The organism is Halarchaeum nitratireducens (assembly GCF_014647155.1).
GTDB lineage: Archaea > Halobacteriota > Halobacteria > Halobacteriales > Halobacteriaceae > Halarchaeum > Halarchaeum nitratireducens.
The window spans coordinates 1-54,001 of record NZ_BMOQ01000008.1 but is presented as its reverse complement, the minus strand read 5'-3'; the positions used below and the strand labels follow the sequence as shown (position 1 = coordinate 54,001).

The window sequence follows — 54,001 nt, the reverse complement described above, 5'->3', positions numbered from 1 at the left end:
GTCACGCGTCAAAGCCACGTCGGACCGCGTCCCGATCGCCACGAGCGTTCGGCGTGCCTCACGACTCACCATGGAACGAGCGGAGCTGGTGGGCGTCGGTGAACGCGTAGCGCTCGACGAGGGCACCACAGGTAAGACTGGCGAGGCCGGCAGCGGCGAAGATCATCGCCATCACGACGAACTGGTACTCGGCCGCGTAGATCGGGTCTTCGCCGGAGAGGATCATCCCGGTCATCAGTCCGGGGATCCACACCCAGCCGAGGCTGCGCATCGAATCAACCGTCGGGATAAGCGCTGCCCGAACGCCACGCTCGACGTGCCGAGCGATCGCCCGCGAGGGCGTGACGCCGAGCGCGAGCGTCGCCTCAATCTCCTCACGGTGGGTCTCAACCTCGTCGCCGAAGCGATCGAGCGCGAGCGAACTCGCCTTCATCCCGTTCGCGACGATCATGCTCCCGACGGGCACGAGGTCGCGGACTCTCGCTTCGATGGCGCCGACAGCCGTCATCACGACGATCACCACGCCGGCGCCGAGAACAATGCCGGCCGTCGCGATTCGGAACGCACCCGGGATTTCACCCGCGCGAGAGTGAGCGATCCATGCGCCACCGAGCATCATCCCGAGGATGACGAACGCACTCGCGGCGACCGGAACCGAGAGGAGAAGCGCGATCACCGAGCCCATGAGCATGATCTGGACGAAGCCGCGCCCAATCGCGAGTCCCCACTCGCGTTCGAGCGCGAGACCGCGCAGCGAGACGATCCCGACGACGACGGCCGCGAGCACGAGCGCCGCGGCGACCTGCTCCAGTCCACGCATAAGTGCCGGATCAAAGAGTGGGGAGTCGATCACTCGTCGACCTCCGCGAGACGAGCGGTCGATTCGCGCTCAACGCCGCCATCACCGTCGAAGACGAGCGCGTCCGAAGCGAGCCGCGCCGCCTGCGCGATATCGTGCGTCACGACGACAGCCGTAAGCGAATGCTCGTCCACGAGGTCGGACAGAACGGTCTCGACGGTCGCCTCGGTGTCTGCATCAAGGCTCGCGGTCGGTTCGTCGAGGAGGAGCACGTCCGGGTCGTTCACGAGCGTTCGCGCGAGCGCCACCCGCTGTGCTTCGCCACCGGAGAGCGCATTGACGTCGCGCTCCATCGTGCCCGAGAGGCCGAGCCGCACGAGCAGTCGCTCCGCCGCCGCGTCGTCGACCGGCTCATCGCGGAGCCGCGGGCCGAGCGTGATGTTCTCGCGGACGGTGCCGTCAACGAGTGCTGACTGCTGCGGGACGAGTCCCACCCGCTCGCGGAGTGTCCGCGGGTCGAGCGTCCGATAGTCGCGGCCCTCGAAGCGAACGGTGCCGGCGTCCGGTTCGTCCAGTCGGACGAGCAAGCGGAGCAACGTCGACTTCCCGGCGCCGGACGGTCCGACGACCGCGAGCGTTTCGCCGTCCGCCACCGCGACGGAGACGGCGTCGAGCACGGTCCGGTCCCCGAGCCGATACGTGAGAGCGTCCGTCTCGAGGACGGGCGGGCGATCGGACGCGTCATCGGAGCGGGCCATCGTGGTCACGCACCCACACCCGAGTCGTCGGCCGAGCGGTCGCGGTCCACCAGTGTTTCGGAACCGGTGGTCTCGTCGTCCTCGATCAAGTGGAGCGAGCCGATCGCTCCCTCGGACGTGAGCTGGTGGGCGATCCCCCGCAGGAGCGTGCGCTTCCTGAGCTTGTTCGGTCCGATGAACGTGGTGAGAACAGTCGGTGGAACCCGGACGGGTTCGCCGTCGATGACCGGATCGGTCAGCCCAAGACAGCCGATGTCGAGGTCGGTAACGCTGAAAGCTGGGTCTGGTGTCGTTTCGGACGGTCGAGTGCGTTCGTCAACCTTGGTGTGCATGTATCGTATGAATGATGTCTGGAACGTGTCCCCCGTCAGACCGACCCCAAGTCCTCCTTTTTGCGCATGAGGTAGAGGAAGTAGGGGCCGCCGACGAGGCCCGTGATGATGCCGACCGGGAGTTGGATGGGGCTGAGCGCGAGGCGCGCGCCGACGTCGGCGCCGACGAGGAGCGCCGGCCCGAGGAAGAGACACCCCAGTAAGAGGCGCTTGGAGTCGCTGCCGACGATGTTGCGCACCATGTGCGGGACGATGAGGCCGACGAACCCCACCAGTCCCGCGACGGCGATGGCGGCGGCCGTCGAGAGGATGGCGATGCCCGCGACGGCGAAGCGGATCTTCTCGACCGGCATCCCGAGCGAGGAGGCTGTCTCCTCGCCGAGGAGGAGGACGTCGAGTTCGCGGGTGACGGCGAGCGCAAGCGCCATCGAGAGGACGGTGAACGGGAGCGCGATGCGCACCTGCCCCCAGTCCGTCCCGAGGAGCGACCCGGAGAGCCACGCTTGGGCGGACATGACGACGCTGAGGTCGTCGATGAAGAAGAACAGCGCACGCTGGACGGAGCTGAACACGGTCCCGACGACGACGCCCGCGAGGACGAGTCGAACGGGCGACGTGCCGTTCTTCCACGCGATCAGGTAGACGATGAGGAACGCGATCGTCCCGCCGATGGCGGCGAGCATCGGTAGCAGCGGCAGGTAGCTCGACATGAAGGTGAGCGTGACGAGGACGACGAGGCCGGCGCCGTCGCTGATGCCGAGCACGTACGGGCTCGCGAGCTCGTTCCGCGTGACGACTTGGAAGATCGCGCCGGAGACCGCGAGGTTCGCGCCGACGAGGACGCCGACGAGGATGCGCGGCAGGCGGATGTTCCAGACGATGAGCTGTTGGCGCGTGAACCACTCGGGGATGCCGCCGCCGAGGAGGAACGCGCGCCACGCGCTGAGGCTGAGGACGATCTCGGGGTCGAAGACGGTGTGCCACGCCTCGGCGAGCGTGAGCGGATAGGCGCCGAAGCTCACCTGTAACAGGGTCGCGCCGAGGAGGATCCCGAGGCTCCCGAGCGCGACGCCGGCGAGTTTCGAGTTCGCGTACCACTCGCCCCACTCCGAGCGGCGCTGTGCGAGGATGTCAGAGACCTTGCTCATCGAGGGTTAGAAGTCTCGGTTGACGATGTCGAGGAGGCGCTGGCGGTCGAAGAGCCGTTCGTCCTCGGCGAGCTCGCCGACGGGGCCAGGCCACTCGCCGAAGGTCTCGGGGTAGACCTGCTTCGCGACGGCTTCCGTCGAGAACATATCGACGATCGGGCCCATGTACTGGCCGGCGCTCCGGATGACGTTGCCGTTCTGGACGGCGCTGAGCTGCTGTCCGTTCCCGTTGTTCTCGAAGGGCTCGACGACGGTGTTCACGAACTCCTCGTGCGTGGAGGAGGTGAGCGCGCCGACGGCACCGATGTAGTCGGGATCGACGTCGAGGAGTTCCTCGTAGCCGATGGGGCCGTCGGGGTAGTGGCCCTCGAAGGCGTCCTGCATGCCGAGGCGGTAGTAGGACTTCGTGTTGTTCGCGAGCCGGTGGAGGGGAGCGATGCGGAACTGTCCGGAGTCGGGGCTGACGCCGCGCCAGATGGCGGCGACTGTAGGGCGTTCGTCCTCAGGGGGGAGGCCCTCCTCGATGGTGCTCATGAGGTCGTCGTGCATCGACTGCCACGCCGCAAACCGCTCTTGGCGCTGGAAGATCTTCGCGACCTTCTCGAAGGCCTCGTACATCGTGTACGGGTTCGGTTCGTCCTTGAACGCGATCTGGGGGGCGAATCGGAGTGTCGTGCCGAGGAAGGGACCGGTCTGGGACTCGATCTCCTCGAAGTCGGAGTCGTCCCAGTCGACGAAGCTACTGATGCTCTCTCGGGAGATGAGCCAGACGTCGGCGTCGGCGGCGTAGAAGTTCTCCTTGTCGTAGCCGGACTCGGCGCCGCTGGCGAGCTTGACGACCTCGCTCTCGTCGAACCCGAGATCGAGGAGGTCGTAGAACTTCAGCGGGGCACGTTCGAGGCCGGTCGTCGCGCTCGGGTGGATGCCGAGCGCCATCCCCATGTCGATGAAGGGGCTGGTGCCGACCCCGTACGTCTCGGGCACCGCCTCGAACGTGTAGGGATCGTTCGGCTCGATTTCGACCGTGTACGGTGTCGGCCCGCTCTCGGTCGTCGACGTGGTCGAGTCGGCGCTCGACGTGGTGGCCGCGTTCGTCTCGTCGCCGCCGCTGCTGCTACAGCCGGCGAGGGCGGTTGCGATGAGTCCGGCGCTACCTGCGAGTACCTGGCGTCTTCGTGCCATAAATGTTAGGCTCGCCTAAAAACACATAACCTCTTCGAACTTTAGGCGAGCCTAATAACGTGAGAGAGCGTGCCCGCTAGTCGTACCCCGGTGAGTAGCCGTACTCGATTCGAATAGACACAATAGCTGCATCAAACGCCTCGATAGGTACTTGCGGTACGCTTGGCGTTGGAACCGACACCACTATTACTATTTAGGCTAGCCTAAAAGTATGGACGGGACAGCGGATCAGGACGGTTCGACGCAGGAACGATATGATGTTGTCGTGGTCGGCGGCGGCGTCGCGGGACTCTCCGCCGCGACGTTCACCGGCCGGAACGATCTCACGACACTCGTCCTCGACGCGGGCGACTCCATCCTCCGCCGGAACGCCCACCTCGAGAACTTCCCCGGCTTCCCCGCCGGCGTGAATCCCCGACGGCTTCTCGGCCTCCTCGGCGAACAGGCGGACACCGCCGGCTGTACCCGCCGCACGGCGCACGTCACCGACGCAGAGCGCGACGACGACGGCTTCACGGTCCGAACGAACGGCGACGCCTACGCGGCCGACTACGTCGTCGCCGCGACGAAGGGCGAGACGGGCTACCTCGATGCGGTCGACGGCGTCTCGCTCGTCGAGCGCGGGAAGACGTACGTCGACGTCGACGAGCGCGGCCGCACGGGCGTCCCGGGCCTCTACGCGGCCGGCCGCCTCGCCGGGAAGCCCCATCAGGCGGTCGTCTGCGCCGGCCACGGTGCGGAGGTGGGCGCGACGATCCTCGAGGACGACGATCGGCCGTTCTACCACGACTGGGTCACGCCCGACGGCTACTTCACCGATCGCGGCCGCGACCTCCCGCCCGGCTGTGAGGAGCTCGACGCGGCCGAGCGAGAGCGCCGCGAAGCGCACTCGCGCGAGACGATGCGCGAGCGCTTCGCCGACCCGCACCCGGACGCACAGGAGACACATCCGAGCCTCCGAGACGACTGAACGCACAGCGCTCGTCACAGCATAGATCGCCCCGACAACACCGAGACCACCGCAACGACCGAATACGCCTCCTACACGGCTCAGTGGTACCCTCCCCGCCGCTCACGGAGAGGCCGCCCGTTCCGGGTTGGGAAGTTATGGTTTGCAGATGGTCGGCTGAGCGAACAGCCCCTGCCCACAGCTCGAGTCGTACTCTCCACGGCAGAACAGGTCGACTACCGTACGTGACACATACCTGATACTATGATCCACAAAGGGACTTAAAGTTCCTTTTCTGCGTGGTCTAATTCCCGACGGATGTTTTCCGTACCCTCGCATGTTACTCATCCAGTTCATTCGGTCTATCTGGCGGATATGTTTTCGGCACGAGTGCCTACTATATTCACAACCAGTATGGATACGGTTGGTAGGATTTCAGATAATGACCGAACTTGTAAGTGGTAAAACTCTGAATCTCCTGTAATGTCGCTCCTCCCATCACCTCGCCCCGATATTACGGGATCACAAGAAGGAGCAATCGAGATTCGAGAGTTCACCGACGAGAAAGCGGGAGACGTATTTAAGGCACTAACTGCGGAGAAAGCTCGGTTGCTATTAGAAGAGGTATACAGAGAACCGGGGACGGCATCTGATCTTGCAGAACGCGCCGAAACCTCGATACAAAACACATCATACCATCTGGATAAACTGCAGGAGGCAGAATTAATCCGAGTCGCTGGAACACAGTACTCAAATCGAGGGAGGGAGATGAAGATCTACGCCCCAGAAGAGAACCCGTTCGTCTTCTTCATTGGGCAAGAATCCAGGAAGCCAGGGTTGCTCCGTGTGTTCAAGCAGGCTGTTGGCGCAATCAGTGTTGCAAGTGGAGTGAGCGTCCTCGTCCATGCTGCTCTCACAGACTCCCTTCCTTTCTTAGACTACGCTGGGGGTGGCGGAGAAGCAGCACCAGAGTACGTATCTGCTGCTTTTATCGGCAGTCTCCTCTCACTCTTCGTGTACTCGGCTGTGAGGTATCTAATACGTCAGGGGCGACCGCGTTCTGACAGTTGGACAACTCAGGGATGGTTCTCGGAGAGACAAGGAATGTCTGACGAGAAAGCACTCATAATAGGAAGTACGTTCTTCACCGTCTCGCTCATTTTCTGGTTTGCACGGCAGGCACTCGGACTCACTCAATCTCTCTTCTTGTTCGATTTGTTGCCGTATCTATTCACGATCTCAATAGTGATCACGGCAGCTGTTTCATACCGCCGTGCTCGTCTTCAGATGTGTTGGTTTATCTCCACAGCCGGATTCGCTGGAACTCTCGGTCACGAGTTGAGTCTCTTGCCACTGGGATACGCAAATCCGTCCGGGTTTGCCGTCTGGGTCGGCTACCTAGTCCTCGGTTCTATCGTAGGAGGAATCATGTTCGGCTTCATCGGCTTCACTACCGGTCGGATTGTCAGAGGTGGTTGGTCTTCTCTCCAATCTCAGCTCCAGTCGTGACCCACCGTTCACTTGCGAGCGCGGCGACCCTTCTAAGAGCGGAAGTTCGTCTTACTAATGAGTTCAATCGAAGGTCATCCCATAGCCCCACTCCTCGAGTTCGGTTTCGACTTCGTTGAGATGGTCGAGGCCGACAATCATGAGCGCTTCCCGGAGGTCTGTGAGTGAGACATTACCATTGAAACGGCCTTCGAGTTCTCGGAGGGCATCCCGTTCAGCGTTCTTGGTTTCTGGCTGGAGGAAGAGCGGCACACGGTCACGGCCGTCTTGCACCCCGTCTCGCCGGAACTTGTATGGAATCTGCATCGGCTGTCCTGACTCACTCGCTGAAGACGCCGCACTTTCGGCGCTCGCGTTATCGGCCTCTACGGGTTCGGCTGCGTCGGAGTTAGAATCGGTGTCGGGTGTAGGATCATCGGCGAACGGATCATCCCCAGCACCTTCTTTCATCCCGGTCATGCTTGTAGCACCTCGTGCTCGACGTCACCGGGCTGCGGTGGGTTCGGTGCTTCCAAGCCAACCTGTTCCTCGAGATGCCGGGCAACCCGGTCGAACTGGGCGAGCGTCTCAAGTTCGTAGTCACGTCGCCGGTCACGGTGCTTCCGAACGTAGGTGAACGCCGAGCATTGTTCCATCCAGCACCCCTCCATGAGGGAGGCACGCTCGCCGATGACTTCGGGAATCGGGTAGTCGATTTCGTTCATGATGGCGCGCTGATCGCGCGTATCTTTGAAACCAATTGGAAGCGCAGCAAGGACACCAACTTCGATATCGAGTTGGTCTTCAAAGCCGGCGACGAGGGATTCAAGCCCCTCGACGGCGGCACGGCCTTTCGCACTGGGTTCGACAGGGATAACAAGAGAGCGAGTAGCGTGAATGGCATTGTAGAGATGGGGTCCTTCAGTTGCAGGGGGGTCGCAGATGAGGACATCGTAGTCCTCAGGGACGTTGGCTTCTTGGAGGACGCGGAGGAGTTGGGCGTGCATCCCGAATGCTTCGCCCATCGCTTCGGCTTGGTCCTTCTCGCGTTGGAGGTATTCGGAGAGGTCCGAGAGCATGTTGTGCTCGGGGATAATGTCGACTCCTTCAACGGTACGAACGAGGTCGTCGAACTCGCCCTTTGGGCGGCGAATCATGTGCCGGACGAGGTTATCGACGGACTCGGTGCGCTGGTCGTCGACGCCGAAGAGCCGCGAGAGATCGCCGTCTTGAGGGTCGAGGGGGACGACGAGTGGTTTCAGGCCAGCGCGGGCGTGCGCGACAGCGAGGTTTGCGGCAGTCGTGGTCTTACCAACACCGCCAGCCTCACTGTACGTCGAGTACGCTAACATACTCTCGACATGGAGTTCATTCATTATCAATCTACGTCACACACATTCATTTTTGAACTCCATGAACACACATAATGAATGTAGTGAACACAACCAATGAACACAATGTTCTAGTGTTGGTTTCGCTGACGATCCTTAATTGATGGTCTAATTCTCCAGAATCAAGCGATGCTGTGGGGATTCGGGGTGGGTTCCCTCCCGCTAGCTCACTTTGCAAATGGGGGGGTGGGAAGCGAGTATCACTTACCTACGTCTACATCGGAAGGCGGCCATCTGGACGGGGGACATGCCCCTGTTTGATCTCGTGGTCGACGCGACGGAGGTGCTTGCAGCCGCCATCAGGTTTGCGCTGCTGCCAGTCGGAACAGGTGCACGTCTCGGTGATGATGTCGACGTCGTAGACGCGTCCGAATGAGCGGACCTCGTACTGACCACCTTTTGCGAGGAGAGAGACAACCATCTCTTCGTTGAGTGCGCGCTGCGTCCGCGCTTCGAGACCTGCCGAATGTGTTTGGTCACTCACGATCTCGCGCACTCGGAGGTCGCCCGTACAACCCCCGTCGGGCGTGGCCCGCTAGTCGTCGCGGTCGAGACGGGCGTCGAGTTGACTCTCGATGGGGTGGCCGATCGGCCAGCAGTAATGGACTTCGTGTCGACCCTGGCTGTTGTAGGCGCCGACGTCGCGGGCATCACCCGACCAGACGCGCCACGCACCGCGCACATTCATCACGTCACTGACCGCTCGCGGGACACGTGCGATGTCGTCGGGGTAGAAGACACGGAAGCGCGTGCAGTCGTCCTGAACGGGCAACTCGTGCCACCAAGAGACCGTTGAGCGCCAGCTGTCCGCCATCGCTGCGTCCATCCCGTATCCGACAGTCACATCGACCGCCGGTTCAAGGCGACTGGTGGTGTCTCCTTCAAGGAGTCGGAGAACGGCGTACCGCAGGTATTCGTGGAGCGCGTCGTCGACGTCGTTCGTGATCGCTGGAAATTCGTTCGCGACGTGCACCGCTTCGCCGAGGACTCTTTCGAGGTCGTGTTCGGTCATCGTTCGAAAACGGGGTCTGTGCGCCCCGCCCTTCGTGGGCGCCGACAAACCCTAACCAACATACTCGCTCTCTTTCCAGACCGTTAGTTAATCATCGACACATCGGGGCTCCCACTCGCGTCGAGGCTCGAGTTCACGCCGCCCCCTCGTGTGAACGTGTCGCAGTTCGAGGGCTCGTCGATTGCGTCCGTTTCCAACATGCTCTGCCGGATGTATGGCGATGCCCCGACGACCGCTGCAGTCCGGGCTGGCTCCCAGAGCTAGCGTCGCCGGCGTGCCCGACCGCTTCGGCCTGAGAGTGGCCGAACAGATTCGGGAGAAATGTGACGATCGGGACGTGCGAGTTTCCACGTGATGGTCGCGACAAGCTTTGACGCAGAGCGGGCGTACGACGACGAGGCGTTCAACGCGGAGACAGTCTTCGAGAGCGAGCGACAGAAGGTCGTCCTCGGGTTCTTCGACCCCGGACAGTTCATCCCGGTGCACGCCCCTGCGAGCGACGTCGCGATTACGGTGCAGTCCGGACGCGGCATCGTCCGCGACGCCGGGGAGACGCGTCGGGTTGAACCCGGTGACGTGGTCGTCGTCGAGGCCGGCGCAGCGCGCGGGGTACGCGCGGACGAGGAGACACGTCTGGAAGCGACGCTCGTGACCGCGCCACCGCCTTCAGACGCCGAGCACGAACCGGTTCGTGAGGGCCTCCGCCGTGACGTCTTCGACCCCCGCGAGGCGTGACCCGCAGCCCGACGAACCAATGTGGCGGTCGCGGTCTCATCGCAGACGACAAACATGTCGGTCTTTCTCCTCTTCTTCGAGCGCCGTTACCCCACTCTTCGTCGGCACTGGAAAACTATTTAATCAACACCCGCATCGAACTATCACATCCCGTTGGTTAAACCTGCCACGACGTCGCGGAGCGCGGGCACAATCCCCGCCTTGTAGAACGCGGCCCACTCCTCAAGATCATCGAAGCGGACGTAGGTGGCTTCCATAGCTATGCGAGCTGGGAGAGGTCAGTCGCGGTCTCGAGGGCGGCGTCGTGGCGGCTGCCGCGTCGATACGCGACGGCGAAGAGCACGCTCGGTGTGAGAAGCGCGACTCGCGTAAGGATAGTACGCCACCACACGTCCCTCCCGACCGGTACCGAGTTCGGTGCCGCTGTGCCGGAGGTAGTCCGTTACCGGATCACGCCGAGAGCGAACGGCCAGTAGAGGAGCCAAGAGAGAGCGACGACGACGAGCGCCGAAATCGCGGTGACGAGCCCGAATCGGAGGACATCCATCGAATCGATGGGGCCGTGCGTCATCGCGACGAGTACTGCAGTCGTGTTAAACGGGAAAACGGTCGTCGCTCCGACCACGAGGACGGTGGCGAGTGCGAGCGGAACAGGGGCGATACCGACGCTCGTGCCGACGCGGAGGACGACCGGGAGCACGACTAGCAGCGCGGCCGAGCCGGTCGAGAAGACGACGCGCATGCCGACCGCGAATGCGAGCAAAACGACGACTCCCTCCCACTGCGAGAGCGCGTGAAAGGGGACGATCGCGGTGAGTGTATCGACCACGTAGCCGAACGCACCGGTCGCTTCCAGTCGATCGAGGAGAGAGAACATCGTTCCGACGAGGAAGAGGATCCCCCAGTTCACTTCTGCGAGATCGGCGCTCGAGAGGACAGGACGATCGTGAGGACGCTCGTGACGACGTACGGGAGCGCGTCGGTGAGCCAGAGTGCGAGCGCGAACGCGAAGACGGCGACGGCGTCCTGTATGGGTGGCGGGACGGCGACGGCGGGAACGAACGCCCCCCACGCGGCGGCCGCGGCCGCGACGCAGATTCCGACGGTCCGTGGAATGGCGGCACGTGACGGACGTGCCGATGTATCCCCGTCACTCATCGTCCGGTGCTCCGGGGGATAGGGCGGTATCGACGGCGACTATCGCGCCGCTGCTGGGCGTGGAAGCGGACGGCAGTGGGTCGGGGTGAGCGGGCGGGCACATCGGGAGTGGGTGGTGGCGAGCGTGTGTCTCAGTCGTCGGCCGTCGTACTCGACATCGAGTTGCTCTCCGTTCGGTCACTGTCGTGCGACTCACCGTCGACTGGGAAGTAGCAGGCGGCGCTGTGCGCGCCGTCGCCGGCTTCGTCGAGACCCGGCTCTACCTCTCGGCACTCCGCGGTCGCCTTCGGACAGCGCGGGGCGAACGCGCAGCCGCTCGGGATATCGACCGGATCCGGTGGCTCGCCGTCGAGGAGGACGCGCTCGCGGTCGCTCGTCGGGTCTTTCTCCTCTTCTTCGAGCGCCGTTACCCCACTACGCCTCACTCCCGCGTGCGTCCTCGACGTGGGCGATGAGGTCGTCAATCCATGTCTCGATCGTCTCGGTCATCGCCTCGTTTCGCGACTCCGATTCCTCGAACGAGACCGCTGACTCTATTTCTGTGTCGTTCATGGACTCTCTCGCGACGACGCGCCACTCGGGCGCGCACCGCACCCCTCCCGGGGCCGACAAACGGCCTCGTGACAGCGCAATCTTTTAGTCTATAGTTCGCGTACTATGAACTATCATGGCTGGGGCACCAATCGGAAAACGTGGGTGTGAGGAGTCGGGTGTCTCTATGTTCTTCGCCGTTCAGCGACTCCTGACGGACGCCGATCTCGCTTACTTCTATACCGACCTCCTCCTCAACTCGCCAACGACGGTTAAACGAGCGATGGATCGTCAAGGCATCGTGAAGAGTACTGCGTACAAGTATGCGAACGAACTGGCTGAACTTGGCGTCGCCGAAGAGCTCGATGAGTACGAAGACGGCGCCGCGCTCTGGACGGCCGAGCCAGTTGTTGGGACCTGGGAGACGGAGGCCGCCGAAATCGTCGTCTCACCGGTCGTTATCGCAGTTTATGGCGCGAGCACCGTCGACGATGATCTCGAGTATTTCCTCGAGCGCTATGGGGAAGCGACGCTACTCCACGCAATCGTCGAAACGGACGCATACCTACAGGGCGAGCAGACTCGCCGTGGTCTCGCGACTGCGCTCGATGTTCCGTCCGCTGCGGGCATCGCAGTCTCACAGGCCATCGAAGCGATCATCGGTCGTGTCAGTCCGGTCGACCCCGCATTTCCTGATTACTCTGGAGACGTCCACGTGCGAGCCATTGACGACGCTCCCTACACCGTCGACGCGTGAGTCCGGTGATGTCTCCGTTGCCAAGCGCGCTCGTTCTGGACACGAGTTTCCTGCGGACTCTCGGCGGTCCAGGACACGACCGCTATCAAGCGTTCGTCGACTACGTGAAACACGAAGGCATTCAGCTGTACCTGAGTCAGCGTGGTCGCGAAGAAATCGAGGAACAGCAGGGATGGATCAGTACTGACTGGCTGCACAAAGCACGGACTGAGTCGTGGATTAGTGTTTCTCAGCCTGTCCAAGAGGGTGTGAGTGTCTACAACGGTCCCACGGCGGCAATCGTGATGGACCGGATCCAGCAGCGCCTCGCGGACATCGAGCATGTTCCGCCAGACGAACTCCGAAAGACCGACGCTGGTCTCGCTGGCACTGCGATCATGCTCCTCGCCTCGACTGACCACGACTCCATCGGGATCGCCATGGACGACCGGAACGCGGAAGCAACGATCCGGGCCGTACTCTCCAACACCTACTACGAGAACTATCTCTCGGTCCTCACTATCTGGGACGTTCTGGAGAGTGTCGAGGAAGATGGCTAGAATCGCGAATTAACCAACACTCTCTCATCCGCGCCGCCAACGTTGGTTAACATCCTGATAGCTGCTGTTTCTCTATTGTACGGTTAGTCCTCGAAGAGATAGCGTGTCGCCGCGCGCTCGCCAGGGAGTATGTTCTGGTCCTCGTCGGTATCGGGGAAGAGTGCGGCCTGCTCGTCGTCTTCGACCGCGTCCTGCACTTCGGGGCGGTCGTCGACGCCGAACTCACTGGCTGCGGGTTGCTCACGTCGCGTTTCACGGTCGCGGTGGTCGACGTCGGCGCCGAAGTCCTCGAGGGATGTCTCGACGCTCGACTCTGTTACTTCGAGCTCGCCGTCGTCACTGAACGCTGCTTGATGGTGGACATCTAGGTCTGGTGTATCGCTCATCACTGAGAGCCTCCGCCCGCTCCGGGGGCTCGACAAACTGATCCGAGCGGACAGCACACCCATTCACCCGTACACTTATTCACCAGCACACCATATTACCGCGTATGCCGATCGACATCGACGAGTTCGAAGACGGTGAGGAGACGGAGCGGACGACCTCCGAGCTCGTCATCGAGTTTCTCCTCGAGAACCGTGATGCCGCATTCACTCGGGGTGAAATCGCGAACGCGATCGACCGCAGTCCGAACACGGTCGGGTCGAACCTCTCACGGCTCAAGGAGCGGGGGCTCGTTCGGCATCGGAAGCACCATTGGGCGCTCACTCGCGACCTGAGCCGCGTCGCGGAGGCGATCCGATTTTCCGATGTCTTCTCGAAACTCACGCTCGAACACGGCCCATTCATCACGAGCGAGGAGGAAGCGCAGGCGTGGGCGGATGCGCAACCGAACCAGCCACACCCCTCTGAGACGGACAACGAGGAGCAGTCCAGTGGGGGCCGCGCTGCCCACCAGTCGTCGGATCACTGATGCAGGTCGCTGGCCGCGACTACCAGCCGGGGGATGTCGTCTGGACAGTTGATCCGTTCAAGAGCGGGGCGAACGTCGCCCGGATATTCTGCATCGTTAGTACCCGAACACATCCGTTCGAAGATGAACAGTTCGTCAGGTGTACGCTCACGACGACGGATCACGCTGTCGCGCATCCACTCTACGACCACTACTGAGAGCTGGGTGGCACACCTGAGCAATCCTACATCCTCCCGCTCTCACTCCATACACCACGTGCTGCGAACATCCAACCACCACCCGACTACGACGTGATTGGCGACCCGTGGCAGGGTCGGCTCACCGATTCACTCCTTGACCAGATCATCGAGGAAATCGTCTGGACGCTCCGGCGGTGAACTCGTCCCTGTAGCGTCGGACGATGACCGACCAGCCACTCGTTCTCGGCCGTGTCGTCGTCTTTCACGGCCGCGATGTCCGCCGCGACTCCTTGACGTGCTGTTGGTGCTGCGCCGATGTGCCAACACTCTGCGCCGCCTCAAGCTGGTCGTCGACGACCGCGTTCTGCTGGGGCCCCCAGACCTCGGGTGGTTCGGATTTAATGTACGCCACCCAGCGCTTGACGGCCTCGATGCGTTGCTCACGGTTCCGCTCGTGCTTCTCGTCGAGAGCCTTACGCACGTTTGAGTCGCTCATATTCGATGCTGAATCAGAGGTGGTCGAATAGGTCGGTCCGGTCTTGGTTGGAGAACCGATATCCGTCCCGTTCTCGAAGTGCATCGATTACGGTTTCGAGTTCGCTCTCGGTCTCGATGTGTCCTTTGACAAGGGCTGCCTCAAGTAACAGCTTTAGGTCCCAGACTTCGACATCTCGCTGGGACGCCATCTCGGCAGCATGGCCGTCGTCGGTCAGCAGTCGCTCATCGCGAGCTGCTGCGACGGCAACGCACTCCGCATCAGTGAACGAAAGCGATGCATTGATGATGTCGTCGGCGAGCTGAACCTCAGACTCTGTTGGCGAGTATACCTGCAACCAGCCGCCACGATAGGATTTGACCGCATCTATCCGCTCGACGAACTGGTAGCCGGCTACTTCGTCGCGATGGAGTTCATCCAGAACAGAGGGAACCGTCCCGACCTGATCGAAAAGCGCAGGCAGGAGCTCAAGCCGCTCGATTTTCGCGAGCGGACTCAAGATATTGTTGTCGACGAGCACACTCCCTCCCCGCTAGAGGTTTTCGAGGCGGGCGGACCGCTCCTCATCGCTAAGAATTGCGATATCGCGGCTAACGCCGCGGTCGCGGAGAATCTCTTTGAATTCTTCTGGACTGTAGCCGGCGAGCTCGGCAGCGCGGTTGAGCGATACGCTTCCGGTTTTGTACTGCTCGACGGCGAGATCGACGCGTAGCTCAGGGCGCTTCTCCAGAAGGGCGCGGAACGCTTCCTCGAGGAACTCCTCCTCGGAGGAAAATCGCCCCGACTGCTGGAGGAGTTCAATGTTGTCTTCAACGTCGATCATATCGTGAACACTCCGTACGCTCCCTTGGCGAGCCATCCGTATAAATTCGGAGGTCCCCCCTCCCGATTTCGACGCATGTATCCTCCAACGACGTTCATTCATTTCGATCGAAGTTCCGCCGCCTGCTGTGAGATCCAGCGAAGCACCGGTTCACGATTCTGGTGTGTATTCTCGTAGGCGACGCACTCCCGAAGCGTCTCCGTGTCGTCGATCGTCACGATACTCGCTCTGAGTACGTGGGTGTTCGTCGGCGAGAGACGTTGTTCAGGAGTAAGTTCGCTCGACTCGGTAGGTTCGGCGTGCTCGGTCACGATCAGTCGCCTCGCCACTCAGCGGCGACGATAAACCACCTCGGCAATCAGGCCGATTTTCGTACCGCTGAGTCACTGGACACGGGCTGAACTCGAGATAGATGGACGACATCCTGTACTGAGTACGGTTAAGTCTGGTTCGTTCCGGCGTTGATGTTGGTCATCGACGCCTCGCCGAGTGCCTGTCGCCACAAGAGGTGAACTGCCCGGGCAACAAGATCAACTGAGGGATCTCCGAGGCATGACGCCTCGACGTCGGTATCCGTACTCGACGCATCCGGCGGTGGGTGGAAGTGTCGTTCGTCGGGCGGTGCTGGGAAGTCGTGAGGGTGAAGATCCCACCGGAGGTTTCGTTCGGACGTATCTGAGTAGTGGACGTTGTAGTCGTCCACCGTCGTCCATCGAACTGTGAATCTGGTTTTCTCTGCCTCGGCGACGCCGTACGGTATCGTGAGCCGGAGCTCTCGGGGATCGAGCCGGTCATCGATTTCGCCCGACGCCGCAGGCTCGATGGCAACGAACGCGTCTCGGAACGCATCGAGCTTCGTCACGTCGATAGCGCCTCGAAGCGTGTGTGAATCCCGGATTCCGTCGTTGTCGGCCATTAGAGTGCTTTTGCGGCCCCAGTGGCGTCGTCGACCCCACTGAGGGCGAGCGCGACTTCGGCGAAGGCGAGGTTCCGCCGCGTCGTTCGCCACTCCAGGAGCGTCTCAGTGTCGATATCCGTGTGGGCTCGAACGGCTTCGTCGGGTGAGTTTGCGCCGAATCGGTCGGCGTACTCTCGAAGCTCCTCGCGCATTTCTAGGACGCGCGTCGAGAGCGTCTCGGTGTCCGTCTCGTTGAGGATCCGCCGTGCCTGCTCGAGGGCGAGCGAGTCGTTGGCTCGCTGATAGAGCGTGCCCTTCGACTCCGGGGACGCGGTCTCTGCCACGTAGCCGTGGTCGACCAGCGAGCGGAGGTGCTTGCGGGCTGTCTGCTCCGACGTGAGGGCGTTCTCGGCGACGGTCGCCGCGCTCATGGGCTCGTACGCCGTGCGTATCACGGACTGCACGCGGTCGAATGGCGTGGTATCACGTTTCCAGTCCTCTTTGGCACGCTCGTTCACGTCCTCGAACGTTGGGGCGGGGTCTGGCATCGAATCAACGTACGATACGTTAGTATATCATTCTTTGGAATACTATTTTAACTTCACTGGATTGTGGGTACGTCTCGACACGCTCGAAAGCCAACGAACGGGTTTGGCTATTCGGTATCGACGAGTCGAGGGCTGCTCTTTCAGCTTCCATCTGGATTGTGAGCCCATCTTGGGTGTCCAACGTAGTTATTTAAACGGGGGTTCGCCAGTTTAGCGGCGTCAAAGCTGTCTATCCATTACTACCCCTGTCTCGCTATCGATGAGCAACCGTCTCGGAATCGTTAGGTGCCGTCGCCGTCTGGCTGGATGCGCCGCGTCTCCTTGGCGAGTCCGTGCAGGTATTCATGAAGTTCGTTCATGTCTTCCCGCGCCTCGTCCAGCGTTTCTGTCTTGACCTTCGCTTTGAGCTGGTCCTCGTCTCTCGTTCCGCTCCCGCGTTTGAGTTTCAGCTGATCGAGACGCCGACGTCCGTGCGCTCGATGCACTCGGTCGTTGTGTGCTGGTCAGTCGTCGCTTCCCTGTCGTTCTCAGTGGCTGGTTCGCGTTCGCTCATGGTATTTGAGAGGGAAAAACCCCCGCGCCTCTCTTGGGGCGACAAACTCTTCCGCGGTCGCGGTTCGACCAGTTTAACCAACATTCACCTGATTCACTTGCCACTGTTGGTTAAGACGCCAATGAACGCATCTCTATTCTCGTGTATCGAGGTCTGAATCGGTTATTACGGGGTGATTTACACTTTGCACACGGGGTGTATAGGCATCATTCCTCCCTCCCGCGGGACCTCCTCGAAGTAGCAATCAGCACGTCGAGAGTCACCTCGCGTAGACCTGCTCCGCCGGAACCTCTTCACAGCCATGCAGTAACCGAACACAGGTTGTCCCAGACCCAAATCAGATACACCCGCTAAGTCGAAGGGTGCGGCATGGAAGTCGACGAGAAGACGATCCGGAATCGGAGTACGGAAGCGGTGTTCGAACGTGGGAGGGACTATTGCGATGAGGGGCGGATTCAGCGTGGACTCCCGTTCTGGCCTCAGGTGAGGCAGGAGAATAGCCTCCGTTCACGTTCATTGTTCCGCTGTTCAAGCGCACGCCCATGGGTGCGCCTCCGTCGCCCCCGGTTTGGTTGCGACGGAGATACTGTAACCCGATGTTCTTCGCGGCGTTGTAATCCGCGTGATTTTCGCACCCGCATTTCAGACACTTGAAATACTCATCCTCGCGATTGTCTGGATGCGTGACCCCACAGTGTGAGCACTGCCGACTCGTGTTCTCAGGATCAACCTGCTCCACACTGATACCGTGTGCTTCCGCCTTGTACTCGACGTAGTCGTACACCCGTTTGAACGCCCACTTATGCCCCCACGACCCCCGGTTCGCTCACGGATGTTGGTCAAGTCCTCAAATGCGATAACCGTACACTCGTTCTCACGAGCCTCTGCCACGAGTTCGTTGCTGATGTGGTGCAGCATCAGTTTGAACCGGCCGTCTTCTTTCCGCCCGATAGACTGGATGTTCTCGTGCGCCCAACGCGTCCCGCACTACTGGAGTGATCCACGGCGTTTCTCGTACTCGCGTCGCCAATGGTCGAATTCGTCGCCCGTCCAGAACGACCCCGTACTGGTGACGGCGTTCGTCACGTCGATCCCACAACCGTCGAAATATAGCTGCTCGCACAAGCCTTCTACCAAAATCAGCTAATCTGAACAGTGCCCCCTCAGTCTGAATCAGTCTCGCCTCTCTGTTTATGATAGCGACGAAGGAAACCAGCAAGTGCTCGCGAGATCTCATTCGAATCTAAGTGGGCTTCAATGCCAGCGAAGTGAGGGCCAGAATTACATTCTAACAGCACGGTTCGGTTGTCGTTCTGGATGAGGTCAACTCCGGAAAATCGCATCCCTAATATCTCGGTTGCCTTGATCGAAATTTGGGCGAGGCGATCGGATATTGAAACAGATTCGACACCTTGTTCAAATCCGCGGTAGTCCACTACATCAGCTTCAGTTAGAATCCGGTAGCACCCAATTATTTCACCATCTAAAACGTACACTCGAAGGTTTTCACCCTCACAGAATTCTTGGAATGTTACTGGCGCACGTGTCAGAGTGTTTTTTCGAGATTCGAATTCCTCCAAATTGTGTAATCCCGCACGACCAAGACCTCCCACCGGTTTGTAGACGAGTTCATCGTGATGGTTAAACAGCTTGTGGACCGCTGCCGGATCATTTGTATGAATAGAATCGGGAAGTGGGAGGCCAGCGCGTCGGAGCTTAAATAGCTGGTACGGCTTCAGGTAATGGAAGTTCTTGATCTCGGGGCCATTAATTACTAATTTTCCGCGCTCCTTCTCAATTTTGAGGAGACTTCGAAGAAATGAATCTTTTTCGGAGGTTGCAAATACGAACTGGCGGTTCACTTCAATGTCAGTATCGTTCTTCTTATTCACCGGTCGTTTCACACTGGAATGATATGCATCGACATAATACGCCGTGAGTTTATCATCAGATTTTTGATATTCAATACCGTTGGATGTGATAGAGATCTTTGGAGATTCAGGAAAGGCCTCTGTATTGATATGAATGTAGATAGATTCCGGAAGGAACTGTTTTAGCCTGTTAATTTGACTATCGCTGGCTCCTAAGAGAGCGATCATGGGCAGATTTATCCATTGGAACATAATTACTATTGGCGTTTGAGGACCCCAAAATTGGGTTAAGCACCTTTGAACAACTAATCAATTAGGCATAATATTTATAAGTTCTGCCTTGATAATATCTCAAATGATGCCTGACACAGACAATCAGCCTCTGTACGTCGAGGCCGCGATTACAGAAGCTGCCACTGACAAGCGGGAGAAGGCTATTACCAAGATGGTACCGAAGATCCCATAGATTTAGTCAACAACCCCAGTTGTCAATAGTGCTCCAAGATCTCGATAGACCGTTTCTGCTTGGGTACGAGAGTCCCAACCCATCTGTTTACAAGACTCTTCAGACGGGATAGTTACTTCTGTATCTGGAATATGTGTCTGTTGAATTGAAGTGAAGCCGGAGGTTCGAAACGCTTTGCGAAACTCGTCTTTCCCCCAACAGAGTTGGATACCATCCCGGTCAGCGAGTTCGGGTTGGATATTAACCACCTCTTTATAAAAAAGATTAGCACAGTATAGTTGTCCCTCTGGCCTGAGCACACGATGAATCTCCCGGAGCGCTTGTTCTGGATCAGGACTATACTCAATCACATCCATCATGAAGACATAACCAAAACTATTATCCTTAAACGGATACGAATGCATCTCACCTATAATATATTCAATTCTGGATTCAGACTCGTGTGAATTGGCGCTTCGCACCATATTTGGTGAGAGATCTAGTCCATAGACCTGTGCATGAGGTTCTTGTGAGGCAAGCGTTCTAGCAGCGAACCCATTCCCGGTTCCGACATCAAGAATTCGATCGCCGGGTGAAAGGGGAATCCGAGAAAGTACATCGTTTGCAGTGCGCCGATGTACACTTGCCATTTCTTGCTCTAGGCCTTCCAAGGCCCACCGTTCAAATACTGATTTCAAGTCTAATATTTCTAGGTTCGCCATATTAGGATTCACTGAAGTCCTTTATTGTTAGACGTTCTTCAATTTTCTGTCTGTTGTTAAATTCTCTGTATGTGCAGTAGGAATCACGCATTTGATAGAGAACAATCGCTAGAATCCCAAGAAATGTTCCCGTGTTAATATTCATACCACCGATGTATCCCGAATTCGGAAAGAGGCTCATGATGATACCGACAACAAAGATCACGACACCCAACGTAATGAGCTTGAAAACATGGTGTACGAGTTGGGACTTAAAGTTAATTTCCCAATTATTATGTGCTATACCGACTGAGTAGTCGTTTAACAGTCGTAGATAGAATTCATCATCACTAGGGAACCTGATCTCATACTCATCAACATCCCATGATCCTTTTATTGGTGTCTGATTTGTGACCGATTTAAAGTTGAAGAAGGGTGAATCTTCGAACCCTCCATAATAGATGCCATTTCGGTAGCCTTGAGCAGAGAACCATGTTGAATAGATTAGTACTGCCACCGAAAGCAAAAGCCATGGCTGAAATAGCACGAACGCCATCTGATTATTGGGAGCAACTATAATATTGAAAACAGGGTATATTGAACCAATCATTAGAATAGTGTATTTCATTAAGGTAAGCAGTTCTTTGTCTAGGTTTTCTGTGACATCCATCTGACGTTCAACAAAACTACTCATCTCATCATACGCGGTCTCCATGCCCTTGCTCACGTCGTCGTCCATACAACTCATGTATTTTGCACTCCAAATATTCCTTGTTGTCTCTGGTAGTACAGTGATGGGTCTATGCTACATACGCACAGCAACTTAACGACGGATTTCAATTTCCGAGAAGCGAACTAAACACAGAATGCTGTTGACTACTCCTCTATATTCAGCAACCCCCTTCTGACAGATAAAGACCAAAATACGCCTCCAAACTGTCCCAGCGCTCTTCAATATTGACCAATCTACCTACTTCATCACGGAAATTCATTATCACCACGTCTTGCGTAAGTTTTCATTGTTTGCCGTTTAGATTGTTGGTGACCAGATCGAGACGGTGAGCTCCGTGAAATTCAGCACGACTGCACGGCCGTCTACACGCATTCCCGTGCCGTCCTCTTCGCTTTCTCGTTACGTCTCGCCGTCCGTCTCGACGAGTTTCGGTCCATGGTCAGAACGTGGGATCACCGCCCCCGCACCCCTTCTAGGGGTGAGAAACGACGTCGGTCTCGCCGCCCGGATTAACCAACAACTTCCCTACATCCCTGCTACTGTTGGTTAAGAACCTCACTTTGCACACGGGGTGTCTACCCCTCGTCGGCCGTGTTCGCGAGCACCTCCTCGAAGTAGCAGGCGGCACAGTACTGGTCACCGCGTGCGGCGTAGACTGGGTCCGCCGGCACGTCCGTACAGCTGACACAGTACCCGACGGCCGTCCTCGGGATTGGCTTCTCCCACGGCGGTCGCCGATGGCTCATCGCGCTGCCCCGTCCGGTGCAAGCCGCCAGTGAAGTCGAATCTCGTTCATCGACCCGCTAGAAGTGGACATCGGCCGGGATGATCCACGGTGCCTCGTATTGCTCGCACACTTGGTCGAGTCGTTCACGATGGCGAATGCCGTTCCCGTACTCGTCGTAGAAGAAGACCGACGAGCCTCGATACGCGCCGACGTTGTGGAAGGCGTGGCGCGCGAGGTTCTCGTCACGCATGATCGCCTCATCGTCGAGTTCGTCGAGCGCGTCCTTCACGCGGTCGAGATTCCGCTCGAACTCTTCCTTCGTCGCCTCCCAGCCACGCTCGAGGAGATCTTGGCCGTCATCGGAGTCGACGGGGGCCGCGGTCGGGAGTTCTCCCCATCGCGCTTTCCCCGCAACGGTGGTGTCCTCCTCGTCGAATGTGGCGTAGTAATCGAACACGCCAGCGGAATGTGGGTCTGCACCCACCAACCTATCGAACGCTGTCTTTCCGGTGGCCAGCGCGTCGTCGTGCGTCGATGCCTCTACCAGCGCGTAGATGATCATGTGCATCTCGAACACCTCGAAACGCCGACGCACCGGGTGTCGTTGCTCGCTCCAGCTGCGCCGGCACCCATCGCCGGCGCTCGAAAAACCTGCTCGTGACGGCGGATTCTCAGTCTTCGTCCGTTCGTTCGACAGTGATGGTCAGATCGCCCGATTCGTAGTCGGCCTCGAAGTCGACCGCGAACGCGTCCGACTCGTAGGCGGCGTGGTAGGCGCGGTGCCGTTCGAGCGAGCCAGTCGCCTTGAAGTGGAAGAATGCGGCCGCCGTGTAGGGCTTGCTCTGTGTTTCGACCTGCGACTCGACGGATGCGGGGAGCGCGATTTGGGGCGTCTCCGTGTCGATACTCGCAGCGAACTCCTTCGCTTCCTCGACGGTTGCTTGCGAATGTGCGGGCGTCTCGCCGGTGAGCACGTTCACCGGAGTTTCCGTCTCGTCGGTGAACAGGACGTCTTCGAAGGTGTGTGTCCCGAGGATCGCCTCGGGATCCAACTCGCAGTCGTGAAACGGGTCGTCCTCTGTGGTCATCGAATCCGAGCCTATGGCGGGGCTCACCCATTCCGGCCCCTGAAAAACAGCAGCTGCCACGAAGCAGATCGACCTAGGAGTGGTTCAGACTCGCCTTCTCGAAGGGTGATTCCCCGGTCGGAATCAGCAGCTCCTGTCGGTCTCCGACTCGCTCGGCCAGCTTCCGTTTCAGGTACTGCCTCGCCGTCGACGGCGTGAAGACGCCTTTGTCGAGCATATCGCCGACGACGTCTTTGAGGGCCGCGAACTGTCCCTGCAGGTGGCCATCACCGACCGGCTCGCCGTCGTACCAACGCACCGTCGCGAGCGCGCCATTCCCGATCGTCTCCCCCTGTTCGACTGTCTCCGAGTCGTACTGCAGGCCGAACCACAGCGTCCGATAGGCGGTCACCTCGAACGTCGTCGACACTACGAAGAACGCCTCGTGGTGGAGGTAGTCGAGATGGTCCGCGACGATCTCGTCGAGGGTGAGCCCGGTGGCGCGGGGCTTCGGCTCGACGACCGTCGACGGTCGATCCTCGTCGGCGAGGTAGCCGTCGACCGCATCTGCCTTGAGGCCATCGGCCAGCTCTGCGAGGAGTTGTTTCGCCCACGTGGAGTCGGTGTCGTCGCCACCGAACGGCGACTCAGCCGAGATTCGGTGCTTGAGCTTCAGGTTCGATGCGCCCCAATGGCTGTAGTGGAGCGTGTACTGTCCGTCTGTACGTTCGTACGCAACGAGTGCGCGGTGCCCCATCGAGCAATCACCTCACGGGGTGACCACGACTGGATCGCCCCGCACCCCTCCCAGGGGACGAACAACGCTACTCGTCGATCGGGTCGGGGGAACTGAGGTCCGCGTGGAGGACTTCGCCGTCGCGAACGAGGTACTGTTTTTTGAGTATGGGAAAGCGGCACTTGGTCAACCGTCTCTGGGTCAAGCCCTGAGACTTGTCAGTGGACTTCCGCTCTATCCGCGCAAGGCGGAAGGCGTGTACTCGCCGTTCACGTTCAGCGTCCCTGACTTGAGGGCCAGTTGACTGGTGGCCCATCCACCGCGAGACTTCTGCCCGCGATGGATATACCCGCAGTATCGGTTTGCAATATTCTTCGCCGCGTTATAATCGGCGTTCACCTCATACCCACATGACCGGCACTCGAACTGCTTGTCGTCGCGATTATCATCGTGGGTACACCCACAATATGAGCAACGTTGACTCGTGTACGCTGGGTTCACGAAGTCTACGAACAACCCAGTGGACTCAACCTTGTACTCAACGAGTTCCACGAACTTTGCGTAGGCCCACTGCTGGAACTTGCTCCCGTTCGCAATGTTCTCGCGGATGTGAGTGAGGTTCTCGAAAATAATCCCGTCTACATCCGCATCACCGGCTTCCTCGATGAGGTCGTTGGCCCGGTTGTGGAGCCAGTTTAATGACCACTCGCTGAACTGACTACCAATAGATTGAATCGTGAGGTGGGCCGATCGAGTATCCGTCTGTTGTAGGCAGCCGCGGCGTTGCTCGTATTGGTCGCGTTTGTGGGTGAGGAAGTCTGCACTGCCAATGAACTCGCCTGTGGAGGTGACGACGAACGCGCCAGTCACGTTCAAGTCCACGCCGAGAACCACTCCGTTCTCGGGGAGATCATCACATGACTCGCTTTCTTGGCGTTCCGGTCCGTCACTCCCATAATCGGGATTTTTCAGCGTAACGTGCAGGTAGAACGTGTCCTCGTTCTCGTCATATTGGAGCGTGGCACTTGACGTATTCCAGTTGTCACTCTCGTAGTACCGTCCGAACGGCGTGTTCTCTCGCTGATTTTCAGGTGGGAGAACGTATTCGGCGGTGACTCTTCCGTTCGGCGTCGAGAGGGTAGCGTGGTCGTCGTTGAACGTCGCGGAGCGTTTGTCGTACACGATGCTCCACGAGTCGAACTTTGGTTGGCTGGTCTTCTTGCCCTGCGTCAATTTCTCGACGCCGGCCCTGACGGCTGTGATAGCGCGACGAATACCTTTCTGAACGAGGTTAGCGGTGAGCTCGGTTTCCTCCTGTAACTCGTCATACAGGGCCTCTTCGGCCCTGCTCTTGCTGGTGATACAGTCGTCGTCGTACCGCCACGCCCACTCGCTCGTTCGGTTAGCGCAGTGGGGGAATTGAGTCTTGGTCTGATGGAGATCGCCACGACGTTCTCTGGGTACGTCGAGTTTGATTCGTACCGTACGTCGTAGCGTGTTGTCCATTTGTGATTCACCTTCGTTGTTACTTTTCGGTAATATGGAATTGTTCAGTGAGGTGGGTCATCTGTTGGCCTCGGGGTTCTCTCCCCCGCACCCCTTCTGGGGGGCAATAAACAGACTCTGGAACGAGATACCCGAATTCCGGCCTGCGACGTCGATCAGGACTTGATCTGTGTATCGGCGTCTCCGCTGTGTTGCGGTTGGGTGAGCAGACTCACGTCCTGCAGGAGGGCTCTCGCTGCCTCGATCCGCTCCTGATCTGCGTCGTCGAGTCCGGCCGTCTCGATGCGCTTGAGATTGGTGAGTGAGCGATGCAGTCGATATCCCGGTGTGTTGCGTGGGTCCATTTGAAGCGCCTCGCCGATTCACGGCGCAGAGAAACCTCTCCGGCTGCGGGTAGCTGTGGAACTGAGTGCGTCTATTAACCAACATTGAGGATCATATAGCCATTTTGTTGGTTAAGACGAACGGTGCGTCGATGGATTCGGCCCGTAGCGAGCCGAGCCACACACCCGGCACTCCCAGATCGGTTGGCCCGTCCACGCCGCATCCGGGATCGACTCGTGGGTCTTGAACCGATGGTCGGTCGCCCGTCCACAGGTTTGACAGTCGAGTTCCTGCGTCGTCGGTACCGACGACACCTGGCGATCAGCCGCAGCCTCGCCAGTGGATTCGGTCAGCGCCATCGCTGGAACCAGCCACACCGCGTCGTCGGCGTCGTCGAGGGCCGCGTCGAGACGCGACGCGTCGCGGATGCCGTCCCCCCCGCTGGTCGTAGAGCCGCGTCGGGGCCTGCTCCTGACGCTCCGACGCTCCCTGCCCGTGCCACTCAGCCCGGTCACGGGCGGCACTGAGAAGCCGCTCTCCCTCCTCTGAGGCCACCTGTACCGTGTCGGGGAGTGAGGGCCATTGCTCGGCCAACTGGCACGCCGGCGCCTCGTCGAGATCGTAGATGAGGGTGTAGTCGTCGACGGCCGGCTCCGCCTCGTTGGCGGAGAGGAGGTTCGCCGCGGCGCCGCCCTTCGACACGGCGCCGTAGAACATGGTCGACTCGACGATCAGGTGGACGATACCGAGGAACGTCGTCGACGCTGTCCCGTTCGTGCTTGTGGCGCCACTCTCGAGATGGTTGGTGAGACAGAACCGGCATTTCGTCTGGCCGTCTGGGACTGACGCCCCACAGGAACGGCACTCGCCGTCGGGTACCGTCGGCGCATCAGGGTAGCCACCAGAGCTCGTCGCGACGCGTTGCCGCCGGGGGTCACCTTCACACCCGTCGTCCAGCCTCGTGTCCGGAATGTGGGACGCCTCGCCGGTCGGCCGCAGTTCCTCAAAGTCAGAATATCTGTCGTGCATCGGTTGGCTCATAGCTTCTGTCGGTTTCGCATTTGAATGTCCGGACGCCTATGCTCGGAACAAATTCTCGATTATACGAGAAGGTACAAACATATATGGGGGTTAGGCGCCAACACTGTCGTAAGAGGTGCCAAACATGTCCGGACCCTCGCAAGATGGTGTCCGGTCGTGGGCTGAGTCGATGAGTGCCCGTGACCGCATTCGGGCGGTCGCCGAGACGCTCCGCGAGCCGCGGTCGGTCAACTGGATCAGTGAGCAGGCCGAGGCCGCCTGGAGTACGACTAACGAGGAACTTCGGGATCTCGTCGACCAAGGCCAGCTGCGTCGCGTCGTGGCCGGTGAGACGACGCGCTACCAGCCGGACTACACGCGATTGCTCTTCGAGGAGATTCGCAGACTCATCGAGGAGAACTCACGGGAAGAGCTTCGCGACGAATTGGCCGCGATCACCGAGGAGATCGAGGAGTGGCAGGCGACCTACGACGTCGAGACGTGGGAGGAGCTCGAACAGTCGCTCGCCGACGGCGACCTCACAAGTGACGAGCTCCGCGACCGCCGCGACGTGATTACGCGCTGGGAAGAGACCCTGGAAGATCGCCGTCTCATCAAGCACGCGTTGGTACTCTACTCGGATGTCGAAGCCGCTCGTGAACCGATGACTGACTACAGCAGTTCCCGGCGGCGGTAGCGGCGATCGCTGGAAGACCGATATCGCTTGACTGGCCGGCGTACTGGTAGAACCCGCAGCTAAGAGATAGTCCTACTCAGTCGCGAGTTCGTCGTAGATTTCCTCGTGTTCATCGAGGTCTTGGCGGCCGAGGAACCGGATGAGATACTGCCGTGCCTCCTCGGGGGACATCTCATCGGGAATCTCGGGCTGCTCACTTTCAGCGGCCATCCTTACTCCTCACTATGGGGGTCGTCGTCATAATCGTTCGGTTCGTGGGATTCCCGATTGACTGTGCCGTGGTCCGCCGGTAGCTGGTCTGTGCCTTCAATTCGTGCCAGCCACAGGTTGATCGTCGCCCCGTATTCCGGCGCCAGCGGCTCTGTGTGCTCCCGTAGATACTCGATCACGTCGTCCTCATCGACACTGTCCTCATCTGTCGCGAGCGCCTTCAGAATCTCTTTGACCTCCCGATCATAGTCAAAGCGGCGGCCGTTCAGCGCGTAGAAAATTCGGGTCGACATGAGGGCCGTTCGCTTGTTGCCATCGACGAATGGATGATTCGCCGCAATGAGCCGCAACAGCTGAAATGCCTTCTCGTGGAGCGACTCGGGAACCTGACCGAAATGGCCTTCCTGAATATGTTCAACAGTGTACTCAATATCGCCTGGTGAGGCGACCCCAGCGGTTGTCTCCGCATTTGACTCCACGATCAACTCGTGGATGTCACGGATATCCTCAGCCGACAAATAGCTGGTTGACTCCAGGTCCTCGTCCATTATCGATACCCTCTGTTACAACGCTTATCTAACCTCTGCTTGTGTAGATGCTTCTCGCTTCTCTGTATTGCCCTTGGTGCCCACCCTGTACTCTTCGTCCAGCTGTTGTAGTGTGTCTCGATGGTTCCGAATCGTTGTCAGTGAGCTGTTAGCGGCCCCTGCAACCTCGGATTGCGTCAGCCATCGCCCCTCTTCGCGACCGGCCTTGTAGAGGCAGGCCGCGGCGAATCCGGCTGGATGGACACCTGTTGTAACGCCGCGCGCCTCGGCCTGCTCCGCGAGAGCTCGGACCCGCTGTCGGATTTCGTCCGGACACCCGAGATCCGAGGCGAGGCGCGGCACGAACATCTTGGGGGAGACGGGTTCAGCGTTTTGTACGCGTTCCTGACTCGAGACTCCGCGACGCGGGGAATCTCGCTGACATCGTCCACCAACCGCGAGAGGCTGTTACACCGGCAAGCCCCGTACACGCTGGCCGCGGCGATGACCTCGATGGATCTGCCACAAAGCAGATCCTCGTTTTGGGCGCTTCGGAAGAGACGGCACGCCTGTTTCTGTTCAGTCCCGCGCGAATTCGGAGATCACCTCCAGGGGGGACAGGTCATCCATCGGTCTCTGATACGATCACGATCAAGGTGGCACCGAACCAAAGACACAGACCAAGTAGTGCAGCCCAACCCGTGAGGAACCAAGGTACGGTCTCAAAGGTGTGTTCGGCGACGAAAGCATTTGTGATGAATGCATTCAGTTCTGTAGCAGGCTCAAGCTGTTGAGTTGTGATAACTACCCCACTGCTTGAGCTACCGATCCCGTAAATCCAGTTCACACCGGCGATAAACAGTCGAAAGGGACTCAGCCGATGTAACAAAAAGTACAACGGATCCGATGGCGGTTGGAACGTATTTACTGGTGTTCCGGTGACAGTACCGTATCCGATATCTATGATTGCCTGAAAGAACAGTATTGAGCCCAGAACGAGCAGTGCCCCGACTCTCCCCCGCATCGATCGAGAGGTAACGATTCCTGTGACTACGCCAACTCCGACGCTGGTGGCGGCGTAGACTGGTGTCACGAGCAGGAACGCGATTGTGGGTAGTAGCGACGGAACACCGCGTGCGGGTACTTGTGTCCCTATCGCTAGCGCAATAAGCCAGCCAGAGATTACGATCACTGCAAGGGCTACGTCGGCATACATCTCGCGAGTAGTCTGTGCTGTGGCGTCGTCTTGGGCTGTAGTTGTCCGCCACCAGCCGAGCAAAAATCCGCCGATGAAAATCACCAGTGCGAGATCCCTTACCGCGTACAGTACGGCGATATCCGAACCGACAACCCCCACCACCTGGTCTGGTACGGCTGGTCCTCGTGTCTGCGAGACCACGAACATATACGCCGTTGAAACGACAGCGAAAGCCGCTACCGGGAGACGCATAAACTCTGTTCTGATACGCCTCTGGAGAGTCACTTGTGAACAAACCATGTGCTGGATGAGCGAATAAAACTCTGGGTTCGGTTCTGCTAGCTCTTATCATCGATCTTCCTTCCCGATGATGTTGTATTTACTGTAGGGCCACCTCACGGTGCGTCAGGTACATCAAGTAGGCTCGTGTGAGGAGACGTCTTGAGGGGCGGCTTAGCGGTGGCGGCTCGCCGTCACTCCGCGTGCACGTCGACGGTGTCGAGGAGGGCCTCGACGGAGTCATCGAGCGTCGTGAGCGCGCCGTGAATCATCGCGTTGAGCGACTCGCCGGACGCGAAGACGCGGTCGTCCGTCTTCAGCCCGAGGACGGGAATGTCGTTCTCGTGCGCGATACCGATCTCGATCATCACCCCCTCGTCGGGAACGCGACCGTCGAGGACAGCGACGACGGCGTCCGACTCGACGACGCCGTCGCGGTCGAGCTCGAAGATCATCTCCATGCGTTCGGCCTCCGAGTCGAAGTCGGGGTCCTCGAGCGTCTCGATCCCGTTGCGTTGTGGGAGGAAGACGTCGTGGCCGGCGTCTTCAAGGCGCGCGGTGAGGTCGGCGTTGAACGAGCGCTCCATCGGGTTGAACAGCGGCGCGGCGAAGTAGAGGCGCATACGCGACATTGAGTCTACTGCCGATTAACGGTTCCGCGCCACGCAGCCACGGGCGGTGTTTACTTTGAGGATTTGGCCGGCGAGCAAGTGCAATCACGTCGATCGGTCCGTACTTCTTTGGGTCCTAATTGCTCTCAGCGTATGCCTCTGCGCTCGTAGTCCGGGTATCGAGGGTTACATCGAAGAGTGGACTCAGCGTCCTGATCGTCCGCTCATCGTAGTCACGCGGATCGAAATGAACGTGCGCGTATGCTCCGGCCTCCGAGAGCTGGTGCATGAGGAGGTGAAGAAACCGAAATACGCGTTCACAATTGGCGAGGTCTAGAAGATCAGTGAGCGACTGGAAGCACACTATTGGAGGAGACTCTACAGAGCAGAGTACCGATAGTCGTTCGCTGATTCGAATTCCGAGCGTGCTGAGATCAGGCTTCCCAGTGATCGATTCGATATGAACCTCCTCTTGAGGGGACCCTCTAACATCGGTGCTTGGGGTTTCTACCGTAAAGTCGTCGACACAACTGATGATGTCGATCCGAGATGGATGGTGTGCATCGGCGGTTTCACAGCTATGAGTCCGGTCGTCACCAGTTGAGAGCAGTACTCTGAGCAGCGGTGCATGCTCGTGGTGGGCTGTCACTGAAAGATCTCGACAGGTCGTTGTGTCCGCTGTGCTTCCAGTTGGTGCCAGGACGAGTGTGCTCCTCGGTGATGGCGTCCGTTCCGGCCGTGACGCGGTGATCTTCTGGAGCCATATCGTACCGGTACTCCGAATCAGGATCTGGTATCCGTTGTAGAGAACGCTCGTTGAGAGCGGTGCTTCTGTTTCCGTACTGTATACCGTATCGAGTGCATCGACATCTACCGTCTCCTGTAGTGGGGGCAATTCTTCTTGCTCGACGCCTTCGAGTGCTGCAACTGCTTCCACGACGCGAATACTCGGCTGTTTATCGTAGGTGACGAACTGTACTCTCGATTCGGGTTCGATATTCATGGGTAGTGGCTGGTGAGTTGTCTGTGAGGTGTCCGTTAGGAGGGCCGGATACTGGTTCGATAGCAGTGCTACTCCCGACACTCTGATAGTCTTTTTGACTTGTTTGTTTTCCCTGACCGGTCTGGATATTCTATTATATACGTTTCATCCGACCGGTCAGAAGTCCCAGTGCTAATGGGTGGCCTCATCAGCGATACGAAACTCCGAATTCTCCGAGAACTCCGCGAAGAACCCCTCCACGGCTACGCGCTCGCCGCTGAACTCGGTTTGAGCCACGGATACATCTACACACATCTCGGAGAACTCGAAGACGCAGGTATGATCGAAATCGCAGACCGGCAAGACGGGAAGAAGATTTACCGGCTCACGCAGAGCGGCGAATACCTCGTTAAGGCCTTCGACTAGCGACCGCTCGGGATTGCGCTTCGGTTGTCCACCATCTCACTGAGAGTGTCCCGATGAGTTCGAACCGTGTTCGCCGAGACGCCAGCAGTTTCAGCGACCTGCAACTTGGTGAGCGGCCAGTCAGCTTCCCCTGCGGCGACGTACAGGCACGCGGCGGCGAATCCTGTGGTGACCCCACCAATGACGCCACGCTCTTGAGCGCGCTCTGCGAGACTCTCAGCACGACGCCGGATTCGTCCAGGCAAATCGAGGTTGGAACTGAAGCGCGCGAGGAACGCCCGCGGCCGCATCGGCTGCGCCGGCAACCCGAGTTCCTCGTTCAGGACCGAGTAGGCGTTCATCACGCGACTCTTCTCGACGCGGGCGGCGTCGACGATGTCCCCTTGGGGGAGCAGGTGACCGGTACAGCGACAGGCCGCGTAGACGCTCGCTGCCGCCATCGCCTCGATCGACCGCCCGCACAGCGGGCCTTCGTTTTGCGCGCTCCGGAACAGCCGACATGCTCGCTCCCGATGTGTCTCCGAGAGCTCGAGCACACTCACCACTCGCTGGACCTCGCCGAGACCATGTCCGAGGTTACGCTCCGCTTTCGAGCGGAACCGCCCGCGGCGCTGTTCACGCCGAAGCCGACCGAGCTGCCGACGCTTCGCCGTCGAGAGTGTGTTTCCCTTTGCGTCTGTCTTCCGTCCAATCGTCGTCGAGAGCCTCCGGTCGTGCCGCGACGCCGTGAGCGGTGCGCCCGTCCGTTCGTCTTCGTCGTCGTAGACGGGCTCGCCGCCGTGGTCGATCGCGTGTTCGTCGATCACGAGCCCACACTCCTCGCAGACCGTCTCCACTGCGTTCATCTCGACTCGACCCCCGCACTCCGGGCATCCGGACGTGGTCTCGTCGGTCTGTACGACTTCGTCGAAACCGCTCTTGTAGATGTCTCTGGTTGCCATCTGAATCACGAGGCGTCCGTCGAATGCGCCGTCTCACTGGACCCCTCACCCATCTAGGGGTGAAAAACGAACTGTGAGTGTGGAGGTGGCTAGTCGGTCCAGAAGCCGCACTGGCGGTCCTCGATTTCGTTCAACACCGTTGAGAGGACGTCCCGCCAGTCAGTGGGATGGTGCGCATCCTCCCCCGGCGTCGGCGCGTCCGGCCCTGGATGAATATGATCGAGCGCGTTGTGTGTCGAGGGATGCCGGTCCCAGCGATAGTCGAACTCGCTCTCGGCATGGCTCTCGTGGTAGTGGATCGAGAACGTCTCATTCTCGAACCAGACGACGTCGAGGCGTGCTTCTTCGACGCTCGCCGGATAGAGCGCAGGGTCGAACACACAGACGAGTCGGTCTGGTGCAGTGGGCGGCGACTCCTTAATTCGAAGGAAGCGAGTGTCGTTGCCGAGACGCTCGGCGATGAGCGAGAGCCGTTCGAAGTCGACTGGTGCGCCATCACCCACGTCGAGGTCGGGCGTCTCGTCACCGCTGCTCATGCCGGGGACTGCTGGCCAGCGAGACCGTCGTCTGCGCCGGTGAGCGCTCGTTCGAGGAGCGTAATCCGACGTTGCGTCGTCATCCAGCGTGAGACGTCCTCCCAGACGTCTTCCACGGGTTCGTCGTGCTCGCGTGCATACGCCGCGATCGAGACGTCCTCGGGTGCCTCAACGTCGAACGTGGTTGTGTATGCGTCGTCGCGTTCCGCCGCAGCCTGGAGGAATTCGAGCAGTTCGTCCTGCGAGTACTCCGCTTGGAGGCGCTGCACGCGCCGCCACTGGAGATATGCCTCGTTGCGCTCGTACGTCGCCGGCGACTCCGTCACCCGCGTAACGACACCCATTCGCTCGAACCACTTGAGATACTCACGCGCGGCATCCACGCCATGCCCGGCGCGCTCCGCAACCTCCTCGACGGTCGTCGGACTCCCGAGCGTCAGGATCGCGTCGAAGAAGTTGTCTCGCGTTCGCCCCCCACGAACCACGTCTTCGGGAGGGGTGAGCGCGTCGAAATCAGGAGCGTCCCGCCGCTCCACCGAGTCGGCTTTCAACTCGTCACGTGGCTCCTTCATACACGATTTCACGCACGCAGACGGAATAAATCTTCCTTAAAGTGGAATATCACCCCCATAGTTGTGGGTTGACACGTGGCGAGCGGAAGTCCACCCTTTAGGGGGTGTAAACGACAATACAGCCCAGCAGTCCACTCGCTACGACTTGTCTGGATGTTCTACCGCCTCAAGACCCGCCTCAATAATCTCCTGATAGGCTTCTTCGAGACTCTTGCCTTCCCGTTCAGCGTAGTCTTTCACGCGCCCATTCACCGTGTGCGAAATGTCGATATTCGGTCGCATCGTCTGTGTCTAAAAGACATTTAGACGTAGATCTACAAATGTCTGTTGTCGTGAGGCGAACCAATACGTTCGCGGTCAGGCCGTTCTCCACGCAGGACGAGCAACTGCTCCGTGAGCTGTTGGACACCTCCGCCAGCCTGTGGAACGAACTCACCTACGAACGTCCCAAAATCGCGTAGCGATTTTGTGTGCGAACGAGACCGTAGGTCTCGTTAACGTCGCCAGAACTTCTTCGACGGCGAGTCGGTGTGGAAGACCGCTGACTACCGCAAGCAGTACGTCGGCGTCCTCGGCTCCGCCACCGCCCAACAGGTCATCCGCAAGAACAGCGAAGCGTGGCGATCGTTCTTCGCTGCCCGAGAGGACGGCGGGGACACCGCCCCACCCGGCTACTGGGGCAACGAGGACGACGGCAGGGAATTGCGGACGTATATCCGGAACGACCAGTACACCCTCGAAACCGGCGAACGGAGTCGCCTCGAAATCCCTGTCGGCTAAGACCTCAAAGACGAGTACGGACTTGGCTACCACGACCGCCTGCGCCTCGAAGTCGCTGGCGACCCCAAATGGGAGGGCGAACAGGGCCGGTTGGAACTGTACTACGACGAGGTGGACGACACGTTCAGGGCCATTCAACCCGTTACCGTGCCTGATTCTCGACGGGATTCACGAGGAATCAGCTGCCTTGGACGTCGGCGCGAACAACCTCGTCGCCTGTACCACCACGACCGGCCAGCAGTGCCTCTACGAAGGTCGTGACCTGTTCGCCCGCTTCCGCGAAACCACCGAGGAGATCGCCCGCTTGCAGTCTAAACTCCGCGAGGGACGGTACAGTAGCCAACGGATTCAGCGCCTGTACCGCAAGCGAACACGGCGACGCGACCACGCACAAGACGCGCTCGTCCACGACTTAATCGAACGGTTGTACGAGGAGGGCGTAGCGACGGTGTACGTAGGCGACCTCACCGACGTGCTGTCGGTACACTGGTCGGCGCGAGTGAACGAGAAGACGCACCAGTTCTGGGCGTATCGATCGTTCATCGACCGTCTCGCGACGACGGCCAAGGAATACGGCATTGCAGTCGAAGTCGAGTCAGAAGCGTACACGACCGCGGAGTGCCCTGTATGCGGTGAGCGAGACGATACAGAGCGAGACGGCGATGTGTTCCGGTGTTCGTGTGGCTACGAAGGCCATGCCGACCTCGACGCTTCGCGGACGTTCCTCGAACGACAGGCCGGCACGAATCTGGAAGTCGGGTCGATGGCACGGCCCGTGCGCCTCAAGTGGGACGACCACAATTGGTCGGAGTTACCAAGCTCTCCCGAGAGGGCCAGTCCCAATGAGGAGCGCACAAACTGGAGTACCGGCGACGGGAAACTTGTCTCCATGGGTACGGCATAGCCAACATCCCCTCCGGAGGAATCCCACTCCCTCAGGGTGGGAGGATGTCAAAGTACTGTCCTCGCAGATCGTCTTCATTGTGCTCATCGTGACACGGCCGCCGTACTCCGGGCATCTGGACGTTGTCTCGTCAGTCTGTACACCTTCATCGAAGCCGTTCTACCAACTCCCTTACCCCTCTGGGGGAGACAAACCCGTCGTCCAGAGTGATCTCGAGTATTGACCAACGTTTGGCGTCCCCAGTGTGTAGTGTTGGTTAACCGATGTGCGCCCTCTAGGCTATGTGGTTTCATCCATAGGCTTTTGACTAGGGAGGGGGGTCCATAGGGTGACGGATGGCGTCCGACACCACGGTCGCAGATTGACGCGACGTCAGAAACGGCGATGTGGTGTCCATCACCACCCAGCAGACCGAGCACGACGAATACCCAAGTAGACGGGACTACAGCCTCCACTTCGGCGAGGTCGGAGGCGACACCATCCTCCGCTACGACAACGCCCACGAACGCACGAAGGGCCACGAGCGTCACATCCGCGACGACGTCGAGTACATCGACTTCCCCGGGATGCTCGAACTCTACGAGCGCTTCGCGCGCGAAGTCGACGAACAGTCGTCGACGTCGTGGGACTGGTCGCTTGAGTAGGACGCCACCCAAGGGGAACCACCATGCCAACGCGCAAAGTCACCGTCGGCGAACGCGAGACGCTCCACGAACACCGTCGGCGCCGCCGCACCCCAAACGCTCCGACACCCTCCTCTTACTGTGGGTTCTGAGCGTGGGTTGGGAAGGATACTACCGTGTCTGTATATCTTGATTAGTGTGGCTTCAGATCTAAACTGCTATAACCAATCAAGAGGTCCTGTATTGCATAATTCTACAGAGCCACAGTTGAAGCGGCACTAGCGTCGTTCATTTCAGATAACGACTACCTTACCGAAGACCGAGAACTCCTGCAACTCGCTGGTTTTCGTTTAATAACTACCCTGTGCCGGTGACGATGTATACGTCAGACGCGAAGGTGAAAACCGCGTATATGAGAGCGTAGAGAACGATGATAGTTAGCGTCTGAGTAAGTACAAACGCAAGAATAGCTCCGACTCTGAGGACGCCGAGGAACACAAGTGCTAGGCCGAATAAATAGTGAAACATTATACTGGGGGGAATGGGCTATAGATCTGCTACGTATTCTCCCGTTGTCTATTTTCCTCTCCAAACCACTGTCTAGTTAAGCCAGTTTGAGGAACGAGCAAGCCGTTGAGTAATTAGCTCAGATACTCGCATACCTGATTAGGGAGGTCTATGACGGTGATTTAGAAAGAGGTTGGGAGCGTTCACCGTCCGGCTCTACGCGACCAGTTGTTCACTTAGGGAGATGAAAGAGATTCTTCGGCTATTCGGCGTAGAACGTTCTCATCATGTGATCATTCAGTGGGTACCTTGAGTCTCTGATAGCGTTGACGACCCGTCTGAGGCGCAACCGAAGCGGGTCGCGGTTGACGAAATCGCTATCAGGATCAACCGCGAGTGGTCTTGATTGTACGCCGCGATCAATCTTGACACGAAGCTGATTTTCGGCATCGCCTTGTTGGGCGGCAAGGCACCGATCCGACGATTACGCTTCTGCATGGTCTCCGCGAGAAACACGATCTCTTCGACACGGTGTTTCTCGTCGATCAGTTCGGCTATCGGACTGCCCTTTCTCGATTAGGGGTGAGCGGTCGGGTGGACTATACCAACCGGAATCTCATCGAAACGTGGTACCACACGCTCACGATGCGCATCGATCGTTTCCAGAATTCTAGATGGACAGTCAGTCGAGCGCACGCGAGTGGTTTGGGCACTTCGTGCATTACTACAACCATCAGAGGCCGCATCAATTTCTCGACGGAAATACGCCAGCCGAGAAGGTGCTAAACTAGACAGTACCATCACGTTCTTCCTTTTATATTGTGGACAAGATAGCGTAGAAAAATGGTAATAGACCCTAAAGCAGTAGCTGTAAGTAGACTCTCCCAAAATGAATGCCCGTCCCACAGAAAAACCATTGTGAGAAATAACAGGACAAGTATACCCACAATAAAACTTTCACCTACAGGTCCAACTCGACCTCCAAAGAATCGTCGGTGTTTATTTTCGCTCATAATTCAAGTTTCATTCTGCATATTAAAAATAGTTCGGGTGCCACGCTTCGGTAGTGTTCAGATAAGCTGGTTCCATGCAAAGTCGAACGCTTGAAGACAATTTCGAGGTTTCTACGTCAGCGTGGCTGAAACAGTTTGAGAACTAGATTATTCATCATTTTAATTCTTGGAAGACACAGTTGACGCTGTTCTGATTGCCGTGTTTCTCGTATCGGTAATTGGGGCCATGCCGATAGTGCTGTTTGTAGCCACGATGCAGAATCGACAAGACAGGCGGTGTTTAGTTAAGCAAAAGCTAGTTGATCAGTCGCTCACGGGTCCGAAATCGAAAGGGATCAAGCGGTCGTGAGCCGAACTGACGCAAGCACGGCCGGAAATCGCGCGCGGCGAGATGCAGGCCACGAAGCGAGGAATTTTCGAAAATCCCGACATCGTCGTCTGAGTCGACTGAATATGTCTAAATAAACACTAGCCCGACCCGTGTGTTTTTCTGAGGCTCGTCAAGGCGTTCATGGTTGAACCCGTTACCAATCCTAGTCGTACTCGGTGAAGATCCGTTGAGATACGTTTACTGCCGCTAGAAGTACCTATATGACTCACAAATGTCTGTCCATGACATCCCTACATTATTCACCCCACGACGTATAAACATGTGCTACAATTGTCTTGATTTAATAATACGTTAGTATTTGCTACCGGAGTCAGGTTTTGACTCCGATTTATTGATTTAGTCCACACTCTGATTTTGCGCAGCAGATAATTCACTCGTTAGTTAGCTAGGCAGATATAATCATCCGATGATGTAATTATTCTCCTGAATGTTGATCTACCTGGTTGACACCATGACCAAAAGCGATCGAGATTCCCAACTTGAAGACGGTGGGGAAAAAAGAGACAGTATGAATAGTAACCTGTCGCGGCGAAAAATACTCCAAGCGGTCGGCAGCAGTGCAGTTCTAGGTGTCGGCATCTCTCAATTTTCAGCGTCAGCGACTGCAGAAAGTAGACAAGATCCAGATAAAATTACTACAAATCCTCTCTCAAATAGAAAGATGGGGCAGCTACGGGGAGAGGTTATGTCTTCAGCAGCATTCAAAGCTGTCCGCCAAGAGATCCGCGACCGCGGGTACTCCCCACAGCTTGGCGAAAGTGTTATTGGAAAAAAGGTGACAAATGAGAAGACTAGCACATCATGGTCAGTTTTCAAGGTTGAGTGCACCCCGAATGACCCTCCAAAATCCAACCAAAATGCCATTCTCTACGCAAAGAAAAAATTCGGTGATATATATGTTAGAGGAATATATCAACGAGAATCTGACCCAATCAAAATGATCGACTGTAGTGCCCCAGCTGCGCAGAATGGTGCTGCGAATGAGGATCAGCTAGTTACATACTCCATCGCAGTTAACAGCGAGGAAAAATAATATGCCTAGCACTATTCCCGGTTACAACTATGTAGGCTCCGTACAAATCGATGAGCTATGTGGTCTTTTCGACGACCCAAATAGCCAACTGAACCAGTGGTTAAATAACAGAGGAGTGGACTATTCTGCAACCGATGTTGGTTGTGCTACTCTCTCCGTCGCTGGTGGCCTAGGTGCTGGTGGTGGAGGTCTGGTGGTTGGTGGAGTTATCTGTGGTTCTCAAGTAATCGGATGTGCTGCAAATGATGCTATTCGCGAGAACACCTCTTGCGATGATCAATATGTGGATGTATATATAACTAAAAACTCTGATAACCTGTCTTCTCCCGGGGCAGTAATGCTGAGCGTACATTGTTCGGGCACAGATCTGTCTGATGACGCAGAACAGATCGCAGATGATATTGCGGATACGCTTGAGTCAGATATTAGTGATGCATATGACGTTTCCGTTAAGGTAGGGTCTGATGTTGTCGACGAAATTGCAAATACTGCTGAGGACGCAGCTGATGCTGCAACAAACATATACAATATGGGATCTGATTTGATATTCTGAATATGTAGATCTCGGCTGTATAATAGGAGGGAAAACTAGTTCACCTCTATTATAATTCGGGATTATTAGCACTGTCTAGTTCTGCACCTCTTGTGCTGCCATCTTTCCATCGAGAGCTTAGCGTGGTCTCTGCCGGTTGTAGTAATGCACGAATTGATCAAGCCAATCGCGTGTGCTTGACCGACTGCCCACCTACGAGTGATAGAAGCGGCCAATGTGCATTTTGAGGGTGTAGCACCACGTTTCGATATGGTTCCGGTCGGGATAGTCGGGATAACCGCTCGGTCTATTCGAGAAAGACAGTCAGATAGCTATAGCCGTCAACGAGGAACTCGGTATCTGCGAGATTGTACTTCTATTGGAGTCGGCGGAGAAACGCAACTGCTGAGTGAGCCCTGCTATGCGACCGATCCACGCCAAGTACGTCAAGAGTCGTTGTTGTCTCACGGCGCGAATAGCCGACTTCGTGGCGGTGGGCCACGGTGCCGGTCAAGGCGTTCGCCGCCCGCTCATTCTCCCAAGAATCTTCTAAACCCGTGTCTAAACCATTCTTAGGCAGATCGGGAGTATAGATAGGTTATCTACTCAACAAGTTTTTAAATTGATATCAGAAAATATGTTTGGGAATTTTACTGCCTACAAACGCGCCGTCCCCCATCTAATATCGACTTTATTTCCACTCATACTCGATAATTACAGATAGGTTTTTCAATGCGGGAAAATATACCTAATTGACACGATGGAGTCTCTACCTAAAGACCTCGTTGCTGCCCTCCAAACCCGGCACGACATGCTCACTACCCTCTGTACGAACTCTCACACCAAGGCAGACCTCGAAGACATCCTCGACACCTCGCGGTCGACGGTGAATCGTGGGATACGCACACTCCAAGATGTGAACCTCGTCACCCGTAACGACGGCTGTTGGCAAGCAACCCCACTCGGACACTACATCGCTCGCACCCGAACCCAGTATCTCGACCAGCTTAGCACGTTCGAAGCAGCAGCCCCATTATTCGAACAGTTCGATCAAGGCGACCTTCCACCGGACGAATTCTTCAGAGGAGCCACCGTCTACAGAACAGAGACACTAACTCCAAGCAAGGTGATGGCGCAGTTCATCGACCACGCAACCGATGGTCACACTCTCCGTTTCGCCACGCCCTCCGATGTACTCGGACACACTCGAGAACTCTATGACCAGCTCCGGGAGCGCGATGGGTACGACTTCGAACTCATCGTTCCGAAGTCACTCTTCGAGCCGGCCATGGAGGTTTTCCCAGAGTTCACCCGGTCACTTGTTCACGACGATGCCACTGGATTCTATCAGGGAGAGGTTCCGTTCTCGTTTGCGGTTTGGATCGTTGACGATGCCTGTGCTGGTGTCCTTATGTTCACGGACTACGGCATCGCCGGCCTCCTCGTAAGTACCACTTCACAGGCAGTCGCGTGGGCGAACGACCAATATCAATCCGTGAAGGACAATGCAAGTGAAATCTTCTTTCGCGGTGAGTCCTCAGCGATGACTCACACCGGGTCTGCGATATCCCACTAATCCTCGAAGACACTTCGGGAGTCTACCGTTGTTCATTTTCGGGCTGCATCGGGCCCGCCCTTCTCCTCGGCTAATCGTTTTCTGCTCGAACCTCTTCCGTATCTAATTTTTTGATGTGCTTGACATGCTCTGCAATCGCGAATTTACTGTTGGACGTTTCACACCGGACCCCACTGTTGACGATCATTTGGGATATCTACAGGCATCAAACACCCACAGTCACTCTTGGCGACGACAACCAGCACGGTCGGACAAGTCAGGATACATTGCACTCAGATGTCATCAGATAATAGATAGGTCGTGGCTGCGCGCGCAGCGACCCTGTGGAGGCGAGCACGGAGGGGAGGGTGGGGCGGCGGGGCCTGGGTCTGGTCTGGCAGACAAAAAAGAAAGAGCCCGCGATGGTCGTCTTACTCCCAGTACCGCCCGCGCTCAGGGAAGTGGAGGTGGGTCCAGCCGGTGAACGCGATGGACACCCGACCTTGGTACCAGTTCTTTGAAGCGCCCCGAACGCGCACGCGCTCGTCTTCTGCAACCTCGCGCATCCCGCTCTTCTCCCAACTCGTGAACTTGATCCGCCCCGTCTCGTCCTCGAGCAACCCAACTTGAGCGATCTTTGCGGAACTTGGCTCCCACAACTCGCGGACACGACCGTCGATGCTCACCTCGCCACGATCGACGTCTTCAACCCGATTGATGGGGATGACCTGTCCAGGCGCCGCTTCGAGTTCGTCCTTCACGTCGAGGACGGCACGCGTGATGTCCGCGCCGTCGAGCACCGCCTGTGCGAGCCGCCGACTGATCGCCGCCCGCGACCACCCACCGAGTTCGTCCGCCAGCCGGCCTGCCTGCTTGTTCACTGCCCCGAGTTCCTCTCGGGAGAGCACCTCCCGGGCATCTCGGTCCGGACTACACGACCGATCCACGCTCGCCGCCCGCCGATCGAACTCCCTGTTCCACTCGGCGCTCCGCGCCGCCGCGACGTCACGCGCCCGCTCAGCACGTCCATCCTGCTCGCCGAGTTCCGCCTGTGCACTGATCCGATCCAACTCCGCCTCACGCGCCTTAATGCGTTCCTCTTGTGCGAGCGTCACACCGGGAATCCGCTCCTGATCCGCGTCTGCGATTCCCTCCGGGTGGTTTGCATCCACCTTCGCTTGCGTCTCCTCGTTGACTGTCGCCTGGAACGCCGGCGTCTCCGCCACGACCGTGAAGCTGTCTTCGTCGACCGTCTCGCGCTCGACGTCCTCGAATGCCTGTTCATCCACCGAAACGACCTTTCCGCTAGCGTTGTTACTGGACATTGGAGTTCACATACTCCGAAGGCGCTCACGCGCTGACACCGCGATGCCCAAACATCGCGGTTTCCTCACTGACGACGACCGACAGGACTCTGCGCGCTCTCGCTCGCGCCTTCGCGAGCGCCCCTTGGGGCGCGAGCGAGAGCGCGCCCTCGACGGAGTACTCATCTAGCACCGCGCGCCGACCCGCCCGGAGCGAGCGGCCAGCGCATTCCCCGTTCGCCACGACGCAACTACGTCCGTCGCGGTCGGCTTCGCCGAGGTCCGTAGGACCCGAACGGGAGAAGCGCTGGCGCCGAGGGCACATGCACTTTAGCCCGGAACGGGCGCGGGCGGTGCGGAGAGCGCCCGCACGCCCGGAATGGTCGGTCGCAAGCGAAACGAGCCGCGACCGTAGGGAGCGGCTCGACGCGAACGGCGAACAAAGTGAGCCGTGAGCAAGCGGAGGGCGGCAGCGGCGAGCGGGGCGGGCCGGTACGGACACACCTGTCCAGCTGGTTACGTCGCTCGATGGGCAATTGACAGAATTGGTGGACTCAGAAAGGCCTCGGCCGTTCAGGAGCTGTCGCAGGGACTGGGTGCTCGGCGAGCAGTTCGTCGATGGCGGCGACTCGGGGCCGATTATTCATCGAGGCGCTGGAGTAATTGCGTGACGTAGGGGCTGTTCTCCCAGCTCCGATGCGGGCTGATTATCGTGATCAGTGTTCGAGCCGCCTCGTGGCTCAGATACCCGTTTCGAGCGTACTCCACGATGAGCCGCGGCGTCGGGACGATCCGTGGGCCTTGTAGCACGGCGTGAATCAGCGGGAAGTTCGTCCCACCGAACTCGTCGGTGAGAAACCCGTCGACGTCGAGCGCGTTCGCAAGGACGATCCCGTCGGTTTCGCCGTCGTCGAGGCCGAACGTCGGCCGGGCGTCCGGTGCCTCGTCGTGCTCGTACGGATCTTCGACGCTGTAGTGGTTCCGGGCCGCGAGGACGTTGCTCGCAGCTGCGGCGTGGATATCCTGATACTGCGCGATATCGCGGAGTTCTGCGACCACTTCTGAGGAGACGACGACGTCACAGGAGGTGAGCAGGTACTGGAAGGGATCCGGAACATCGGGCCCGACCGCTGCATCCGCACGAGGTACGGCGAGACTGACGAGGGCGCTCGTGTCAGCGACGGCGGTTCGCAGTTGCTGACCGCTCATCGGTCGTCATCGCCCGCAGTGTCGACCGTCGTCACGTCCCCCTCGTAGACGTCGACGTCGTCGGGCGCAGCGAGATCGAGCGGCTCATCCTCGAGGTCCGCCTTGAGAAGGCGGAGCCGCTGGGCGGTCTCGGCGCCGACCAGTTGCTTGACCGTTTCGAACGCGAGCTGGTCGTCGTAGTACTTCGTCGCGACCAGCTCCTGGAACGTTTCGCTGTCGGCGGTGTCTTCGATGTACTCACGAATCGCCTCGACGAGGAGGTCCGTCCGGTCCGTGTCGAAGAGGTCGGCGATCGCGTCCAGCCGGTCGACGAGGTACTCTGGCGACTGGAAGTGCACTCGCCGGGGGTCGTCGCTGGCACTCATTCTATGTGCATGTTCTGCACATAGATGCATAACGGTTTCGGCGGATGCACAGAGATTGCACATCACCGCCCGTGGGATACGAACCGCCCAGCTTACGTTTCCGCCTGCAGTTCGCGGAGCGTCGCGACGGCTGTCGTTCCGATCCGGACGCCGTCGACGGGTCGAACACCCAGGTCAGCGGTTGCCGTGCGAAACGGCTGGAACTCGACGAGGATACGATGTGTGACCGTGCGAACAGTCTCCTCATCGTAGCGCTCGAGGACGTCAGCCATGATCTCGTCGAAATGCGCATCCGGATGGTCGACGCGGGGATGCTGCCCGCGCTCACATAGGAGCGTCCACACCGCCTCGAACGACGGGTCGTCCGGATTCCCTGTCGCATCTTCCACCGGGTAGGTGGCGTTCGCTTCGGTCATTCCCCGTCTCCTGTATCTGTCGCCGCGACGTCCGTCGATTGACGTTGTCGGACGTCTCGGTGAATCGCTTTGAGTGTCTCGGTATCCTCGATTGCTTCGAGTTCGTTGACGAGTTCGGTGAGTCGTTGCTGGTGGGCGACCGTTTCCGGGTCGCCGTGCTCCGCCTCGATTTCCGTCACGGCAATCTCTCGGTCTTCGTGCCACCCACACGTCCAACACTGCCGGTGGAGCGTGATGCCGTCGCCCTCCTCTAGATCGACGAATACGTCGACCAGCCGTGTTGACGGCGACCACCCTGGGCCAACCTCTCGGGAGATCTGTGATCCGCCGCAGTCCGGACACTCCATACGTCGAGATCGGGTGGTAGGCCCCTAAACCGTCCGGGTGGTCGTCCATCTGGGCCTTCAGGTTGTTGTCGACGGCGACGGCAATGTCCGAAGTCTCATATAATACTATGTAGACACAGGAATACGTAAATATTGGGCGTGTCGCGTTAATGTAGGCGTGATCACGCCGATACCGACCGGGAGACTATACGTTACGTTCGCGGAGCATCCGGTGTCAGAGTCGGGGAAGCCACCGTCACGCGACCACTGGCAGATGGCGGAGGAGTAGTACGACTCCGATTCCCGCAAGCATTGAGTAGAGGATGTTTCCGGAACGCCACGCGACGATGAGCGCAGCGAGGCCAGCAATCCACTTGGCGGGGCCTCCGTGTGCAAGTTTAGGCACGATGAGCGACACGAAGATTGCACCCGGAACGTAGCTCAACCACGCTTGGAACCGGGGAGTCAGCTCAAACTGGCTTACTAACCAATACCCGCCGACCCGAGTAAGATACGTTCCGACTGCCATCCCGGCGATAGCGGCGAGTGAGACTGTACTCATCTGTATCTTAGACATATTCATCTCGGACGACGCCAGCGATGCTTCCTGTTAGTCCGCCGATGATGATATACCAGTTCCCCGCAATCACGACAGACGTAGCGAGCGCAGCCAACGCTGCGATACCGACGGGAATGGCGTCTTCGCGTCCATTCCACACACCGGCCAAGAGGGTGAGGTAGATAGCGATGAACGCCATGTCTAGGCCGTATTTGGCAGGGTTCTGGATGAGACCGCCGATTGAGACGCCGAGGGCAGTTGCACTGATCCATGCAGCGAATACGATGAGGCCACTTCCGAGAAGAAATGCGGCGTCGTTCTCGCCATTCGACCGGGCACGCATCGTCAGTCCCCACGACTCGTCGTTCAAGAAATAGAGTATCCCGTAGGTTTTGCGGGGGGTGAGCCGTTTGAGCCATGGCTGAATCGACGCACCCATCAAAAGGAGGCGAAGATTTACCGCGACTGTTGTGACTACGATAGCGATGACTGGGAGGGGTGACGTCCAGAGGTCGAGGACGACGAACTGCGCAGACGCGCCAAAGACCGAGATGCTCATCAACACTGTTTCGAGCGGTCCAAGTGACGACTGCCGTGCGAGAATCCCGAAGACGATACCGTAGGTGAATACACCGAGCGCAATTGGGATGCTTTGTCGGACTCCTGCGACCAATCCCGTTTTACTAAACTCTGTCCTCTCTGGCTCGTTGTACTCTAGCATAGTTCATGGTCTCTCTCGTCCACAAACGGAAGTGGTTCCGACGGCATCGGGGGCTTTTCCTGGTTCGTGTTCTTCTGATACAACTCAGTCCACTGCTTCCCGATATCTTCTGTCATGAGTACGATCTCGGTCTGTTAGTTAGTTCAGTGAGCGAAATGCTCCAGACCGTAGTAGCAGACAACGGAAGAACTACGAAGAGTTTCACCTTACTATACTCGGGTGAGCCGTCTATCCGACCGAGTCTTGCGCTTCAGGTGGGTCAAGAAGATGGTTCTCAGCCGAGCGTAGATGTTCGAGGAATGTCGTTTTCGAGACACCGAGATCGTCAGCGAGCTCCTGAACACTCGTTTCTCGCGGCCACTCATAGTATCCGTTCTGCCGTGCCAGCTCGTAGGCTTGATGCTGACGTGGTGTAAGTTCGTTTAGCCGGTCTTCGAAGGAGGACTGGAATCGGTCTTGGTCAGCCGGTGTAACGTGCTCCATAGTAATTTTCGCATCGTACTCCGTCTGGATTTCGTCCATTCGACGGCCGAGGCTGCAGCGATCCATCTGGACCAAGAGCGGCCAAGTCTCCTGTCCGCCTTCCATCTGGGACGTTCCATTGAGTACGAACCCCCGGGAAAAGAAGGCCGGACCGATGCCCTCAGTAAACTCATACTCGATAAATACGTCCTGTGAAAACGTTCCAATAGCTGACTCTGGGGCGATGCTCTCTGTTGGTGTTGGTTGCACTTCTCGAACGTGGCTTATCCGAGTGGATTCCTTCGCGGTCTGGACGGCTTCGTCCACGTGATCCGGCGTATCTCCATAGATAGTACACCGCTCGTAAGCCCGCCGGCCGTCCATCACGCACCCATATCCGAGAACGCCGGCACCTGTCTCGTCCATAACCTCGGAAGACCAACAGCCTGGATGCCACAGTTCCAATTTGACGCTAAGAAGCTCGCGTCTCGGTGATGGCATGCTGTTAACATTACTACGGTTAGTCAAAAAGCATCTGTTTTGAATCCAATCATAGTAGGCTAAGACTTGAGTATGTATTTATCCCGAGGGTACTCCTCTCGCCAGCGGGTGATTCCCGGAGAACACCTTGCTCAATAGCTTCCTTGGGAATTCCTCGGCTAGCCGTGTACAATCTCGGAGGTGGAATTGTTGCGTGACTTAATTATGCGGGTGTTCTCCCGGAACACCCGTTTAGTAGCTGTGCGCACGGAAAGACTATCAACAAGTATGAGTGACGACACGTATGAATCGTAGTCTCCCCGTCGCGCTCGGTGTCGGCGTGCTTGCCGCTGCCGCCGTCTACGCGCTCCTCGTCCCGTACTGGTACGTTGCCGCCTGTATTGGCGGGACGTATGCGGGCGTCGCGTACTTCGCGCAGGCGTATCCCGTCGCTGTCTTCCGGTATCGCACGAAGTTCAACGAGCGCACGGACACGGTCGGCGAATTCATCGGTATCATGGGCGTCAACCTCGGGCTTCTCTCGTTTATCGCCTACCTCGACGTGCCCTCTGGGGTGACCGCCGCCCTAATTGTGTGGTACATCGGTGCTGTAGTGTTCATCCTCTTTGCAACGCGTGCCCGCCACGAAGTCGGCGCGTAACTGAGAGTCTCCCGTTAACGACTCGACCACCTACTGTGACGGTGTGAGACTGGTTCTATGACGTCCTCTAGGAGTTACTTGCCCCCGACCTTCGTCGTCACTCGGAACGTCTCCGGCGGCTTGAGGATCCCCATGACCGTTCCCATCGAGTGGATGACGGTGATAACCGGCGCCAGCGGGAGTGCGAGCACCCAATACCGGTAGTCGTCTCCGTAGTAGAAGACGCCGAGGAGGAACCAGCCGAGCGTACACAGCCCCAGTCCCATCGACGCCACGAAGAACAGGCCGGGATAGACGATCGTCACGCTCAACAGCGACAGCGGGACGACGAGCAGGGTGACAATCGGCGAGAGCGCCCACGCGTAGTTTCTCACGCGAGTGAGGAGTTCGTACCGCCGGGGGAGCATCGTCGACGCCTGGACGTTCCCGGCCGCCCAGCGACGGCGCTGCTGGAGGATCTCGTACAGCGACGGCGGGGCTTCGTTCCGGCAGACCGCGTCCGAGAGCGCGAATGTCACGTCGAACTCTTGGAAGGCCGCCCAGACGAACGCAGTGTCCTCGACGAGCGTCTCCCGATCCCACGTCGTCTGCTCCTCGACCTCCGTTCGAACCGCGATGCCGCCACCCCACGCGAAGAGGGGAATCGAGAGTCGCGCGAACGCGCGCTGCTCGAACTGGACGCCCATCCGGTAGATGTCCGCCAGATAGCTCAGATTCGACCCCGTGCGGCGCGGCTTCTCACGGAGCTGGACGATATCGGCGTCCGGAAGCCCCTCGAATGACTCAACGACGCTGTCCTCGTCGAGGTAGAGCACGAACTCCCTCTCACAGGTCAGCGCCTGGCGCGCCCACTCCTGAGCGCGTCCCTTCCGGACGGCACGACAGGAGAACTCCTCCGGGACGACGTGAACGCTGGCCTCGGAGACGTCGATGGGCGACTCCGCGATCACGTGCACGTCGTCGAGCCCCTCCGGGAGGGAGTCGACGGTGTCCTGGACGACGTCGGCGGCGTCGACGGTCAGGATGCGAACCTGGATCTCGTCGAGGCCGTACTCGGTGGGCGGCGTCTCGTAGCCCGCCCCCATGACGGTCGTGAGGACGAGCCAGCTGAGCGCGGTCGCCCCGAAGAGGAGCGTCACGCCCCAGAGCGCGATTCCGAGTAGCGGCGCGAGCCCACCGCTGTCGACGATGGTGGTCGTCGCCGCGGCCTGACTCGGGGCGCTTCCCGGCCCGGAGACGATGGACGGTGCGAACACTGTCGCCACGCCACCGACGAGGAGTGCGACCGTGACTGCGAGTAAGGCGATTCGTTCGGTGTTCATCGTACCTCCACATTCCCCGCCACTCGTATGAACTGTCCAGACGCTATCGCCGAATTCGAGTGACTTTCGCGTGCGCTCCCGGTGTTAATCCCATCTAATCCGAGTTAATCGCACGACTGAACCGCGTTGATGACTGCTACCGTGTGACGCGATTGCGTGTAATAAGCTGTCGGTTAACCGGCCGGTCACGCCGCGCGACTGTAGCGTGCGCATCGGGTTGCGTTCCGATAGACGAGGGAACTCACGCTGCTTTTCGTTTAGGGGGGACACAGTCGACTGAGGGCTGAAATGCCGAACGGGATATCCTCATCCGGAGAGTTATACCACTGTCTTCAGTGGCTGATGGCCTCTTCGGAGGGAAGATAGCCATCGGAACCACGCCGAGGACAGTCCTGTTGACCGAGCACACTCCTGTCGTGTAACCCTCAGCCGCGCTACGACGTGCCTTGGGGCTACCAATAGGAGTCGATGGGTCCAGATCTGCTCTGTGGGAGTATGATCCGAACGATTGTCCCCTGTGGCTCCTTATCTTTGATTTCAACACGGCCGTCCGACATCTCTGCCACCCAGTAAATGACCCATAGCCCAAGTCCGAGGGTGTGAATGAGTGGGGTTTCTTCAGAGGTGTTGATCGCTTCTTGATCAACGCTCGGTATTCCCTCGCCCGTATCCTTGATCTCAATGACAACCTCACTATCGCGGTCCTCCTTCACTACTACTGAGACGGCGGTGTCAGCTGGATTGTGCTCGAATGCATTCTCGATCGCCTCCTCAATGGCTAGAGAGAAGGCTGAATTCACCCGCACACGGCAGGACTCCGGGAGGTCCGTAGTAAGGGTACGGTCCGGATACTCCTCCTGGACTCGTGCTTGTTGTGCTTCGATCACCTTCGTCAGATCGAGTTCCCGCTTCTCTTTTTCCTCCCAAATCGAGACGAGCTGCCGGGTCCGCTCGGCATTGTCAAGTAGGGACTCTAGACGTTTGCGGATGATTGTGAGCTTCTGCTCTCTCGCTGATGCAGTGGTGTCGCGTTCAAGCTCGTCCAGGTAGCCCAACACGATCGACAATTCGTTTCTGACGTTGTGCCGCATCACCCGTTGATTGATCTGCAGCAGCTTAGAGAGTTCTTGGGCTTCTTTGAGTGTCTCTTGAGTCTCGATTGCGTATAGACTGCCTCGAGTACCGACTGCTACTCCGAGAGTGCTGGCAAACGATACTAGAAAGGACAGCTCAGCGGGACTCCCCTCAAGATGCCAGATCAACCAGACAATAACTGCTAGGAGAGCAAACGAGAGAGAGACGCCGATTGAGAGATAGAATGACCGCCACTGTCCAGAGTGGGAAATATTACTCTCTGAAAGGGTGTATGCTGTGCGTAATACGACGATTGCAAGGATCCAGATGATCAGTGACTCCAGCAGCGTCCCTATGCCATCCCCCTCAAACACAGCATGCTGTAACCCAAGTGCTATGCAAAGGCCACCTAACCCGTAAAACCCATAGCGGGGAGAGATATTGGGGGCCATCATCAACCGTCCTAAGTGTATTTGCTTCAGCCCGCCGTAGTAAAAAACATAGGACGCCTCCTCATACATTATGGACGGTCGTCTCAGGGCGCCCTGTCGTTTCGCTACACGTTGTCTCTCTATCGTGCCGTTCCAACTCTTGTCCGTCTCCGAGAACCCCGTGGGATCGCGTCCCCCTAGTCAAGTGTGGTTTCGGTGACGCGGAAGGTGCCGTTGGCTTCGTAGAGATAGCCACGATTCAGCAGTCGCTCGACGGCGTACTCGCTGTCACTGTGTTCGGTGGAGAACGTGTCGGCCTCCTCAGGGAGTGCATAGGCTTCCTCGTAGGTGAAGTCGCTCTGTGAGACATCGGGAGTGTCGCGAAGAATCTGGCAGGCCTCCTGCACCCACTCCGGGAGTGGTGCTCGTGGGTCGGATGGGTCAGAGAATCGCGTCATTGAGGCTTGAAGGTCGTAAACAAGTGTATGACCGTATCGCTTGTGAACCGTCCCACCAACGACTGCATCCTCTCCGGGAGATCCGGATTTAACCAACAAACCTTCCAATAGTCCTCTTGTGTTGGTTAATAACCCGTCTAGCGAGTTCGGAGGACATCGATGGGGCGAACCCGACACACGTCGCGGCGTCGCGCCCACTGTCCATCCTCGACTGGTTGATCGAGCGTGAGTCGAGCGACGAGATCATCCTGAACGGTGAGTTGGCGGACGGACGTCTCCCGCCACCCGAGCCGTGGATCATACATCCGCTTCTGGACGGTCGTTCCATCTCCCTGCGCGAGGTACTGCGTACGCTTCACGCCGAAAAGCGTCGTCGACGTATACTCGACGCCGACTCGTTCACGCTTCAGCGTCGAAATGACGCCTTCGACGAACCGCTGGATCGCGACCTCCCCGACGTCGTTCGGCACGTGGAGTTGGAGTGGTGTTCGTGGGTGCTGTTCGGTTTCCAGTTCCGTGTCGGGACGTCGTTGATTGTATCGCTTGTTGTGGTCGAACATACTGTTTGAGAGGGACTGTATCGGCCCCTCCAGCCCTCACAGGGGCGAGAAACACGACCAGCGGAGACGCCCACCGTGAATATCTGATCCGAATCGCCGGCATCAACTCCATAGCAGATTGGTAGTGTAGCGTCGTCGGCGCCGTCGCGACGACATGCCATGCTCAGCCGTGCCCCCTCCCCGTCGTCATCGTAGCCGTCGAAGTCACTAACTGACCACACGTGCACGCGCACCATTGATTCCGGAAAGACTAAATTCACGAACGGAGTAGGGGAATGTACGATGCACGAAGACGCCCAACGCCGCATGAATCGTGATGTGGCGGACAATGATGACCTATACGAGGCGTTCGCGGCGACACCCGATGACGACGAGGAGTGACTCCGTCTGCCGGAGACTACATTATCGAGCTGGGTTCCACAGGACGATTTTGAAGTAGAGGAGTCAGACCAGGAAGAGTCGGTCGTGCCGATAGAGCGTATCTAGCCGGACTGGTGGGAGCTGTCGACGTACTCGATGGGAGTGCAGGACGGTTTCTCGCGAGACGGACGCTGGCCACCGTCCCGGCGAGAACTCGTTCTGACGCAGAAGTTCACGGAGGAGGACGAGTGCTGTCCGATGGTTCGCGTCTGGAAAGAAGTGCTTTCCAGCGATTGCATGCATCCAGCCAGCACACTGCTCGTACAACGGTGCATCTCGGGGGAACTCGTCGAGTACGCGTTGAACATCCCATTTCGCGTCACCCAGATCCGATGCCGGAGCACATCGAACTGTTCTGCGCCAGTCTGCTCGTACTCCGCGTCGCCCTGAAGGAATTGTGTATTCTGAATTTTGAAGTCAATCGGATCGATGCCTGAAAGCTCGGTGATCCGTGGTTGCGATGCCGAGTCGGCAAACCCCATTACGTGGCATTTCTCCCCCGTCCTCTTGAGCACCCACGGTTGGCGACGAAGTTGAATCGGTCCACGAGGAGATCCAGAAGCCACGTGCATAGCTCCGCCATGACCTCGCGGCTGATCTCGGCGGTGACCCCGAGGACTACGACTCCGAGACGTACTGGCGGAACCGTGGCAGTCAGAGTAGTACTGGCTCCGTCTCCGATGAGAACTCCAAGTAGATTGTCGTCACCCCAGACGTCGTCACTCCAGATCGAACCAGCCCTTCGTTCGACCCCACACCGACGACTCTTCATCGCGCTCGGTCTCTGTATCCGTCTCTGCCTCTGCGGCATCGAGTTCGTTCTCGAGGCGTTCGATCATCGCTTCTAACTCCGCGATCCGGTCATCTTTCTCCTCGAGTGTCGCTTCGAGTGTTTCGACACGGTCGGCTAATACGCGATTTTTCTCCGCGAGATACGCCTCCCCTTGTTCACCACGCGACGTCGCGCTCTGCCCGTCCGCTTCCACGTCATCCGCGGTCTGCGACGTCTCGGGATCGTAGAACTCCGAAGTTCGTTGGACGGCGCGCTCGATGGTCTTCTCGCCGTACGTCGCACCGTCCGCGTAGTGGACCTCGTCCCACTTCTCTCGCATCAACCCCGACTCGCGGAACAGCCGGTCCATCTGCGACTCGTCGCCGCCCGTCCAGAACGCAAGCAAACAACAGAACGCCATATCCGCCTCCGACTGACTCTCGTACCCACCGAGACGACCGTTCCACAACCGCTCGAACTTCTCGCCATTCGACGCGTTCCTCGCCTTCTCAAGGAGCTCTTCGTCCTCAAGGTCGACGTCGTCCGGCGCCGCGGCCGCCGTCGCGGACGCCCCGGCGTCGGCATCGTTGCTCGCCTCCTCGTCCGGCTGGACGTAGTCCTGGTGAATGCCACGCAGCGCGTCCTGTCGGCGCGCGATTCGTTCCGGCGTTCCCTCACATAATCGCCGGTAACAGTGAAGAACCGCGCTGTCTCGTAGCACTCGACGCTCCCACGACGATTCCGGCCGTCCGGAAGGTCGCCTTCGACGAGCACGTGAAAGCCCGTTCCCGACGGCGACACCTCCGTGTATGAGTCCAACCGCTCGACGATGTCGGTCGCGACATCGTCGACGGCGCGTACTACCAGACGACGTTCGCGTACTGGCAGCAGCTGCTCGCGGCACGCGCCACGCAGGTCGGCGTTGAACCGACGACGCCGTCGCCCTCGACGCCGACTTCGGAGGGCGTCGGGACGGGCATCACCGCTGACGGTGAGACGGTAACAGCTACCCCGGATCCCTTGCTCGATGCGTGGACGGCAACCGGGACCGGAGGGCGATAACGATGGGGCGCACGAAGCCGACGTATCGGGATGCGCTGCGGGCCATCGAAGAAAGCTGGGCGGGGTTCCGGCGGGCACTGCGCCGTCGCGACCGAGCGCGATGACCACAGCCCACGCTTCTACGTCGGCGCTCGCGACCCAGACGCCGATCTCGACCTCTCGCGACTCCAGTCGGTGTACGACCGGCATCCGGACGTCGTCGCGACTGAACGGGTTGCGCGACGACCCGGCTTCCGACGGGAGGAGGAACCAGTCCTCGCCGTCGGCGTCACTCACATCGACCGCGTGACTTCGCTCGCCCGGCAAACGCGCCAGCTCCCCGACTATCCGATCGGAGAGCTCGCCTGCTTCAACGTCGACTTCTCGCGCGAGTTCCGGTACTGTCTGGAGACTGGCGTCGATCCGACGCCGACGAGCGAGCTGTCGACGCTCCGGCTCAGCGTCCCGGTAACCGAAACGAGCAACGAGGTCTACAGGGAGCTGTCCGTCGCCGGCGACACCGTCACCGGCTCGTCGACGTCCTCCAGCCGATCGTCGACGCCCGCGACGAGATCAAGGCGGCCATCCGTCGCGAGAAGGAACGGGACGATCCCGACGAGGACCGACTAGCAGAACTCGAGGGGCGGTCGGGAGCCCTGAGATGGATCCTCGTCGCCTGCTTCGGCTACCAGGGGTTCAGCAACGCGAGGCTCGGCCGCATCGAGTGCCACGAAGCGATCAACGCGTTCGCTCGGGAGATTCTGCTGACGGCGAAACAGCGGCT

General features: G+C 58.6%; 59 protein-coding genes and 12 pseudogenes. 18 read left to right on the top strand and 53 right to left on the bottom strand.

Translation table 11 applies throughout. The annotated features are described in order from the left end of the window. Positions 1-58: 58 nt before the first annotated feature. Genes IEX91_RS13865 through IEX91_RS13845 form a run of 5 tightly spaced genes read right to left on the bottom strand, consistent with a single transcriptional unit; the run spans position 59 to position 4,219 of the window. Positions 59-853 carry an ABC transporter permease gene (locus IEX91_RS13865; RefSeq protein WP_229772892.1) on the bottom strand — a complete coding sequence of 265 codons (795 nt, stop codon included), beginning with the start codon at positions 851-853 and terminating at the stop codon, positions 59-61. Continuing rightward, the gene (locus tag IEX91_RS13860; RefSeq protein WP_188879720.1) at positions 850-1,557 is read right to left on the bottom strand and encodes an ABC transporter ATP-binding protein; all 708 of its coding nucleotides are present in this window, start codon (positions 1,555-1,557) and stop codon (positions 850-852) included. The genes IEX91_RS13865 and IEX91_RS13860 overlap by 4 nt, the downstream gene beginning before the upstream one ends. A 5-nt stretch (positions 1,558-1,562) precedes the next feature. Next, positions 1,563-1,889: a hypothetical protein gene (locus tag IEX91_RS13855; RefSeq protein ID WP_188879719.1), complete on the bottom strand. Its 327-nt coding sequence runs from the start codon at positions 1,887-1,889 to the stop codon at positions 1,563-1,565. A 35-nt stretch (positions 1,890-1,924) separates the two neighbouring features. Further along, entirely contained in the window at positions 1,925-3,037 is a 1,113-nt protein-coding gene (locus IEX91_RS13850; protein WP_188879717.1) for a FecCD family ABC transporter permease, read from the bottom strand. 6 nt (positions 3,038-3,043) lie between these two features. After that, entirely contained in the window at positions 3,044-4,219 is a 1,176-nt protein-coding gene (locus IEX91_RS13845; protein WP_188879715.1) for an ABC transporter substrate-binding protein, read from the bottom strand. 211 nt (positions 4,220-4,430) lie between these two features. Between IEX91_RS13845 and IEX91_RS13840 the strand changes: the two genes are divergently transcribed. Together IEX91_RS13840 and IEX91_RS13835 are read left to right on the top strand one after the other, a co-directional pair. Continuing rightward, on the top strand, positions 4,431-5,189 hold the full coding sequence (locus IEX91_RS13840) for an FAD-dependent oxidoreductase (RefSeq protein WP_188879713.1): 759 nt from the start codon (positions 4,431-4,433) through the stop codon (positions 5,187-5,189). 462 nt (positions 5,190-5,651) lie between these two features. Next, positions 5,652-6,677, top strand: coding sequence for an ArsR/SmtB family transcription factor (locus IEX91_RS13835; RefSeq protein ID WP_188879712.1), 1,026 nt, complete (start codon positions 5,652-5,654; stop codon positions 6,675-6,677). Positions 6,678-6,740: 63 nt separating this feature from the next. On the opposite strand, the gene IEX91_RS13830 is transcribed toward IEX91_RS13835, so the two are convergent. The 3 genes and pseudogenes from IEX91_RS13830 to IEX91_RS16775 all read right to left on the bottom strand — a co-directional run bounded on the left by IEX91_RS13830 (position 6,741) and on the right by IEX91_RS16775 (position 9,059). Next, on the bottom strand, positions 6,741-7,136 hold the full coding sequence (locus IEX91_RS13830; protein WP_188879710.1) for a hypothetical protein: 396 nt from the start codon (positions 7,134-7,136) through the stop codon (positions 6,741-6,743). Next, positions 7,133-8,008, bottom strand: a complete 876-nt coding sequence (locus tag IEX91_RS13825) for a ParA family protein (protein WP_188879708.1) — start codon at positions 8,006-8,008, stop codon at positions 7,133-7,135. Before IEX91_RS13825 ends, IEX91_RS13830 begins: the two co-directional genes overlap by 4 nt. 253 nt (positions 8,009-8,261) lie before the next feature. Continuing rightward, positions 8,262-9,059: pseudogene (locus IEX91_RS16775) on the bottom strand (hypothetical protein). A 354-nt stretch (positions 9,060-9,413) separates the two neighbouring features. Between IEX91_RS16775 and IEX91_RS13815 the strand changes: the two are divergent. Further along, positions 9,414-9,794, top strand: coding sequence for a cupin domain-containing protein (locus IEX91_RS13815; RefSeq protein ID WP_188879707.1), 381 nt, complete (start codon positions 9,414-9,416; stop codon positions 9,792-9,794). A gap of 442 nt (positions 9,795-10,236) precedes the next feature. Here the strand turns inward: IEX91_RS13815 and IEX91_RS13810 are convergent, their stop codons facing one another. The 4 genes and pseudogenes from IEX91_RS13810 to IEX91_RS13795 all read right to left on the bottom strand — a co-directional run bounded on the left by IEX91_RS13810 (position 10,237) and on the right by IEX91_RS13795 (position 11,504). Then, positions 10,237-10,704 carry an anion permease gene (locus tag IEX91_RS13810; RefSeq protein WP_229772891.1) on the bottom strand — a complete coding sequence of 156 codons (468 nt, stop codon included), beginning with the start codon at positions 10,702-10,704 and terminating at the stop codon, positions 10,237-10,239. Beyond that, positions 10,701-10,952 carry a hypothetical protein gene (locus tag IEX91_RS13805; protein WP_188879704.1) on the bottom strand — a complete coding sequence of 84 codons (252 nt, stop codon included), beginning with the start codon at positions 10,950-10,952 and terminating at the stop codon, positions 10,701-10,703. The genes IEX91_RS13810 and IEX91_RS13805 overlap by 4 nt, the downstream gene beginning before the upstream one ends. Positions 10,953-11,083: 131 nt before the next feature. Beyond that, positions 11,084-11,341, bottom strand: a pseudogene (locus IEX91_RS13800) (oligopeptide/dipeptide ABC transporter ATP-binding protein); the annotation flags it as partial. 25 nt (positions 11,342-11,366) lie between these two features. Then, the gene (locus IEX91_RS13795; protein ID WP_188879702.1) at positions 11,367-11,504 is read right to left on the bottom strand and encodes a hypothetical protein; all 138 of its coding nucleotides are present in this window, start codon (positions 11,502-11,504) and stop codon (positions 11,367-11,369) included. A 115-nt stretch (positions 11,505-11,619) separates the two neighbouring features. Between IEX91_RS13795 and IEX91_RS13790 the strand changes: the two genes are divergently transcribed. Together IEX91_RS13790 and IEX91_RS16365 are read left to right on the top strand one after the other, a co-directional pair. Next, positions 11,620-12,240, top strand: coding sequence for a DUF7437 domain-containing protein (locus tag IEX91_RS13790; protein ID WP_229772889.1), 621 nt, complete (start codon positions 11,620-11,622; stop codon positions 12,238-12,240). Positions 12,241-12,488: 248 nt separating this feature from the next. Beyond that, the gene (locus tag IEX91_RS16365) at positions 12,489-12,779 is read left to right on the top strand and encodes a hypothetical protein (RefSeq protein ID WP_229772888.1); all 291 of its coding nucleotides are present in this window, start codon (positions 12,489-12,491) and stop codon (positions 12,777-12,779) included. A gap of 83 nt (positions 12,780-12,862) precedes the next feature. On the opposite strand, the gene IEX91_RS13780 is transcribed toward IEX91_RS16365, so the two are convergent. Beyond that, positions 12,863-13,165: a hypothetical protein gene (locus IEX91_RS13780; RefSeq protein ID WP_188879699.1), complete on the bottom strand. Its 303-nt coding sequence runs from the start codon at positions 13,163-13,165 to the stop codon at positions 12,863-12,865. Positions 13,166-13,269: 104 nt separating this feature from the next. Here IEX91_RS13780 and IEX91_RS13775 point away from each other — a divergent pair, with 104 nt between their 5' ends. Both IEX91_RS13775 and IEX91_RS13770 read left to right on the top strand, forming a co-directional pair. Further along, the gene (locus IEX91_RS13775; protein ID WP_188879697.1) at positions 13,270-13,692 is read left to right on the top strand and encodes a helix-turn-helix transcriptional regulator; all 423 of its coding nucleotides are present in this window, start codon (positions 13,270-13,272) and stop codon (positions 13,690-13,692) included. Next, entirely contained in the window at positions 13,692-13,889 is a 198-nt protein-coding gene (locus IEX91_RS13770; RefSeq protein ID WP_188879695.1) for a hypothetical protein, read from the top strand. Before IEX91_RS13775 ends, IEX91_RS13770 begins: the two co-directional genes overlap by 1 nt. A gap of 244 nt (positions 13,890-14,133) precedes the next feature. On the opposite strand, the gene IEX91_RS13765 is transcribed toward IEX91_RS13770, so the two are convergent. The 17 genes and pseudogenes from IEX91_RS13765 to IEX91_RS13685 all read right to left on the bottom strand — a co-directional run bounded on the left by IEX91_RS13765 (position 14,134) and on the right by IEX91_RS13685 (position 26,328). Continuing rightward, positions 14,134-14,367 (bottom strand): hypothetical protein, encoded by a 234-nt coding sequence (locus tag IEX91_RS13765; protein WP_188879693.1) that lies wholly within the window; start codon positions 14,365-14,367, stop codon positions 14,134-14,136. A 13-nt stretch (positions 14,368-14,380) separates the two neighbouring features. Then, positions 14,381-14,887, bottom strand: coding sequence for a hypothetical protein (locus IEX91_RS13760; RefSeq protein ID WP_188879692.1), 507 nt, complete (start codon positions 14,885-14,887; stop codon positions 14,381-14,383). A gap of 12 nt (positions 14,888-14,899) precedes the next feature. Next, positions 14,900-15,190: a UPF0175 family protein gene (locus IEX91_RS13755; protein ID WP_188879691.1), complete on the bottom strand. Its 291-nt coding sequence runs from the start codon at positions 15,188-15,190 to the stop codon at positions 14,900-14,902. A gap of 439 nt (positions 15,191-15,629) precedes the next feature. After that, a complete protein-coding gene (locus tag IEX91_RS13750) occupies positions 15,630-16,106 on the bottom strand; it encodes a hypothetical protein (protein WP_188879690.1) in 477 nt (158 codons plus the stop codon). Next, positions 16,106-16,636, bottom strand: a complete 531-nt coding sequence (locus IEX91_RS13745; protein WP_188879689.1) for a DUF7342 family protein — start codon at positions 16,634-16,636, stop codon at positions 16,106-16,108. Before IEX91_RS13745 ends, IEX91_RS13750 begins: the two co-directional genes overlap by 1 nt. Positions 16,637-16,917: 281 nt before the next feature. Then, positions 16,918-17,189 (bottom strand): annotated as a pseudogene (locus tag IEX91_RS16770) (DUF7389 domain-containing protein). Between the two features lie 337 nt (positions 17,190-17,526). Then, a pseudogene (locus IEX91_RS13735) lies at positions 17,527-18,275 on the bottom strand (RNA-guided endonuclease InsQ/TnpB family protein); the annotation flags it as partial. A gap of 77 nt (positions 18,276-18,352) precedes the next feature. Next, a complete protein-coding gene (locus IEX91_RS13730) occupies positions 18,353-19,288 on the bottom strand; it encodes an ATP-grasp domain-containing protein (protein ID WP_188879688.1) in 936 nt (311 codons plus the stop codon). Between the two features lie 240 nt (positions 19,289-19,528). Continuing rightward, on the bottom strand, positions 19,529-20,227 hold the full coding sequence (locus IEX91_RS13725; protein ID WP_188879687.1) for a class I SAM-dependent methyltransferase: 699 nt from the start codon (positions 20,225-20,227) through the stop codon (positions 19,529-19,531). 1 nt (position 20,228) lies between these two features. Further along, positions 20,229-20,945 (bottom strand): hypothetical protein, encoded by a 717-nt coding sequence (locus IEX91_RS13720; protein WP_188879686.1) that lies wholly within the window; start codon positions 20,943-20,945, stop codon positions 20,229-20,231. 569 nt (positions 20,946-21,514) lie between these two features. After that, positions 21,515-21,685, bottom strand: a complete 171-nt coding sequence (locus tag IEX91_RS13715) for a hypothetical protein (protein ID WP_188879685.1) — start codon at positions 21,683-21,685, stop codon at positions 21,515-21,517. Between the two features lie 57 nt (positions 21,686-21,742). Then, complete coding sequence (locus tag IEX91_RS13710) at positions 21,743-22,234, bottom strand: hypothetical protein (protein WP_188879683.1); 492 nt, start codon at positions 22,232-22,234, stop codon at positions 21,743-21,745. Between the two features lie 103 nt (positions 22,235-22,337). After that, on the bottom strand, positions 22,338-22,754 hold the full coding sequence (locus tag IEX91_RS13705; RefSeq protein ID WP_188879681.1) for a hypothetical protein: 417 nt from the start codon (positions 22,752-22,754) through the stop codon (positions 22,338-22,340). A 73-nt stretch (positions 22,755-22,827) separates the two neighbouring features. Then, complete coding sequence (locus IEX91_RS13700; RefSeq protein WP_188879679.1) at positions 22,828-23,490, bottom strand: DUF6735 family protein; 663 nt, start codon at positions 23,488-23,490, stop codon at positions 22,828-22,830. 213 nt (positions 23,491-23,703) lie between these two features. Next, positions 23,704-24,975 carry an RNA-guided endonuclease InsQ/TnpB family protein gene (locus tag IEX91_RS13695; protein WP_188879678.1) on the bottom strand — a complete coding sequence of 424 codons (1,272 nt, stop codon included), beginning with the start codon at positions 24,973-24,975 and terminating at the stop codon, positions 23,704-23,706. A gap of 155 nt (positions 24,976-25,130) precedes the next feature. Further along, the gene (locus IEX91_RS13690; RefSeq protein WP_188879677.1) at positions 25,131-25,319 is read right to left on the bottom strand and encodes a hypothetical protein; all 189 of its coding nucleotides are present in this window, start codon (positions 25,317-25,319) and stop codon (positions 25,131-25,133) included. A gap of 111 nt (positions 25,320-25,430) precedes the next feature. Next, a pseudogene (locus IEX91_RS13685) lies at positions 25,431-26,328 on the bottom strand (biosurfactant protein 1). A 136-nt stretch (positions 26,329-26,464) separates the two neighbouring features. On the opposite strand from IEX91_RS13685, the gene IEX91_RS13680 reads away from it, so the two are divergent. Next, positions 26,465-27,016 (top strand): DUF7342 family protein, encoded by a 552-nt coding sequence (locus IEX91_RS13680; protein ID WP_188879676.1) that lies wholly within the window; start codon positions 26,465-26,467, stop codon positions 27,014-27,016. Positions 27,017-27,088: 72 nt separating this feature from the next. Here the strand turns inward: IEX91_RS13680 and IEX91_RS13675 are convergent, their stop codons facing one another. The 6 genes and pseudogenes from IEX91_RS13675 to IEX91_RS13650 form a co-directional block, all read right to left on the bottom strand. Further along, positions 27,089-27,226, bottom strand: coding sequence for a hypothetical protein (locus IEX91_RS13675; RefSeq protein ID WP_188879674.1), 138 nt, complete (start codon positions 27,224-27,226; stop codon positions 27,089-27,091). Positions 27,227-27,228: 2 nt separating this feature from the next. Next, positions 27,229-27,774, bottom strand: a complete 546-nt coding sequence (locus IEX91_RS13670; protein ID WP_188879672.1) for a type II toxin-antitoxin system death-on-curing family toxin — start codon at positions 27,772-27,774, stop codon at positions 27,229-27,231. Positions 27,775-27,798: 24 nt separating this feature from the next. Continuing rightward, positions 27,799-28,325: pseudogene (locus IEX91_RS16765) on the bottom strand (transcription initiation factor IIB); the annotation flags it as partial. A gap of 50 nt (positions 28,326-28,375) precedes the next feature. Beyond that, on the bottom strand, positions 28,376-29,236 hold the full coding sequence (locus tag IEX91_RS13660) for a hypothetical protein (RefSeq protein WP_188879671.1): 861 nt from the start codon (positions 29,234-29,236) through the stop codon (positions 28,376-28,378). 188 nt (positions 29,237-29,424) lie between these two features. Continuing rightward, the gene (locus IEX91_RS13655) at positions 29,425-29,853 is read right to left on the bottom strand and encodes a nucleoside 2-deoxyribosyltransferase (RefSeq protein ID WP_188879670.1); all 429 of its coding nucleotides are present in this window, start codon (positions 29,851-29,853) and stop codon (positions 29,425-29,427) included. A 124-nt stretch (positions 29,854-29,977) separates the two neighbouring features. Next, complete coding sequence (locus IEX91_RS13650) at positions 29,978-30,844, bottom strand: DUF7504 family protein (protein WP_188879669.1); 867 nt, start codon at positions 30,842-30,844, stop codon at positions 29,978-29,980. 174 nt (positions 30,845-31,018) lie between these two features. Here IEX91_RS13650 and IEX91_RS13645 point away from each other — a divergent pair, with 174 nt between their 5' ends. Beyond that, positions 31,019-31,249: a winged helix-turn-helix domain-containing protein gene (locus IEX91_RS13645; protein ID WP_188879668.1), complete on the top strand. Its 231-nt coding sequence runs from the start codon at positions 31,019-31,021 to the stop codon at positions 31,247-31,249. Here the strand turns inward: IEX91_RS13645 and IEX91_RS13640 are convergent. The 4 genes from IEX91_RS13640 to IEX91_RS16350 all read right to left on the bottom strand — a co-directional run bounded on the left by IEX91_RS13640 (position 31,246) and on the right by IEX91_RS16350 (position 33,580). Then, positions 31,246-32,190 (bottom strand): transcription initiation factor IIB, encoded by a 945-nt coding sequence (locus tag IEX91_RS13640; protein ID WP_188879667.1) that lies wholly within the window; start codon positions 32,188-32,190, stop codon positions 31,246-31,248. The genes IEX91_RS13645 and IEX91_RS13640 overlap by 4 nt on opposite strands. An 89-nt stretch (positions 32,191-32,279) precedes the next feature. After that, positions 32,280-32,726 (bottom strand): hypothetical protein, encoded by a 447-nt coding sequence (locus tag IEX91_RS13635; RefSeq protein WP_188879665.1) that lies wholly within the window; start codon positions 32,724-32,726, stop codon positions 32,280-32,282. After that, positions 32,723-33,298: a DUF7342 family protein gene (locus tag IEX91_RS13630; RefSeq protein WP_188879663.1), complete on the bottom strand. Its 576-nt coding sequence runs from the start codon at positions 33,296-33,298 to the stop codon at positions 32,723-32,725. The genes IEX91_RS13635 and IEX91_RS13630 overlap by 4 nt, the downstream gene beginning before the upstream one ends. Before the next feature lie 138 nt (positions 33,299-33,436). Next, the gene (locus tag IEX91_RS16350) at positions 33,437-33,580 is read right to left on the bottom strand and encodes a hypothetical protein (protein WP_211087894.1); all 144 of its coding nucleotides are present in this window, start codon (positions 33,578-33,580) and stop codon (positions 33,437-33,439) included. 38 nt (positions 33,581-33,618) lie between these two features. Here IEX91_RS16350 and IEX91_RS13625 point away from each other — a divergent pair. The 6 genes and pseudogenes from IEX91_RS13625 to IEX91_RS13600 all read left to right on the top strand — a co-directional run bounded on the left by IEX91_RS13625 (position 33,619) and on the right by IEX91_RS13600 (position 40,657). Next, positions 33,619-34,982: pseudogene (locus tag IEX91_RS13625) on the top strand (RNA-guided endonuclease InsQ/TnpB family protein). Positions 34,983-35,317: 335 nt separating this feature from the next. Then, positions 35,318-35,626 (top strand): annotated as a pseudogene (locus IEX91_RS13620) (toxin-antitoxin system TumE family protein). A 685-nt stretch (positions 35,627-36,311) separates the two neighbouring features. Continuing rightward, positions 36,312-36,903, top strand: a pseudogene (locus tag IEX91_RS13615) (IS6 family transposase); the annotation flags it as partial. A 1,040-nt stretch (positions 36,904-37,943) separates the two neighbouring features. Next, positions 37,944-38,549, top strand: coding sequence for a hypothetical protein (locus tag IEX91_RS13610; RefSeq protein ID WP_188879661.1), 606 nt, complete (start codon positions 37,944-37,946; stop codon positions 38,547-38,549). A gap of 1 nt (position 38,550) precedes the next feature. Then, positions 38,551-39,102, top strand: coding sequence for a hypothetical protein (locus tag IEX91_RS13605; protein WP_188879659.1), 552 nt, complete (start codon positions 38,551-38,553; stop codon positions 39,100-39,102). A gap of 739 nt (positions 39,103-39,841) precedes the next feature. Next, a complete protein-coding gene (locus IEX91_RS13600) occupies positions 39,842-40,657 on the top strand; it encodes a helix-turn-helix transcriptional regulator (protein WP_456152228.1) in 816 nt (271 codons plus the stop codon). 410 nt (positions 40,658-41,067) lie between these two features. On the opposite strand, the gene IEX91_RS13595 is transcribed toward IEX91_RS13600, so the two are convergent. From IEX91_RS13595 to IEX91_RS13560, 8 genes are all read right to left on the bottom strand, one after another. Further along, positions 41,068-41,961, bottom strand: a complete 894-nt coding sequence (locus IEX91_RS13595) for a DNA-binding protein (protein WP_188879657.1) — start codon at positions 41,959-41,961, stop codon at positions 41,068-41,070. 618 nt (positions 41,962-42,579) lie between these two features. Further along, the gene (locus IEX91_RS13590) at positions 42,580-43,149 is read right to left on the bottom strand and encodes a hypothetical protein (protein WP_188879655.1); all 570 of its coding nucleotides are present in this window, start codon (positions 43,147-43,149) and stop codon (positions 42,580-42,582) included. Next, complete coding sequence (locus IEX91_RS13585; RefSeq protein WP_188879653.1) at positions 43,146-43,514, bottom strand: hypothetical protein; 369 nt, start codon at positions 43,512-43,514, stop codon at positions 43,146-43,148. Before IEX91_RS13585 ends, IEX91_RS13590 begins: the two co-directional genes overlap by 4 nt. Positions 43,515-43,606: 92 nt before the next feature. Then, entirely contained in the window at positions 43,607-43,930 is a 324-nt protein-coding gene (locus tag IEX91_RS13580) for a hypothetical protein (RefSeq protein WP_188879651.1), read from the bottom strand. Further along, positions 43,927-44,277 (bottom strand): hypothetical protein, encoded by a 351-nt coding sequence (locus IEX91_RS13575; protein ID WP_188879649.1) that lies wholly within the window; start codon positions 44,275-44,277, stop codon positions 43,927-43,929. Before IEX91_RS13575 ends, IEX91_RS13580 begins: the two co-directional genes overlap by 4 nt. A 235-nt stretch (positions 44,278-44,512) precedes the next feature. Continuing rightward, positions 44,513-44,833: an AzlD family protein gene (locus IEX91_RS13570; RefSeq protein WP_188879648.1), complete on the bottom strand. Its 321-nt coding sequence runs from the start codon at positions 44,831-44,833 to the stop codon at positions 44,513-44,515. Further along, a complete protein-coding gene (locus tag IEX91_RS13565; protein WP_188879647.1) occupies positions 44,826-45,536 on the bottom strand; it encodes an AzlC family ABC transporter permease in 711 nt (236 codons plus the stop codon). The genes IEX91_RS13570 and IEX91_RS13565 overlap by 8 nt, the downstream gene beginning before the upstream one ends. Before the next feature lie 228 nt (positions 45,537-45,764). Then, a complete protein-coding gene (locus IEX91_RS13560) occupies positions 45,765-46,424 on the bottom strand; it encodes a helix-turn-helix domain-containing protein (RefSeq protein ID WP_188879646.1) in 660 nt (219 codons plus the stop codon). A gap of 358 nt (positions 46,425-46,782) precedes the next feature. Here IEX91_RS13560 and IEX91_RS13555 point away from each other — a divergent pair, with 358 nt between their 5' ends. Beyond that, positions 46,783-47,139, top strand: coding sequence for a hypothetical protein (locus IEX91_RS13555; RefSeq protein WP_188879645.1), 357 nt, complete (start codon positions 46,783-46,785; stop codon positions 47,137-47,139). 74 nt (positions 47,140-47,213) lie between these two features. On the opposite strand, the gene IEX91_RS13550 is transcribed toward IEX91_RS13555, so the two are convergent. From IEX91_RS13550 to IEX91_RS13530, 5 genes and pseudogenes are all read right to left on the bottom strand, one after another. Continuing rightward, on the bottom strand, positions 47,214-48,461 hold the full coding sequence (locus IEX91_RS13550) for a glycosyltransferase family 2 protein (protein ID WP_188879643.1): 1,248 nt from the start codon (positions 48,459-48,461) through the stop codon (positions 47,214-47,216). Positions 48,462-48,913: 452 nt separating this feature from the next. Then, the gene (locus tag IEX91_RS13545) at positions 48,914-50,056 is read right to left on the bottom strand and encodes a sensor histidine kinase (protein WP_188879641.1); all 1,143 of its coding nucleotides are present in this window, start codon (positions 50,054-50,056) and stop codon (positions 48,914-48,916) included. A 107-nt stretch (positions 50,057-50,163) separates the two neighbouring features. Next, a complete protein-coding gene (locus tag IEX91_RS13540) occupies positions 50,164-50,424 on the bottom strand; it encodes a hypothetical protein (protein WP_188879639.1) in 261 nt (86 codons plus the stop codon). Between the two features lie 137 nt (positions 50,425-50,561). After that, positions 50,562-50,984 (bottom strand): hypothetical protein, encoded by a 423-nt coding sequence (locus IEX91_RS13535; RefSeq protein WP_188879637.1) that lies wholly within the window; start codon positions 50,982-50,984, stop codon positions 50,562-50,564. A 1,139-nt stretch (positions 50,985-52,123) separates the two neighbouring features. Continuing rightward, positions 52,124-53,028, bottom strand: a pseudogene (locus IEX91_RS13530) (phage NrS-1 polymerase family protein); the annotation flags it as partial. On the opposite strand from IEX91_RS13530, the pseudogene IEX91_RS16340 reads away from it, so the two are divergent. Both IEX91_RS16340 and IEX91_RS13525 read left to right on the top strand, forming a co-directional pair. Continuing rightward, positions 53,026-53,238 (top strand): annotated as a pseudogene (locus tag IEX91_RS16340) (hypothetical protein); the annotation flags it as partial. The pseudogenes IEX91_RS13530 and IEX91_RS16340 overlap by 3 nt on opposite strands. A gap of 81 nt (positions 53,239-53,319) precedes the next feature. Next, positions 53,320-54,001 (top strand): annotated as a pseudogene (locus tag IEX91_RS13525) (hypothetical protein); the annotation flags it as partial.

Excerpts from the sequence above, each read along its gene's own strand:
- IEX91_RS13860 (WP_188879720.1), bottom strand. The coding sequence starts at position 1,557 with ATGGCCCGCTCCGATGACGCGTCCGATCGCCCGCCCGTCCTCGAGACG.
- IEX91_RS13855 (WP_188879719.1), bottom strand. The coding sequence starts at position 1,889 with ATGCACACCAAGGTTGACGAACGCACTCGACCGTCCGAAACGACACCA.
- IEX91_RS13850 (WP_188879717.1), bottom strand. The coding sequence starts at position 3,037 with ATGAGCAAGGTCTCTGACATCCTCGCACAGCGCCGCTCGGAGTGGGGC.
- IEX91_RS13845 (WP_188879715.1), bottom strand. The coding sequence starts at position 4,219 with ATGGCACGAAGACGCCAGGTACTCGCAGGTAGCGCCGGACTCATCGCA.
- IEX91_RS13840 (WP_188879713.1), top strand. The coding sequence starts at position 4,431 with ATGGACGGGACAGCGGATCAGGACGGTTCGACGCAGGAACGATATGAT.
- IEX91_RS13835 (WP_188879712.1), top strand. The coding sequence starts at position 5,652 with ATGTCGCTCCTCCCATCACCTCGCCCCGATATTACGGGATCACAAGAA.
- IEX91_RS13830 (WP_188879710.1), bottom strand. The coding sequence starts at position 7,136 with ATGACCGGGATGAAAGAAGGTGCTGGGGATGATCCGTTCGCCGATGAT.
- IEX91_RS13825 (WP_188879708.1), bottom strand. The coding sequence starts at position 8,008 with ATGTTAGCGTACTCGACGTACAGTGAGGCTGGCGGTGTTGGTAAGACC.
- IEX91_RS13815 (WP_188879707.1), top strand. The coding sequence starts at position 9,414 with ATGGTCGCGACAAGCTTTGACGCAGAGCGGGCGTACGACGACGAGGCG.
- IEX91_RS13805 (WP_188879704.1), bottom strand. The coding sequence starts at position 10,952 with ATGAGTGACGGGGATACATCGGCACGTCCGTCACGTGCCGCCATTCCA.
- IEX91_RS13795 (WP_188879702.1), bottom strand. The coding sequence starts at position 11,504 with ATGAACGACACAGAAATAGAGTCAGCGGTCTCGTTCGAGGAATCGGAG.
- IEX91_RS13790 (WP_229772889.1), top strand. The coding sequence starts at position 11,620 with ATGGCTGGGGCACCAATCGGAAAACGTGGGTGTGAGGAGTCGGGTGTC.
- IEX91_RS13780 (WP_188879699.1), bottom strand. The coding sequence starts at position 13,165 with ATGAGCGATACACCAGACCTAGATGTCCACCATCAAGCAGCGTTCAGT.
- IEX91_RS13775 (WP_188879697.1), top strand. The coding sequence starts at position 13,270 with ATGCCGATCGACATCGACGAGTTCGAAGACGGTGAGGAGACGGAGCGG.
- IEX91_RS13770 (WP_188879695.1), top strand. The coding sequence starts at position 13,692 with ATGCAGGTCGCTGGCCGCGACTACCAGCCGGGGGATGTCGTCTGGACA.
- IEX91_RS13765 (WP_188879693.1), bottom strand. The coding sequence starts at position 14,367 with ATGAGCGACTCAAACGTGCGTAAGGCTCTCGACGAGAAGCACGAGCGG.
- IEX91_RS13755 (WP_188879691.1), bottom strand. The coding sequence starts at position 15,190 with ATGATCGACGTTGAAGACAACATTGAACTCCTCCAGCAGTCGGGGCGA.
- IEX91_RS13750 (WP_188879690.1), bottom strand. The coding sequence starts at position 16,106 with ATGGCCGACAACGACGGAATCCGGGATTCACACACGCTTCGAGGCGCT.
- IEX91_RS13745 (WP_188879689.1), bottom strand. The coding sequence starts at position 16,636 with ATGCCAGACCCCGCCCCAACGTTCGAGGACGTGAACGAGCGTGCCAAA.
- IEX91_RS13730 (WP_188879688.1), bottom strand. The coding sequence starts at position 19,288 with ATGATCGCTCTCTTAGGAGCCAGCGATAGTCAAATTAACAGGCTAAAA.
- IEX91_RS13725 (WP_188879687.1), bottom strand. The coding sequence starts at position 20,227 with ATGGCGAACCTAGAAATATTAGACTTGAAATCAGTATTTGAACGGTGG.
- IEX91_RS13720 (WP_188879686.1), bottom strand. The coding sequence starts at position 20,945 with ATGGACGACGACGTGAGCAAGGGCATGGAGACCGCGTATGATGAGATG.
- IEX91_RS13715 (WP_188879685.1), bottom strand. The coding sequence starts at position 21,685 with ATGAGCCATCGGCGACCGCCGTGGGAGAAGCCAATCCCGAGGACGGCC.
- IEX91_RS13710 (WP_188879683.1), bottom strand. The coding sequence starts at position 22,234 with ATGCACATGATCATCTACGCGCTGGTAGAGGCATCGACGCACGACGAC.
- IEX91_RS13705 (WP_188879681.1), bottom strand. The coding sequence starts at position 22,754 with ATGACCACAGAGGACGACCCGTTTCACGACTGCGAGTTGGATCCCGAG.
- IEX91_RS13700 (WP_188879679.1), bottom strand. The coding sequence starts at position 23,490 with ATGGGGCACCGCGCACTCGTTGCGTACGAACGTACAGACGGACAGTAC.
- IEX91_RS13695 (WP_188879678.1), bottom strand. The coding sequence starts at position 24,975 with ATGGACAACACGCTACGACGTACGGTACGAATCAAACTCGACGTACCC.
- IEX91_RS13690 (WP_188879677.1), bottom strand. The coding sequence starts at position 25,319 with ATGGACCCACGCAACACACCGGGATATCGACTGCATCGCTCACTCACC.
- IEX91_RS13680 (WP_188879676.1), top strand. The coding sequence starts at position 26,465 with ATGTCCGGACCCTCGCAAGATGGTGTCCGGTCGTGGGCTGAGTCGATG.
- IEX91_RS13675 (WP_188879674.1), bottom strand. The coding sequence starts at position 27,226 with ATGGCCGCTGAAAGTGAGCAGCCCGAGATTCCCGATGAGATGTCCCCC.
- IEX91_RS13670 (WP_188879672.1), bottom strand. The coding sequence starts at position 27,774 with ATGGACGAGGACCTGGAGTCAACCAGCTATTTGTCGGCTGAGGATATC.
- IEX91_RS13655 (WP_188879670.1), bottom strand. The coding sequence starts at position 29,853 with ATGCGCCTCTACTTCGCCGCGCCGCTGTTCAACCCGATGGAGCGCTCG.
- IEX91_RS13650 (WP_188879669.1), bottom strand. The coding sequence starts at position 30,844 with ATGAATATCGAACCCGAATCGAGAGTACAGTTCGTCACCTACGATAAA.
- IEX91_RS13645 (WP_188879668.1), top strand. The coding sequence starts at position 31,019 with ATGGGTGGCCTCATCAGCGATACGAAACTCCGAATTCTCCGAGAACTC.
- IEX91_RS13640 (WP_188879667.1), bottom strand. The coding sequence starts at position 32,190 with ATGGCAACCAGAGACATCTACAAGAGCGGTTTCGACGAAGTCGTACAG.
- IEX91_RS13635 (WP_188879665.1), bottom strand. The coding sequence starts at position 32,726 with ATGAGCAGCGGTGACGAGACGCCCGACCTCGACGTGGGTGATGGCGCA.
- IEX91_RS13630 (WP_188879663.1), bottom strand. The coding sequence starts at position 33,298 with ATGAAGGAGCCACGTGACGAGTTGAAAGCCGACTCGGTGGAGCGGCGG.
- IEX91_RS16350 (WP_211087894.1), bottom strand. The coding sequence starts at position 33,580 with ATGCGACCGAATATCGACATTTCGCACACGGTGAATGGGCGCGTGAAA.
- IEX91_RS13610 (WP_188879661.1), top strand. The coding sequence starts at position 37,944 with ATGTTGATCTACCTGGTTGACACCATGACCAAAAGCGATCGAGATTCC.
- IEX91_RS13605 (WP_188879659.1), top strand. The coding sequence starts at position 38,551 with ATGCCTAGCACTATTCCCGGTTACAACTATGTAGGCTCCGTACAAATC.
- IEX91_RS13600 (WP_456152228.1), top strand. The coding sequence starts at position 39,842 with ATGGAGTCTCTACCTAAAGACCTCGTTGCTGCCCTCCAAACCCGGCAC.
- IEX91_RS13595 (WP_188879657.1), bottom strand. The coding sequence starts at position 41,961 with ATGTCCAGTAACAACGCTAGCGGAAAGGTCGTTTCGGTGGATGAACAG.
- IEX91_RS13590 (WP_188879655.1), bottom strand. The coding sequence starts at position 43,149 with ATGAGCGGTCAGCAACTGCGAACCGCCGTCGCTGACACGAGCGCCCTC.
- IEX91_RS13585 (WP_188879653.1), bottom strand. The coding sequence starts at position 43,514 with ATGAGTGCCAGCGACGACCCCCGGCGAGTGCACTTCCAGTCGCCAGAG.
- IEX91_RS13580 (WP_188879651.1), bottom strand. The coding sequence starts at position 43,930 with ATGACCGAAGCGAACGCCACCTACCCGGTGGAAGATGCGACAGGGAAT.
- IEX91_RS13575 (WP_188879649.1), bottom strand. The coding sequence starts at position 44,277 with ATGGAGTGTCCGGACTGCGGCGGATCACAGATCTCCCGAGAGGTTGGC.
- IEX91_RS13570 (WP_188879648.1), bottom strand. The coding sequence starts at position 44,833 with ATGTCTAAGATACAGATGAGTACAGTCTCACTCGCCGCTATCGCCGGG.
- IEX91_RS13565 (WP_188879647.1), bottom strand. The coding sequence starts at position 45,536 with ATGCTAGAGTACAACGAGCCAGAGAGGACAGAGTTTAGTAAAACGGGA.
- IEX91_RS13560 (WP_188879646.1), bottom strand. The coding sequence starts at position 46,424 with ATGGACGAGACAGGTGCCGGCGTTCTCGGATATGGGTGCGTGATGGAC.
- IEX91_RS13555 (WP_188879645.1), top strand. The coding sequence starts at position 46,783 with ATGAATCGTAGTCTCCCCGTCGCGCTCGGTGTCGGCGTGCTTGCCGCT.
- IEX91_RS13550 (WP_188879643.1), bottom strand. The coding sequence starts at position 48,461 with ATGAACACCGAACGAATCGCCTTACTCGCAGTCACGGTCGCACTCCTC.
- IEX91_RS13545 (WP_188879641.1), bottom strand. The coding sequence starts at position 50,056 with ATGTATGAGGAGGCGTCCTATGTTTTTTACTACGGCGGGCTGAAGCAA.
- IEX91_RS13540 (WP_188879639.1), bottom strand. The coding sequence starts at position 50,424 with ATGACGCGATTCTCTGACCCATCCGACCCACGAGCACCACTCCCGGAG.
- IEX91_RS13535 (WP_188879637.1), bottom strand. The coding sequence starts at position 50,984 with ATGTTCGACCACAACAAGCGATACAATCAACGACGTCCCGACACGGAA.